The organism is Stappia sp. P2PMeth1 (assembly GCF_900185735.1).
Classification (GTDB): domain Bacteria; phylum Pseudomonadota; class Alphaproteobacteria; order Rhizobiales; family Stappiaceae; genus Stappia.
Genome location: NZ_FYAW01000002.1, coordinates 56,724 through 104,847 on the forward strand (window position 1 = coordinate 56,724; position 48,124 = coordinate 104,847).

Sequence of the window (48,124 nt, forward strand, 5' to 3'; positions counted from 1 at the left end):
TCGATCACCCGCGCCGCCGCCAGCAGTTGCGCCCCGTGGCAGATCGCGGCGACCGGCTTCCCGGCCTCGAAGAAATGTTTCACGGCGGCGATGACATCCGCGTCGAGCCGCAGGTATTCGGGCGCCCGTCCGCCGGGGATCACCAGCGCGTCGTAATCGGCCGGATCGACCTCGGCGAAGGTGGCGTTGAGCGCGAAATTGTGGCCGCGCTTTTCGCTATAGGTCTGGTCGCCCTCGAAATCATGGATGGACGTGGCCACCGTCTGCCCCGCCTTCTTGCCCGGACACACCGCATGCACCTGGTGCCCGACCGCAAGCAGGGTCTGGAACGGAACCATCGTCTCGTAGTCCTCGGTGAAGTCACCGGTGATCATCAGGATCTTCTTCGCGGCCATGCTGCTGTCCTCCCTGGCAGTGTGACGACCGGTCCGCGGCACCCGTGAAGGCACTGCCCGCCGGTCTTTCGACCGCCACAACCCTAGCAAGCCGGCCCGGCGCGCGGGTATTAGCGCGCTACTACAGACCCCCGATCAGCAAGCCCCGACCGGCAAGCCCCCGATCGCCAAGCCCCCGCACGACGAACGGGCCACGCCCCGGCGCGGCCCGTCCCGCCCTCACCGATCACTGGACCGATCGCCAAACCATCGATCACTGTGCCGTGCTCGGAGGACTGGCCGGATCGACCGTCATCGGCCGGTCTGCCCCCATCTCCCGCTGGGCGCGGATGGCTTCCTCTTCCTGCCGCTTCTGCACCAGCGTCTTGAAGTCCGGCGCCGCCTCGATCTCCTCGGCGGTGGTCGCCAGGATCAACTGGTGGTCCCCCGGCTCGCTGGTGATGTGCTCGACCGCCTCGAACGGCACGGCGATCTGCCTTGCGCCAAGGCCGAGGAAGCCGCCCACGGTCATCACCAGCGAGGTCACCTGACCTTCGGGGCCGATTTCCAGAGCTGCGACCTGGCCGATGGAGTCGCCGTCCGGAGTGAGCACGTTCCGGCCGATCAGGTTGCTGGTCAGCCAGTGGCCTTCCTGCTGCTCGGCGAGGAAACTCGCGGCGCCCGCCTGCGGCAGGCCGGCCTGCGGAACAACGGTCTCCGGCACCTGGTCGGCAGGCATGGCCGCGCCCGGCGTCGTTTCCTCGATGAGAGGTTCATCGACCTGCGGCTCCGTCGCCGACTGGGCCCAGGCCGCCCCCATCGAAAGGACTGCGAGCGTTGCGGTCGTGGCAAGTAGCGTCTTCATCGTCGTCTCCCTGGTCGCGTCCTCTGACCGCGCCGCCGGAATGGCGCCGGGCGGGACAGTCAGACATAGACTAAGGAACGATCGTGATCTTTTTCCGGCCCCTCACCGAGGCGGCAAGACCTTTGAAAACAGGCGTTTAATATTTTTGAAAAACGCGCTCATACACCACAATCCTGGCAAGAGGATGGCCCGTATCAGCGCGCGGGAGGACCATAAAGCCATTGCACGCCGGAAATGTCCGCCGCCTGAAGACCTTGGAAAATTTCACTATACTTGAAATGCATGATCGACGGCCCCTGCAAGTGATGGTCGAGGCCGATGGCATGGCCGATCTCATGCGCGAACGTGTAGCGCAGGTCATAGGCCGCAAGGTTGCCGTCGAAGCCGATCTTCCAGTCGTGCCGGGGGTTCAGGCAGATGGCCGAGCGGGTGATCGAAGCCACCCAGGCGGCGACCGGCGCGGTCTTGCCCTCGCCCGTCTCACTCGCGACCGGCAGGCTCAGCCCGCGCCCGTCCGAGCCACCGGCCTCGATCAGGCCGGACCCATCCTGCCGGGCGAAATCGACATTGGTGAAGGCGTATCCCCTCGGCATCGCCTGGGCGCCGAGCAGAATGTTCGCCGCCTCCTCGCTCGCCGCTTCCTCGAAGACGAGGCCGCTCGCCTCGCCCCACATGCGGAAGGCGGCAACGGCTTCGGCGCGCACGGCCGCGGGCGCCTCGCCGGAGGCATCCGCCAGAGTGTCGAAGTCCTGCATCTGCCGGCAGTTGCGCGCCTCCGGCCGGTTCACCGGACCGCTGGCGAAGGCATAGGTCACCCGCGCCGGCGTGCCCACCTGCGGCGCGCCCCATTTGAGGATCGCTCCCTCCAGCCGCAACGGCGTGAACAGCCGCGCCAGCGGCAGGCGGGCCCTGTCCGGCGAGGCCGGCTGCAATGCCCTGGCGCCAACGGCAGGCGCCTGCGGGGCCGCCGCCACGGCAACGCTCCCCGGCAGGGCCAGGGCCGATGCGAGCATCAGGACACGGAGCGAAGAGAAGAAAGCGACGTAGGTCAACGCAGGGCGTATCCGCTAACCGGAGTTTTACCGAAGATCATGCGGGTCCTCGCTCTCGCTGGCCGGCCTCATGCCGGTCGCCATCCAGTGCCGGATGTCGGGACCCCCCATCTGCGGTTGGGGACCCTAGCGCAAAACCGCTGCGCCTCGAAGCCCGCTTTCGCGAGGACTCCCAAAACACCCATGTCAGGACTACCAGCCTGCGCCCGATTCCCCTGCGTCGGCAAGGACAAGTCGCCACCCCTGCGGCAGATCGTCCGGCCCGCGTGTTTTCCGTGCAACGCCGGACGGCAGCCAACCTCGGCGACGGCGCGTCTTGGGCCGCCGCGCCCATCCCCTCCCGCCGCCGCCGACCGCCACCGCGCGACGACAGCCGTTTTCCCCTTGACGCGTCCACGCATCCGCGCGAGTGTGCCCGCCGAACCGTACCGTACGGTACCAAGCTTTTCTCACACCGGATCCGCCAGGCGTCCACCTGAACGGTCCACTCCCGAAGCCTGGTCCCGAAGCCCGGTCACGAAGCCCACTTCCGAACCCCGGTCCCGACGCCTCGCTCTCCGCAACCGACGATCGCACAGCCGCCATGCCCCCCGTCCCCGACAGCGATTTCACGCCGCGCCAGAACGAGGTCCTCGCCTCGGCGCTGCGTCTTGTCGTCGACGGCGGCGAGAAGGCGCTGACCACGGCGGCGGTGGCGCGTGCGGCGAACTGCTCCAAGGAGAGCCTCTATCGCTGGTTCGGCGACCGCGACGGCTTGCTCGCCGCCATCGTCGCGCATCAGGCCGCCAAGGTCCGGGTGCCGAGCGAGAGCGCCGGCGCGCTCGACCTTGCCGAGTTCCGCGGCCGGCTTGCGACCTTCGCCGAGGATCTGCTGACGGTGCTGGCCGGCGACACCTCGCTGGCGCTCAACCGCATCGCCATCGCCCATGCCAGCCGCCACGGGGCGCCGCTCGGCCGCCTGCTGCTGGAGCGCGGCCGCGAGCGCATCGCCACCCGCGCCCGCACCCTGCTGGAGGCCGGCCGCGACCAGCGCCATGTCGATTTCGACGATGCGACGGAGGCCTATCGCACGCTGTACGGCCTCATCGTCCGCGATGCCCATGGCCGCTGGCTGCTCGGCCAGCCGCCGCTCGGCGAGGATGCCGATTTCGCCGGTCAGGCGCGCCGCGCCGTCGACCAGTTCATCACCCTTCATCCGCCCCTGCCGCACAAGAGCGCGGCCGCGGGACGGAGCTGACCCCGGCCGGGAACGGTTCCCGGCCCAATCCAAACGCCAAACGGGAGACACCAGATGCGCGTTTATTATGATCGCGATGCCGACCTCAACCTGATCAAGTCCAAGAAGGTCGCCGTCATCGGCTATGGCAGCCAGGGCCGCGCCCATGCGCTGAACCTCAAGGATTCCGGCGTCAAGGAGATCGTCGTCGCCCTGCGTCCCGGCTCCACCACCGCCAAGAAGGTCGAGGCCGACGGCCTCACGGTCATGAGCGTTGCCGAGGCGGCCGGCTGGGCCGACCTGATGATGATGGCCACCCCGGACGAGCTGCAGGCCGACATCTATCGCGACCACATCGCCGGCAACATCCGCGACGGCGCGGCCATCGCCTTCGCCCACGGCCTCAACGTGCATTTCGGCCTGATCGAGGCCAAGCCCACCGTCGACGTCCTCATGGTCGCGCCGAAGGGCCCGGGCCACACCGTGCGCGGCGAATACGAGAAGGGCGGCGGCGTGCCGTGCCTCGTCGCCGTCCACCAGGACGCCTCGGGCAACGCCCTCGACCTCGGCCTGGCCTATGCCTGCGGCGTCGGCGGCGGCCGTTCGGGCATCATCGAGACCACCTTCAAGGAAGAGTGCGAGACCGACCTGTTCGGCGAGCAGGCGGTGCTCTGCGGCGGCCTGGTCGAGCTGATCCGCGCCGGCTTCGAGACGCTGGTCGAGGCCGGCTACGCTCCGGAAATGGCCTATTTCGAGTGCCTGCACGAGGTGAAGCTGATCGTCGACCTGATCTACGAGGGCGGCATCGCCAACATGAACTACTCGATCTCCAACACCGCCGAGTGGGGCGAGTACATGTCCGGCCCGCGCGTCATCACGCCGGAGACCAAGGCCGAGATGAAGCGCATCCTGACCGACATCCAGACCGGCAAGTTCACCTCGCAGTGGATGCAGGAATGCAAGGCCGGCCAGGCCCGCTTCAAGGCGACCCGCCGCCTCAACGACGCTCACCAGATCGAGGCGGTCGGCGAGAAGCTGCGCGGCATGATGCCGTGGATCAAGAAGGGCGCCCTGGTCGACAAGGAGCGCAACTGATCCGCACGCGCTTTCCCGCGCGTTCCGAGCAAAACGGAGACGGCCCGCACCCGCGGGCCGTTTTCATTTGAGGGCGAGGGCGCTACTACAGGCGCCGACGACCACCCGCCAGGAGCCGGACATGACCGCATCCGCAAGACCCGAGATCGTGCTCGTCGCCGCCGTCGGCGAGAACGACGTGATCGGCGCGGACGGCGACATGCCCTGGAAGCTCTCCACCGACCTGAAGCATTTCAAGCGCCTCACCCTCGGCCATCCCATGGTGATGGGCCGCAAGACTTTCGAGTCCATCGGCCGCCCGCTGCCCGGCCGCCGCACCATCGTCGTCACCCGCGATGCCGGCTGGGCGCATGAGGGCACCACCCGCGCCGGCTCGCTCGACGAGGCCTTCGCGCTTGCCGCAGATGCCGCCGCCGAGGCCGGCATCTCGGCCATCATGGTGGTCGGCGGCGGCACGATCTACGCCGCCGCCCTTCCCCTCGCCGACCGGCTGGAGATCACCCGCGTGCATGCGGCGCCCGACGGCGACACCCTGTTCCCGAAGATCGATCCGCAGGAGTGGCGGGAAGTCGCGCGCGAAACGCCGCCGCGCGGGGAAAAGGATACCGCGGACGTCACCTTCCTGACCTATCGCCGCTGTACACAGGCGCCGTGCTGAAACAACTGTTTGTCGCCTCGGGCCTTTCGTCCGCCGGCCCAATTTCCTAGGATCGCTGTCCAAAGCGGGGCGGAACCGGATTCCCCCTCTCCAATCGTCCCATAGCCGGAGGTTTTCCATGGACGTACGTGCCGCAGTCGCCTTCAAGGCCGGCCAGCCCCTGTCGATCGAAACGGTGCAGATCGAGGGCCCGCGCGCCTTCGAGGTGCTGGTCGAGATCAAGGCGACCGGCGTGTGCCACACCGATGCCTTCACCCTGTCGGGCGACGATCCGGAAGGGCTGTTCCCGGCCATTCTCGGTCATGAGGGCGCCGGCGTCGTCGTCGAGGTCGGCAAGGGCGTCACCTCGCTGAAGCCGGGCGACCATGTCATTCCGCTCTACACGCCCGAGTGTCGCGAGTGCGAATACTGCCTCAATCCGAAGACCAACCTGTGCCAGAAGATCCGCTCGACGCAGGGAGCCGGCGTGATGCCGGACGGGACCTCGCGCTTCTCCATCGGCGGCGAGAAGATCTTCCACTACATGGGCACCTCGACCTTCGCCAACTACACGGTGCTGCCGGAGATCGCGCTGGCCAAGGTCCGCCCCGACGCGCCCTTCGACAAGATCTGCTACATCGGCTGCGGCGTCACCACCGGCATCGGCGCGGTCGTCAACACCGCCAAGGTCGAGCCGGGCTCCAATGTCGTGGTCTTCGGCCTCGGCGGCATCGGCCTCAACGTCATCCAGGGTGCCCGCCTCGTCGGCGCCAACATGATCGTCGGCGTCGACATCAACCCCGACAAGAAGGCCATGGCCGAGCGCTATGGCATGACCCATTTCGTCAATCCGCTGGAGGTCGAGGGCGATCTCGTGCCCTATCTCGTCGACCTCACCAAGGGCGGCGCCGACTATTCCTTCGAATGCATCGGCCGCACCGACACCATGCGCCAGGCGCTGGAATGCGCCCACAAGGGCTGGGGCGAATCCATCATCATCGGCGTTGCCGGCGCCGGGCAGGAGATCTCCACCCGGCCGTTCCAGCTCGTCACCGGCCGCTCCTGGCGCGGCTCGGCCTTCGGCGGCGCGCGCGGGCGCACCGACGTGCCGAAGATCGTCGACTGGTACATGGACGGCAAGATCGAGATCGACAGCATGATCACCCACACCATGCCGCTCGAGGAGATCAACACGGCCTTCGACCTGATGCACGAAGGCAAGTCGATCCGCTCGGTCGTCACGTTCTGAGCAAGGCGGGCCGGGAGCGCACGACGCCTTCCGGCCCGCATCACGCCCCGCAGGCGGGGCCGGCCGCACCTGCGGTCGACACAACACAACCGGGGGAACCGATGAGCGAGACCGGAACCATGTGGGCCGAGCCCCGTGACGGCGACACCATCGGCGGGCGCATCCGCCGTGCACGCGAGGCGGCGAACTTCTCCGTAGCACAGCTCGCCCGGCGCATCGGCGTCAAGACCGCGACCGTCAGCGCCTGGGAAACCGGCCGGTCCGAACCCCGCGCCAACCGGCTGACCATGCTGGCCGGCTTTCTCGGCGTCAGCCCCACCTGGCTGCTCTACGGCCTCGGCGACGCGCCCGCCGAGACGCCGCTCGCCAGCGAAATGGCGCTGATCGCCTCGAGCCTCAAGCTGCTGCGCGAGACGCATGAGCGCACCGGCGAGGCGCTCGCCCGGCTGGAGGCGCAGGTCGAGCAGATCGGCCGGCTGATCGGCAAGGACACGCAAGGTCCCAGCGCGTGAGCGCAGCCATGACCGCCCGCCCCGTCGACGATCCCGCCCTTCCGGCGATTGCCGGCAGGCCGCCCCTTACCGCCTTCTGGGCGGAGATGGACGCGCTCTCGCCGCGCCAGCTCCATGACCTGCTGCGCCTGCGCGTCGATGTCTTCGTGGTCGAGCAGGCCTGCCCCTATCCGGAGATCGACGGCCGCGATCCGCAGGCCCGTCATCTTCTGGTCACCGCTCCCGGCGAGGGCGGCACTGGCGACACGGAGCTTGCCGCCTGCCTGCGCCTGCTGCGACCCGACGCGCCGGGAGCCCCGCTGCGCATCGGCCGCATCGTCGTTGCCCCGGCCTGGCGCGGCACCGGCCTTGGCGACTATCTGATGCGCGCCGCCCTTGCCGAAGCCCGGCGCATTGCACCAGGCCATCCGCAGGCGCTGTCGGCGCAGGCGCATCTGACCACCTTCTATGCCGCGCACGGTTTCGTGCCGGTATCCGAGACCTATCTGGAAGACGGGATCCCGCATGTCGACATGCTGCGCGATCCCGCCCTGCACGCCTCCTGATCCCCTCCCCCTCACGCGAGAGCCGATATCCATGACCCTCGACCTCATCTCCTCCGCCCGCGCCTTCGGCGGCGAGCAGCGCGTCTACCGCCATGCCTCCGCCGCCACCGGCACGGACATGGAATTCGCCGCCTTCCTGCCGGCCGAGGCGCTGCGCGGCGAGGCCTGCCCGACGCTCTTCTATCTCTCCGGCCTCACCTGCACCTGGGAGAACGCCACCACCAAGGCCGGCTACCAGCGCCTTGCCGCCGAATACGGATTGATCCTCGTCGCCCCGGACACCAGCCCGCGCGGCGAGGGCGTCGCCAATGACGCCGCCTACGACCTCGGCCAGGGCGCCGGCTTCTATATCGACGCGACTGAGGCGCCCTGGGCGCCGCATTTCGCGATGGAAAGCTATGTTGCGCGCGAGCTCTTCGACCTCGTCTCGGCCGAGCTGCCGGTGTGGGAGGGCGCCGTCGGCGTCACCGGCCATTCGATGGGCGGCCACGGCGCCTTGACCCTTGCGATGAAGCATCCCGACCGCTTCCGCTCGGTCTCGGCCTTCGCTCCGATCGTCAATCCGCTCGACTGCCCCTGGGGCGAAAAGGCCTTCACCGCCTATCTCGGCGCGGACCGCACGGCCTGGGCCGCGCACGACGCCTGCCACCTCGTCGAGCATACCGGCTGGTCCGGCGACATCCTGATCGACCAGGGCAGCGCCGACGGCTTCCTCGAAGAGCAGCTCAAGCCCTGGGCGTTCGAGCGGGCCTGCCGCAAGGCCGGCGTCGACCTCACCCTGCGCATGCAGGGCGGCTACGACCACTCCTATTATTTCATCTCCACCTTCCTTGCCGATCACGTCGCCTGGCATGCCGCGCGCCTGACCGGCTGAGGCGGGAGGGTTCCTTGTTCCAGGCGGCGGCCTTCGCCGCCCGGAGGCGTCGGACGGCTGCGCCAATTCGTCACCGCCTCGTGCGAACGGCGGTTTCCCGCCGGTCGCACATTGACATCGCGCCCTGCCATCGCCAATTCCACGAGGTGATGTATCCGCCGGCTTTCGTTGAAAGCCGGGGCCAATCTCCCTATAACCCGACTAGGCCCGTGTGGCGTGTCGACGAACAACCGGAAACGGTACGGTGCCGTTTCCCCAGTGTAAGGATGTCTTGATGCCTTGGAGCAACCAGAACGGTGGCGGCGGCTGGAAGGGCGGCGGGGGCGGTGGCCCCTGGGGCGGTTCCGGCGGTGGCGGTCCCTGGGGGGGCGGTCCGCAGCGCGGCGGTGGCGGCGGTGGCAACCCGCCGGATCTGGAAGAGCTGCTCAAACGCAGCCAGAACACCCTGAAGACGGTGCTGCCCGGCGGCGGCAATCTCGGCTTCAAGGGCATCCTTCTCGCGGTGATCATCGCCGCCGGCGTCTGGCTCGCCACCGGCTTCTACCGGGTCGAGCAGGGCCAGGTCGGTGTCGAGCTGGTCTTCGGCGAGGTCACCAACCAGACCGCTCCCGGCCTGAACTACAACTGGCCCTATCCGGTCGGCGCCGTCTACACGCCGGAAGTCCTGCGCATCCGCGAACTGACCGTCGGCATGCGCGAGACCGTCAGCGGCAACCGCGTCACCACGCAGGATGTCGCCGAGGAAAGCCTGATGCTGACCGGCGACGAGAACATCGTCGATGTCGACTTCAAGGTGCAGTGGCGCATCCGGAACACGCCGGAGGGCGTCTCCAACTTCCTGTTCAACATCCAGGACCCGGATGGAACGGTGAAGGCGGTCGCCGAAAGCGCCATGCGCGAAGTGGTCGGCGAGAGCAACATCGACGCCATTCTCGGCGAGAACCGCACGCCCATCCAGGTCGCGGTGCAGAACCTGATGCAGACCGCGCTCGACACTTACGGTGCCGGCGTCGAGATCACCCAGGTGCAGATGCAGAAAGTCGATCCGCCGCAGCAGGTCATCGAGGCCTTCCGCGACGTGCAGGCCGCACGTGCCGATCAGGAGCGCATCCAGAACGAGGCCCAGGCCTATGCCAACCGCATCGTGCCGGAAGCCCGAGGCGAGTCTGCCCGGCTGCTTGAAGCAGCCAACGCCTATCGCGAGCAGACGGTCGCCGAGGCCAACGGTCAGGCGCAGCGCTTCGTCAAGATCCTGGACGAGTACCAGAAGGCTCCGTCCGTGACCCGCGAGCGTCTCTATCTGGAGACGATCGAGCAGGTTCTCGGCCGCAACGCCAAGATCATCATCGACGAGGGCACCAGCGGCTCGGGCGTCGTGCCCTATCTGCCGCTCGACCAGCTCAACCGAAACCAGGGCGCCGCCCGCAGCGGAGGCAACCAGTGATGAAGAACGGTATTTTCGGGATCGGCGGCATTATCGTCGCCGTCGCAGCGCTCGCCTTCTACCTGTCCGTGTTCATCGTCAACCCGGCCCAGCAGGCCCTGGTGCTGCAGTTCGGCGAGATCAAGCGGGCCGAGCAGGAGCCGGGCCTGAAGTTCAAGATCCCCTTCGTCCAGAACGTGGTCTATTTCGACAAGCGCGTGCTCGACCTGAACATGCCGCTGATCGAGCCGATCCTGTTCGACAAGAAGCGGCTGGTGGTGGACGCCTTCGCGCGCTATCGCATCACCGATCCGGTCCTGTTCTTCCAGACGGTGAACAACACCAGCGAGGCCAATCAGCGCCTGTCCACCTTCCTGCAGTCGAGCCTGCGTTCGGTGCTCGCCCGCGCCACCTTCGTGCAGATGGTGCGTGACGACCGCGCCGGGCTGATGGACCAGATCCGTCAGGACGTCGCCGCCCGCGCCGCGCCGATCGGCATCGAGGTGGTCGATGTGAAGATCCGCCGCGCCGACCTGCCGCAGACCAACTCCGATGCGGTGTTCCGCCGCATGCAGACGGAGCGTCAGCGGGAGGCGACGGAGATCCGCGCGCAGGGCGCCGAGCAGGCGCAGCGTATCCGCTCGCGCGCCGACCGCGACTCCACCGTCATCGTCGCCGAAGCCAATCGCGACGCCGAGGTGATCCGCGGTGACGGCGATGCGGAGCGGAACCGCATCTTCGCCGAGGCCTTCAACCGCGATCCGGAGTTCTTCAGCTTCTATCGCTCGATGCAGGCCTATTCGGAAGGCCTCAAGACCGGCGACACCTCGATGGTGCTGTCGCCGACCTCGGAGTTCTTCCGCTACTTCCGCGATCCCAGCGGACGCAACCAGCCGCAGCCGCCCGCCGCCACCGGCGAGGCGCCGGTGGCCCGGGGTCCGCTCGCCCAGTGAGCGACCTGTGGGTTGCGCTTGGCCTCGTCCTGGCTCTCGAGGGGGCGCTTTATGCGCTCGCCCCGGGAGCCATGAAACAGGCGATCCGGCAGATGCTGGAACTGCCGGAGGCGACCTTGCGGACGGGCGGACTGATTGCCGCCATAATCGGCGTCTTCATCGTCTGGCTCGTCCGCGGATAGCCTTGCGCGGAAATCGGACGTAGGTTTGCCGGGGTCGGCCGGGGCGCATCGCGCTCCGTCCGGCCGCAAGACATCGCGGGGCACCGGTCCCCGAACCCAGATGGAGGACAACGGCCTATGGCCCTGTTGAACACCGACCCGCGTCAGGCCGGCCCGTCCGGCAAGGCCGGCACCCGCCGCATCGCGCAGCGCCTTGCCGCGGCCGCCCTTGCCCTTGCCCTTGCCGTTCCCGCCGCCGTGGTCGACCACCGCGCCGCACTCGCCCAGGCGCCCGAATCGATCCCGGACCTCGCCGAGTCCCTGCTTGATGCGGTGGTCAACATCTCGACCGCCCAGAACGTCACCGCGCAGCGCTCCGTGCCGCTGCCGCAGGTGCCGGAAGGCTCGCCCTTCCAGGAGTTCTTCGACGAGTTCTTCAACCGTCAGAACCGCGACAATGCCCGCCCGCGCCGGGTGCAGTCGCTCGGCTCGGGCTTCGTCATCGACGGCGAACAGGGCATCATCGTCACCAACAATCACGTGATCGAGGGGGCCGACGAGATCACCGCCAACTTCAACGACGGCAGCAAGCTTGTCGCCGAGGTGATCGGCCGCGACAGCAAGACCGACATCGCCGTGCTGAAGGTGACCTCGCCGACACCGCTGAAAGCCGTGTCCTTCGGCGATTCGCGCGCCCTGCGCGTCGGCGAATGGGTGATGGCGATCGGCAACCCCTTCGGCCTCGGCGGCACGGTCACCACCGGCATCGTCTCGGCCCGCAACCGCAACATCAATTCCGGCCCTTACGACAACTACATCCAGACCGACGCCTCCATCAACCGGGGCAATTCCGGCGGCCCGCTGTTCAACCGCAACGGCGAGGTGATCGGCATCAACACCGCGATCATCTCGCCCTCCGGCGGCTCCATCGGCATCGGCTTCTCGATTCCCTCCGAGATCGCCACCAGGGTCATCGCCCAGTTGCGCGAGTTCGGCGAGACCCGCCGCGGCTGGCTCGGCGTGCGCATCCAGGAAGTCACCGACGAGATCGCCGAGAGCCTCGGCATGGACAAGGCCGAAGGCGCGCTGATCGCCGGCATCACCGAGGGCGGACCGGCCGAGGAGGCCGGCTTCGAGGCCGGCGACGTGGTGATCGAGTTCAACGGCGCCCGCGTTCCGGCCATGCATGACCTGCCGCGCATGGTCGCCGACACGCCGGTCGGCGAGGAAGTCTCGGTCGTCGTCCTGCGCAAGGGCGAGGAGGTCACGCTCCAGGTCAAGCTCGGCCGCCTCGAGGAGGCCGACGCCTCCGCTGCCGCCGACAGCACGGCTCCCTCCGACCAGGCCCCGGCCACCGACACCCCGACCGTGCTCGGGATGACGCTGTCCACCCTCACCGACGAGTTGCGCAGCCAGTATTCGATCGCCGCCGACGTCAAGGGCGTCGTCGTCACCGCCGTCGAAGATGGCTCGGGCGCTGCCGAAAAGCGCATCGCCGCCGGCGACGTGATCGTCGAGGTGGCGCAGGAGACCGTTACCGACCCGGCCGATATCATCGCCCGCATCGAGGCCCTGAAGGGCGAGAGCCGCCGCCTGGCGCTGTTCCTCATTGCCAATGCGCAAGGCGAGGTCCGCTTCATCCCGCTCTCCATCGAGCAGTAGGACCGCGACCCCGCCCCGAAGACACGAAGGCCGCGGGTTCGCCCGCGGCCTTTTTCCGGTCCCTCGAAAAGCGCGATTCAGCCGGCGGCGAACTCGCCGGCCCGGTAACCCTGGAAGTAGAGCAGCGCGGTCAGGTCGCCATGGTCGACCCTCGCGTCGGCCGCCGCCGCCACTGCCGGCTTGGCCCGATAGGCAACGCCCAGCCCGGCGCGCTCGATCATCGCCAGGTCGTTGGCCCCGTCGCCGACGGCCACCGACGCCTCCGCCTCGATCCCCTTCTCCACGAGCAGTTCCTCCAGCCGCTGCCGCTTGGCCTCGCGCCCGAGGATCGGCTCGCCCACCTTGCCGGTCAGCCGTCCCTCGGCAATGCCCAGCGTGTTGGCCCGGTTCTCGTGGAAGCCGAGCTGCGCCGCGATCTGCGACGTGAAGGCCGTGAAGCCGCCGGAGACCAGCGCGCAATAGGCGCCATGCGCCCGCATCGTCCCGACCAGTTCGCGCGCGCCGGGCGTCAGGGTGATCTGCGACTTCAGCACCTCGCCGATCACCTCTTCCCCGAGGCCGGCCAGCATCGCCGCGCGCTCGCGCAGGGCCGGCTCGAACTCCAGCTCGCCCCGCATCGCCCGTTCGGTGATCGCCGCGATCACGTCCTTCTTGCCGACGGCGGCGGCCAGTTCGTCGATGCATTCCTGGCCGATCATGGTGGAATCCATGTCGGCGATCAGCAGGCGCTTGCGTCGGCCCTCGCGCTTCTGCACAAGGACGTCGACGGGCGCGTCCGCCAGCACCTGGCGCAAGGCCGCGTCGAACTCGCCTGTTCGCGCCGGATCGCCGTCGACGGCAAGGTCGCAGGCGATGCCGGCGGCGAGCCAGTCGGCGGCAGCGGCGCCCACGGGCAGCACATGCAGCGCCCGCGCGACGAGCGTCTCGTCGAGGACCGGGCGCGAGGGATTGGCGACGAGGGTTGCGACGAGCGACATCGTGAGGCGCCTTGAAAGGGAATGAGGAAGACGTGGCGAAACCGGTGACGTTGATAGCCGGACCCACGGCAAGCGGCAAGTCGGCGCTGGCCCTGGACCTGGCGGAGCGCGATGGCGGCTGGATCGTCAACGCCGACAGCATGCAGGTCTATGCCGATCTCGACGTGCTCACCGCCCGCCCCTCGCCGGCGGATCTCGCCCGCGCGCCGCACCGCCTCTACGGCCATGTCGATGCCGCCGAGCCCTGGTCCGTCGCCCGCTGGCTGGAGGACATCGCCAAGGTGCTGGACGAGGCGCGCACCGCCGGGCGGCCGCTGATCATCGTCGGCGGCACCGGCCTCTATTTCCGCGCCCTTGCCGGCGGCCTGTCCGCCGTCCCGCCGATCCCGGAGGAGATCCGCACCCGCCTGCGCACTGAAGCAGCGGATGCACCCGCCGGCGCGCTGCACCAAAGGCTGGCCGAGGTGGATCCGCCGGTGGCCGCGCGGCTCGAGCCCGGCGACACCCAACGCCTCCTGCGCGCCCTGGAAGTGGTGGAGGCGACCGGCCGTTCGCTCGCCCACTGGCAGCGGCAGCAGGGGCCGGTTCTGGTCGGACCGGAGGCTGCCCGTGTCGTTCTCGCCCCGCCGCGTCCCTGGCTGCACGCGCGCATCGCCGACCGCTTCCGCGCCATGGTCGATCAGGGCGCCATGGAGGAAGCCCGCCGCCTGCTGGCCCGCGAGCTCGACCCGGACCTGCCGGCGATGAAGGCCATCGGCCTGCGCGAGCTTGGCCGCCTTGCGCCCGACCTTGCCGGGCTGGACCCGGCCATCGACAAGGCGACCACCGAGACCCGCCGCTATGCCAAGCGACAGGAGACCTTCTTCAGAGGCCAGCTCGGCGACTGGCCCCGCCTCGATCCGGCGGACGCCGCCGCCTGGCACAGCTTTCTGCGTGGAGAATAGCGGGCGCCACAGCCTTTGATTGCAATGTCATCATTTGCCCATAAACTCCATCTATGGAGTTTCCCGCTCGCCACGCCCCGGTGCATTCCGGCCGCGGTCCGGCGGGCTCTGTCCGGCGCATCCCATCATGCGCCACCCCGCCCGACGCGGCGCAGATCGCGCGGGTTGTCTTCCGGAGGAAGGGCCGACAGGTCCCGATCCCGCCAGACCGTCTTTTACGGACACCACGCCCTCCACGGGTGCTGGACCGCAAGGAGAGAGACATGGCGGACACTGCGATACTCGAGACACCACGCCTGCGGCTTGCCGCCTTCACGCCAGCCGACGTGGGCGATCTCCATACCCTGCACAGCGATGAGAACGTCAACCGCTTCCTCGCCTCCCACGAGGCGATCCGCTCGCGCGAGGACGCCGAGCAGCACCTGCGCGACTATATCGAGGGTCAGGACCACCGCGGCTTCAGCCAGTGGAAGGCGACCCTGCGCGATGGCGGCTTTGCCGGCCGGGCGGGCTTCTCCGTCTTCCCCGAAACCTCGGAAGTGGCGCTGAGCATCTGCCTGAAGCCGCAGTTCTGGGGCAAGGGCTATGCCTCGGAACTGGCCGGCGCCCTGGTGACCTGGTTCTTCGAACGCACCTATTTCACCCACCTCATCGCCTTCGTCGCCGCCGGCAACGATCCGGCCCGCCGCATGGTGGAAAGCATCGGCTTTTCGATACGCCAGCGCATGGTGATCGACGGCAACGTCTTCGACTGCCTGCAGGTGCTCTCGCCCGCCCTTGCCCGCTACGCCCGCGCCTGACGGCGCGGGTCGGAGAGGCAATCCGACCACCACCAACGAAATGCAAAAGCCCCCGGCGGATCGCTCCGCCGGGGGCTTTGTCCTGGGGCAAGTCCGGTCAGGCCGGCGGCTCAGACGGCGCGCAGCTCCTGGTGGTCCGGCTTGCTCTGGCGGGCGATCAGCCGGTTGAGCGCCGAGATATAGGCGCGGGCCGAGGCCACCAGCGTGTCGGTGTCCGCGCCCTTGCCGGTCGCCATGCGGCCGTTCGACTCGAGCCGGACGGACACCTCCGCCTGCGCGTCGGTCCCTTCCGTCACCGCATGCACCTGATAGAGCGACAGGCGCGCATCATGCGGCACGATGGCCTTGATCGCGTTGAAGGTGGCGTCGATCGGGCCGTCGCCGGTGCATTCGCGGGTCTCGTGGCGGCCGTTGACGTCGAGCGTCAGGATCGCCTTGCCGGCGGCGCCGGTGCCGGCGATCACGGTCAGCGCGATCACCTTGATCTGCTCGCCCTGGGTCGCGATCTCGTTCTCGACCAGGGCCTCGATGTCCTCGTCATAGACGTGCTTCTTGCGGTCGGCGAGATCCTTGAACCGGCGGAAGGCATCCTCGAACGCGTTGTCGCCGATCTCGTAGCCCAGTTCCTCCAGCTTCTGGCGGAAGGCGTGGCGGCCGGAATGCTTGCCCATCACCAGCGAGGTGGCCTTCACGCCGACATCCTCGGGTCGCATGATCTCGTAGGTCTCGGCATTCTTCAGCATGCCGTCCTGGTGGATGCCGCTTTCATGCGCGAAGGCGTTCTTGCCGACGATCGCCTTGTTGAACTGGACCGGGAAGCCGGAAACGGCCGAGACCAGCTTGGAGGCGCGGGTGAGGTAGCGCGGCTCGACGGCGCAGCCATAGGGCAGCACGTCGGAGCGGGTGCGGATCGCCATGACGATCTCTTCCAGCGCCGCATTGCCGGCACGCTCGCCGAGGCCGTTGATCGTGCATTCGATCTGCCGCGCGCCGCCGGCGACACCGGCCAGCGAGTTGGCGACGGCGAGGCCCAGGTCATTGTGGCAATGCACGGAGAAGATCGCCTTGTCCGCATCCGGCACCCGGGCGCGGATCTGCTCGAACATCGCCTTGTACTCGTCCGGCGTCGCATAGCCGACCGTGTCCGGCAGGTTGATCGTGCTGGCGCCGGCGCGGATCGCCGCCTCGACGCAGCGGCACAGATATTCGATCGGCGTGCGGGTGGCGTCCATCGCCGACCATTCCACGTCGTCGATCAGGTTGCGCGCCCGGCCGACCGTATCGGTGATGATGTCGAGCACCTGCGCCTCGGTCTTCTTCATCTGGTGCTCCAGATGGATCGGCGAGGTGGAGACGAAGGTGTGGATGCGGCCGCGCTCGGCATGGCGTACCGCCTCGCCGGCCCGGTCGATATCGGCATGGATGGCACGGGCGAGGCCCGCAATCACCGAACGCTTGGTGCGCTTGGCGATCTCGGAGACCGCCTCGAAGTCGCCGTTGGAGGCGATCGGAAAGCCCGCCTCGATGATGTCGACGCCCATGTCGTCGAGAATTTCGGCCACCTGCAGCTTCTCCTCCAGCGTCATGGAGGCGCCGGGCGACTGTTCGCCGTCGCGCAAGGTGGTGTCGAAAATGAAGATCTGGTCCTGGGCAGACATTATCCGTTTCCCTTCGGGTCGGGCCCTGCGCCGCTCGCGTGTTTATGGGGCGCGGGCCGAAATGCATTCGGTCGGTGAAGGTTTCGTCCCCTGAGCGCCCGCCTCCGTTCCGCTGGGAGGCAGCCGGTGCTCAGGGGCAGATAAGGAGAAGGAGGCCGCCGCGACGCAGGGCTCCGCCGCGCGCCGTGCGCGCGTCGATCGCAAAAGCGGCAGATGTGCCAGCGGCGATCATGCGGGTCGTCCAGTCCTTGCGTCTCGCCCGTCCGTTGCGGGCCGGTGGCACGGGAGACTGCGCCAAGCTTGCGCAAGATGTCCCGAAAGAAGCGTTAACGCACCAAGGTGGTATCCGATCGTCCGCGCGCTTGCAAGATCCTTGCGCGGACTTTCGTGTGTCCCGTGCGGATGCCCTCCGCACGAAGCGAAACGGGCGGGATCGCTCCCGCCCTCTCCGCACTGTCAGATGCCTTCCGGGCCGCGCTGCAGCGCCGCGACACCGGAGCGCGAGACTTCCACCAGGCCGAGCGGCTTCAGGATGGCGATGAACTGCTCCACCTTGTTGGTCCGTCCGGTGATCTCGAAGACGAAATGCTCCGCCGTCGCGTCGATCACGGTGGCGCGGAACGCATCCGCCAGCCGCAGCGCCTCCAGCCGCTTCTCGCCGATGCCGGCCACCTTGATCAGCGCCAGTTCCCGCTCCAGCGGCTTCTCGAAATTGCGGCGCCGCGCCTCCACCGTCAGATTGGTCACCCGGTGCACCGGCACCAGCCGCTCGAGCTGATGGTGGATCTGCTCGATCACCATCGGCGTGCCGGTGGTGACGATGGTGATCCGCGACAGGTGCTTCTCGTGCTCGGTCTCCGAGACGGTCAGGCTGTCGATGTTGTAGCCCCGGCCCGAGAACAGGCCGATGACGCGGGCAAGCACGCCCGGCTCGTTGTCGACCAGCACCGAAAGCGTGTGGCTCTCGACCGGCTCGACCACCTCGGCCATGAAATAGGCGGAGGGCGCATTGAGGTTCTGTGCGTTCATCTCTCTCGTCTCCGCGATCTCAGACCAGCGCCTTGCCGGCCGCGCCGATGGCTTTCGCCACCGCCTCGTCATTGGCCTCGTCGGGCAGCAGCATCTCGTTATGCGCCTTGCCCGAGGGGATCATCGGGAAGCAGTTGGCAAGGTTGGCCACCCGGCAGTCGAAGATCACCGGCTTCGGCGTCTCGATCATCTCCTGGATGGCGCCGTCGAGATCGCCCGGCTTGTCGACGATGATGCCGTGGCCGCCAAAGGCCTCCGCCAGCTTCACGAAGTCCGGCAGGCTGTCCATGTAGGAATGCGACAGCCGGTTGCCATGCAGCAACTGCTGCCACTGGCGCACCATGCCCATGTACTGGTTGTTGAGGATGAAGACCTTCACCGGCAGGCCGAACTGCACCGCCGTCGACATCTCCTGGATGTTCATCAGGATCGAGGCGTCGCCCGCGATGTCGATGCACAGCGCGTCCGGATGCGCCACCTGCGCGCCGATCGCCGCCGGCAGGCCGTAGCCCATCGTGCCGAGGCCGCCCGAGGTCAGCCAGCGGTTCGGCGCCTCGAAGCCGAAGAACTGGGCCGCCCACATCTGGTGCTGGCCGACCTCCGTGGACACGAAGGTCTTTCGCCCCTTGGTCGCCTCGTAGAGCCGCTGGATGGCGTATTGCGGCATGATGATATCGTCCGACGGCCGGTAGGCGAGCGAGTTGCGCCCGCGCCAGCGGTCGATCTGCTCCCACCACGCCTTCAGGCCGGCGGCGTCGAGCTTGTGCCCGCCGGTCCGCCACAGCCGCACCATGTCCTCCAGCACATGGGCGACGTCGCCGACGATCGGAATGTCGACCTTGACCGTCTTGTTGACCGACGACGGGTCGATGTCGATATGCACCTTCAGCGACTTCGGCGAGAAGGCGTCGAGCCGGCCGGTGATGCGGTCGTCAAAGCGCGCGCCGATGCAGATCATGACGTCGCAGTCGTGCATCGCCATGTTGGCTTCATAGGTGCCGTGCATGCCGAGCATGCCCAGCCACTGCTTGCCGGAGGCCGGATAGGCGCCGAGCCCCATCAGCGTCGAGGTGATCGGCGCGCCGGTCAGTTGCACCAGCTCGCGCAGGAGCTGCGTCGCCGCCGGGCCGGAATTGATGACGCCGCCGCCGGTATAGAGGATCGGCTTCTTCGCCCGAGACAGCAGCTCGACCGCATGGCGGATCGCCTCGATGTCGCCCTTGACCTTCGGCCGGTACGACTTGTGGGCGATGTTGGTCGGCGGCTCGTAGATGCCGGTGGCGAACTGGATGTCCTTCGGCACGTCGATGACGACCGGTCCCGGACGGCCGGTGGTCGCGACATAGAAGGCCTCGTGCAGGATGCGCGGCAGGTCCTCGATCCGCTTCACCAGCCAGTTGTGCTTGGTGCAGGGCCGGGTGATGCCCACTGTGTCGCATTCCTGGAAGGCGTCGCTGCCGATCAGATGCGTCGGCACCTGGCCGGTGATGCAGACGAGCGGGATGGAATCGAGCAGCGCGTCGGTCAGCGCGGTGACCATGTTGGTCGCGCCCGGACCGGAGGTGACCAGCACGACGCCCGGCTTGCCGGTCGAACGGGCATAGCCCTCGGCCGCGTGGCCGGCGCCCTGTTCGTGGCGCACCAAGACGTGCTGGATGTCGTCCTGCTGGATGATCTCGTCATAGATCGGAAGCACGGCACCGCCGGGATACCCGAACACATGCTTGACCCCCTGGTCCTTGAGTGCCTGCAGCACCATTTCGGCGCCGGTCATCTCGCGCTTCATCGTTCCTGTCCTCGATCGTCGCGGCGTCCTCGCCCCGACCGCTTCGTTTCCGTCATCCGCCACGTCGTCCCGCGCAAGTCAGGTCCGGGCGCCCTCCGGCATGCGGCCAATAAAAAAGGCCTCCGGTGGAGGCCTTGCGCGCGCTGAGCTGTCTGGGAACCCGAGTGTTACCTCGTCCCGGCCGCGCGCGCCCCGCATACAAGAATGAGCCCGATGCTCTTCGTCACGTCAAATCCGTCCTGTCCGGCGGTGTTGCCAAAACCCGTCCTGAACCCGGCCCGTGGCCTGTCCGTCTGGGCAATCGGTCGGCGGACGCTGATGACAGGGTCATCTGGCGACTTACCCGATCCGACGCCGCGCAAACTAGACGCAGCGTCTGGCCCGGTCAAGCGCATTATCCGGAAATTTCGCAAAGCATCCTGCGGACTTGCCGAATCTTGCCAGCGCCCCGCGCGCCCGCCGATCGCCCCGCGCGAGGTCGGCGCGCCCTCCCCGTTCCTCCGGCCTGCGCCCAGGTTCGCCCCCCGCCCTCTCTGGGCAAAAGATATCCCCAGGGGCAAAGCCGCGGTTTTGCGCGCCAAAGGCCGCGTCCGCACCCCGTTTCAACGGCCAGTTCCACGACCGCCGAAAAGAAACTTGCATCTCCCGGCAAGCCTCTGTATACACCCGTCTCACAGCGGTCGGCGACACACGCTTTCCGCTGCGGGATGCTGTTGCAGCAAAGCCTGATCATCAGGATCGCATGCAGGGCAGTCCCGAACGGCCGCAAGGCTTGTGGGTGTATAGCTCAGTTGGTAGAGCAGCTGACTCTTAATCAGCCGGTCCTGGGTTCGAATCCCCGTGCACCCACCACTTCCTTCTCTCTGAAATCGCTGGAAAATTCGCCGGAAGGCGCAAGATTTGCGCCGTGAACGGGCGGTGAACATTGCCGTTCGTGCGACCAGCGTGCGACGTCGCACGGTCGCATGGGTTCCCCTCCCGTTCTCACAAGCCGATTTCCGTCTCACCGCCCCTCTGACACAGTCTGCTGGGAAATTGGTCCCGAGCGGGAGAGGCTGACATCGGCCGCTAGGTATGGCATTGCGACGATGGCGCGCTAGCTCAAACATTCATCACTATCGCAGGACACGGCACCCGTCATAGGGGCTGATCGGGGAACGCGCTAACATAGAGATCGGCGACAAAGGTCGAATCGGAAAGACACATTTATTTTGCTTTGTCGTCTACCAGCGACCAAACCCGACTCCACATTGATGCGTAGTTGGCTTAAAAAATAACTCGGTTTGTAATTACCCTCAAGGTCATTGCCATGGTTGAAGTTCTAGCGGCGGTAGGTGTGATTGCCATCATTGTTTTTTTCGTCAGAGTGCTCCGACGCCGCGGAAGCAGAACACTGCCCGGAAGCATCGCCAGAGAGCGGCTTCTAGCCAGATATCTTGGCGAAGACGACTTTCCAAGCATAAAGGCTCTATTTCTCCAATTAAATTATGATGAACTGGAAATGATATCGCAAGCATTTCATAGTTTCGAAGTCGCCATCCATAGAACTGGCGTTGACATGCGGCGGGATTGGTTCAATCAAATGGCATTACAAGGTGTTGAATTCCCATTGCGCCTTCGTGGCGAAGTCTGTGCGTTGGAGCTGCATGAACTGCGCCTCATGCGCGAAGTCCTAAATCACGTGTAGCTCCGCAACGAGGCTCGGTCGTACGTCCCGCAGGTCGTCGAGGAATTTCGGTCTGCTATAGGCTATTCTCGGTTCCATATCCTCGATAGGGCTGGCCTCTCCGATGCAGAAGCCATCTGCAAGACAAGGTGAAGCGTAGCAGTTTACTCCGTCAGCCGATCCGCGCCCGCGCCCTGGCGCATCGGGATGCGCGGCCCCGCGAGCCTCCCCGCCCCAATCTTTTTCCCCGCACGGGTTGGTTGAACCACCCGATCGTTCCTATATGGGTCGCAACCCCGGTTCGAGACGGCCTCCCCAACGCCGGTCGAGCCCGCATTGCCCCGCGCGTTCCCTTTCCCTCTCTCATCCGGCCCTGTTCATGGCACCCATCCTTTCCATTTCCGATCTGTCGAAAACCTATGACACCGGCTTTCAGGCGCTGAAAACCGTGTCGCTCGAGATCGACAAGGGCGAGATCTTTGCCCTTCTCGGCCCCAACGGCGCCGGCAAGACGACGCTCATCAGCATCGTCTGCGGCATCGTCAATGCCTCGTCGGGCACCGTCACGGTGGATGGCAACGACATCGTCCGCGACTACCGCGCCGCCCGCTCCCTGATCGGCCTGGTGCCGCAGGAGCTCACCACCGACGCCTTCGAGTCGGTCTGGGCGACCGTCTCCTTCAGCCGCGGCCTGTTCGGCAAGCCCAAGGCCCCGGAGATCGTGGAAAAGGTGCTGCGCGACCTCTCCTTGTGGGACAAGAAGGACAGCAAGCTCGTCACCCTGTCGGGCGGCATGAAGCGCCGCGTGCTGATCGCCAAGGCGCTCGCCCACGAGCCGCGCGTGCTGTTCCTCGACGAGCCGACCGCCGGCGTCGATGTGGAGCTGCGCCGCGACATGTGGCGGGTGATCCGCGAATTGCGCGACACCGGCGTCACCATCATCCTCACCACCCATTACATCGAGGAGGCGGAGGAGATGGCCGACCGGGTCGGCGTCATCAACAAGGGCGAGATCGTCCTTGTCGAGGAAAAGGCCGAACTGATGCGCAAGCTCGGCCGCAAGCAACTGGCCCTGCACCTCGCCGTCCCTCTCGCCGCCGTGCCGGACGGGCTTTCGGCGCACAATCTCGAACTCTCCGACGATGGAGAGGAGCTGATCTACACCTACGACACGACGGGCGAGCGCACCGGCATCACCACCCTGCTGCAGGACCTCAACGCCGCCGGCATCCGCTTCCGCGACCTGCAGACCCGGCAGAGTTCGCTGGAGGAGATCTTCGTCAACCTGGTGAGGACGCCGTCATGAATATCCATGCCATCAAGGCGATCTACAGGTTCGAGATGGCCCGCACCGGCCGCACCCTGTTCCAGAGCATCGTCTCCCCGGTCATCTCCACCTCGCTCTATTTCGTCGTCTTCGGCGCGGCCATCGGCTCGCGCATCGCCGAGGTCGACGGCGTCAGCTACGGCGCCTTCATCGTGCCCGGCCTGATCATGCTGTCGCTGCTGACCCAGAGCGTGTCGAACGCCTCGTTCGGCATCTATTTCCCGCGCTTCACCGGCACGATCTACGAGGTGCTCTCCGCCCCGGTCTCCTATCTGGAGATCGTCATCGCCTATGTCGGGGCGGCGGCGACGAAGGCGATCATCGTCGGATTGATCATCCTGGCGACGGCCGCGCTCTTCGTGCCGCTGGAGATCCAGCATCCGGGCTGGATGCTGCTGTTCCTGCTGCTGACGGCGGTCACCTTTTCGCTGCTCGGCTTCATCATCGGCATCTGGGCGGACAATTTCGAGAAGCTGCAATTCGTGCCGATGCTGATCATCACGCCGCTCGCCTTTCTCGGCGGCAGCTTCTACTCGATCTCGATGCTGCCGCCCTTCTGGCAGAAGGTGACGCTGTTCAACCCGGTGGTCTATCTGATCAGCGGCTTCCGCTGGAGCTTCTACGGACAGGCCGATGTCGGCGTCGGCGTCAGCCTCGCCATGACGCTACTGTTCCTCGGGCTCTGCCTTGCGGTGATCTGGTGGATCTTCCGCACCGGTTACCGGCTGAAGTCCTGACCTTCGAAAGTGGTGCGGGCCGCAAGGCGGCCCGCCCGTCGGCGCCTTGCGCTCAGACGGCGACCGCCGCCTTGATATGCGGGTGCGGGTCGTAGCCGGTGAGCTCGAAGTCCTCGTAGCGGAAGGCGAAGAGATCGGTCACCGCCTCGTTGATCTTCATCTGCGGCAGCGGCCTTGGCGCGCGCGACAGTTGCTCCTTCGCCTGCTCCAGGTGGTTCAGGTAGAGATGCGCATCGCCGAACGTGTGGATGAACTCGCCCGGCGCGTAGCCCGTCACCTTGGCCACCATCATCGTCAGCAGCGCATAGGAGGCGATGTTGAACGGCACGCCGAGGAAGACATCGGCCGAGCGCTGATAGAGCTGGCAGGACAGCCGCCCCTCGGCGACATAGAACTGGAAGAAGGCGTGGCAGGGCGGCAGCGCCATCTCGTCGACCAGCGCCGGGTTCCAGGCCGAGACGATCAGCCGGCGGCTGTCCGGCGTCTTGCGGATCTGCTCCAGCAGCTTGGCGATCTGGTCGATGGACGAGCCGTCCGGCGCCGGCCAGGAGCGCCACTGATAGCCATAGACCGGGCCGAGATCACCGGTCTCGTCGGCCCATTCGTCCCAGATCCGCACGCCGTGGTCGTTGAGGTAGCGGATATTGGTGTCGCCGGCCAGGAACCACAGCAATTCGTGGATGATCGACTTCAGGTGCAGCTTCTTGGTCGTCACCATCGGGAAGCCGTCGGCAAGGTCGAAGCGCATCTGGTGGCCGAACACGGAGAGGGTTCCCGTGCCGGTCCGGTCGGTCTTCTTCACGCCCTCGTCGAGGATGCGCTGCATCAGCTCGTGATAGTTCCGCACGCTGCCGTCCGCCTGCCGATTCTGTTCCGCGCCATCGTCGCCCGGGCGCAAGCCGAGGGCAAGCGCACCGGCGCCCCCGTCCCTGCAATCCACCGGCCGGCGCGTCGGCAGGGTTCAGTTCCCGGCGGTGAGCCCCGGCCAATGGGTCTCGGCCTTGCCGATGAACCCGGCCGCGTCCTTGCGCCAGCGCGCCTGGATGTTGCCGTTGTAGTTGAGGTAGAGCCGGCCGTCGACGATGTCCCAGTTGTTCGGGTCGCCCTTGGAGAGCTTGCCCTGCGCGATCGCCCAGGCGCAGTAGCCGCCATAGGCGGGAGCATATTTCTCCGGCTCGGCCAGGAACGTCTCGCGGTTTGCCGCGCTGGCAAAGCGCCATGTCGCGCCGCGATACTCAGCCGCGATCTCGGCCCTGCCCTTCACCGGGCGGCCTTGCGTGAAATAGGCGACAGGATCGTAGCCGCCCACGGCCACACCCTCGACCAAGCCGGTATAGACGGGGCCGGTGTCGCTGCTGCCGCCGAGCCCGAACCAGCCGGCACTGGCTGTTCCCGCCGTAAGCAGCACGGCGGCAGCCGCCAGCATCGCACATCGGCGCGAAACGCCGCCCGAACGCTTCCGTGTCATCTGCCTATCCTCCGCGCTGCCCCGCACCTTGACCGGGCAGATGCTTTTTTAGCGCAAGCGCCGGCTCCCCTGCCAATGACGTCGCCTCACAAGCCCGCGATGGCGCGCGCGCCCCAGCGCATACGACAAGTTTTCCAAGGGGACAGACGAGTTGGCGCAGGCCCCTTTTCAGCCGCCCTCCCTGCCCCTATATTCGGAGTGCCGGCGCAAGCCGGCTATGGCGATAAACGGACTTCGGAATAAGCCTATCGGACCCGGGGGCGGTACCCGGCGCCTCCACCCAAGCCCGCCGCACGATCTGTTGGTCGGCGGGTTTCGGCGGGGGCGAAATAGGATCGACGAGGGTGTAAAGGTCGTTCTTTTGCTCGGCATGGTTCCGCCGTTATCGGGCCGTCTCAATAGTTGCAAATGACAACTATGCTATGGACAACGCTGTCGCCGCGTAATGCGGTGCCGGTAGTCCTTTAAGCCCTGGCGGTTAGCCCCGTCAGGCGGGGTCCGGAGGCACCTGGCAACAGAAGCCTCCACTCGATTTCCGCCTGGCCTCGGCCCGCCTGACCCGCGCCCCGCCTGGCTCGCGCATGGGCAAGCGGCGGCGCCTTGAGGCCGGCGATGGCGGCGTCCAGCGGCTCGCCCTCGCGAAAAAAAGCGGGGCAAGGGGCAAAAGGCCGGTGCAAGCACCGATCGGCGCTTTTCATTCTCCCCTGCGCAAGCCATGTTGGGCGCGACCTGATTCACACTTTCAGATTCTCACGCTCAGTTAAGTGCGATGGCCGAAGACCTGATCCGCTACGATATCGTCATTCAGGACGCCCTGCGCGGTGCCGTCCGCAAGATCCTCTCCGAGGTCGGCCGCGTCGGCCTGCCGGGCGAGCATCATTTCTATATCGCCTTCGACACCACCGCTCCGGGCGTGCGCATCTCCTCGCGGCTGCATGAGCGCTATCCGAAGGAGATGACCATCGTCCTGCAGCATCAGTTCTGGGACCTTGCCATCGGCGAGCACGCCTTCGAGGTCGGCCTCTCCTTCGGCGGCATCCCCGAAAAGCTGTTCGTCCCCTTCTCCGCCATCAAGGGCTTCTTCGACCCGTCCGTCCAGTTCGCGCTCGAGTTCGAGCCTGGCAAGACGGCCGAGGAACTGCCCGAGGAACTGGTCGAGGCGGCCCGCGAACAGGAGCGGGCGGAGGCCACGCTCGCCAGCGTCGAGAAAACGACGGTTGACGCGAAATTGGACAAGGTTTCGCAAGTTCACAGCAAAAATTTGCAAAATTCTGATCAACCCGAAAAGCCGGTGTCCAAGGAGGACAAGTCCGGCGAGCCGGGCGGCGCCGATGTGGTCTCGCTCGACGCCTTTCGCAAGAAGACCTGAGGATCGGCCGGACCGCGCAAGCAGCTCCGACCGCGAAGGACGGATGATGAGCGGGGATATCGTCAATCTGAGGCAGGCGCGAAAAGCGCGCGCGCGGCGCGACAAGGACGAGAAGGCAGCGGCCAACCGCAGCCTGTTCGGCCGCACCAAAGCCGAGAAAACCCGCGATCGCACGCTTGCCGAGGCCGCCACGCGCCACGTCGAGGGCCATCGCCGCGAGCTCTCTCCGGCGGACACGTCCGGCGGGGACAATCACGGCAATGGCGAGGGCGGCTAGCCATGCTCGCCAAGCGCTCCCTGACCCTGCACGGCCACCGCACCAGTCTGGCGCTTGAGCCGGAGTTCTGGGAGGTGCTGGAGGAAATGGCCGAGGCCGGGAATATCAGCCTTCCTGCCCTGGTCGCCCGCATCGATGATGCGCGCGAAATTGAGACGGTGGGCGGCGGCGACCTGCCATCGTCCTTGTCCTCGGCCCTGCGGGTTGCCGCCCTTGCCCATTGCCGGGCCAAGGCCTGACTCACTGGTCCGGCGTTCTGCCAATGAAAACAGGGGGTTCGAGCGGCGGCAGCAGCGGCATCGGCTGGCCCCTGCCCGGTTCCGCGCCCGCCGTTCCCGTGCTTCCCGGATCGTCCAATGCCCGCCGGATGCGCTCGCCGAAGCTCGCCGCCGGCGTGGGCTCTGCTGCTGGCTGCCCGCCCTGTTGTCCCCGCCGCCGCTCGGCCGCGGCCCGTTCCGCTGCCTTGCGCGCCTCCTCGGCTTTCCGGGCCGCCTCGGCTTTCCTTGCCTCCTCGGCTTTCCTCGCCTCCTCGGCCTTGCGGGCGTCGTTCGCCCTGCGCGCCTCCTCGGCCTTTCGAGCCTCTTCGGCCTTGCGCGCCTCTTCGGCTTTCCGCGCCTCCTCGGCCCTGCGGGCTTCGTCCGCCTTGCGCGCCTCCTCGTCCAGCAACTGCCGCTCCTGCCGGCGCTTTTCCTCGCGCTGCCGCCGCATTTCCCGCATCAATCGGTCGCGCTCGGTGATCTCGGCCTGCAGCTCCTCCACCCGGCGCACCTCCTGTTCGAAGGCGCGCAGGGTCAGGAAGGCGGTGAAGGGGGCGATGTCGATGGTGCGCTGCGGCTCGGCCAGTGGCCCGGCGAAGACGAGGCCCACCTGCGCCTCCGCTCCGGTCACCGCCTCCTCGCCCGGATCGACCCGCAGCGAGAAATCGCTCTGCAGGCTCAAGGCCTTGAGGTCGATCTGGGCATTGCCGAACACCCGTGCCTCGCGGTTGTCGACCCGCGCATTGCTGATCCGCGCGACTCCGCCGGCGATCGAGGCGCTCGCCTCCAGTTCCGCGAAGGGCAGCACGCCGGCGTCGAGATGGCTGGCGAAGGCGGTGCGGATCGCTGCGTCGTTGAGATCGAGCCCGGCGTCCACCGCGCGGATCACCAGCGCGAAGGCGTCCGGGTTGAGGCCGCGGATTTCCCCGTTCTCGACGCTGAGCGTCCCCCCGCCGGAAAGGCTTGAGACGATGCCGGCGAGCGAGCGGCCGCTGCCCTCGACATCGAGATTGATGTTCGCCGCGCCCGTCGCCACCGGACGCCCGGTGCGCCGCCAGACCAGTTCCTCCAGCCGCGCCCCGTCGAGATGCAGCGAGGCGGTCATCCCCGCCTGCCCGCCCGACCGCTTCAGCGTGTAGGCGCCCGTCAATCCTCCGCCGGCAAAGCCGGCCTTGCTGACATCGAGCGACAGCGCATCGTCCTTCAGCGACAGCCGCGCGGCGACATCGCTGGCCGGCGGCAGCGGCGCCAGACCCATCCGCCGCGCCGTGACGTCGAGCGACAAATCCACGCCCGAGACGACCGGCGGTCCGAAGGCCGCTTCCGACCACGTGCCCCCGGTGGAGGCGGCGAGTTGGTCGGCGCCGAGCAGCAGGTCGCTGAGTTCGGAAATATCGAGTTCCGACAAGGAGATCGTGCCTCTGACCTGCGGGTCGAGGCTGGCCATGGCGCGGCGCAGGTCGACGCGCAGATCCGCATCGAGCCGCAGGCCCGCGACATCGCCGGAAAGGCCCGACAGGGTGAACCTGTCCCCCTCGCCCTCCAGCGTCGCCGCCAGGTCGACGGCCGCGGTCGAGGCATCGAGCGAGGGCAGCCGCCCGGTCAACAGCGCCACGGGCACCAGGTCCGGCGCGCGCACGGCAAGGTCGGCCGTATAGCGGCTATCCCCGCTCGCCGGCAGGGCAAGCGTGCCGACCCCGCTCAGCACCGCTTCGCCAAGATAGAGCCGGGCATGCCCCTCCAGTCCGTCCTCGGCAATCCCCGCCGCGCCGATCTCCACCCGCGCCTCGCCGAGACTGCCGACCGGCAGCAACGTCGCACCGACTTGCTCCAGCAGGTCGCCCGCCTCCGGCGCCGCAAAGCTCGCCTCGAAATCCACCGTCGCGGCGCGCCAGTCGTCGAGCCGGCCATCGAGACCAAGGTTCACATCGATTGCGGTTCCGCCGATCGTGCCGCGCGCCACAAGGCTCGCCAGCGTACCGGCCGCCGCGCCGCCGCGGTTCGCCTCGCCCTCGAAGCTCAGCTTCAGATCCGCCGGCGCAAAGGCTCCCGGCCGGGCGGCGAAGCTCCGCACCGCGCGATTGTCCGGCGCCAGAGCCAGCAGCAGCGCCGCGACGCCGTCGAGCCGCTCGGCGTCGACATCCAGTTCCAGCGCCCCCGACGGCGCCGTCGACAGCCGCTCGATCCGCCCCTTGGCGCCGAGGCGCGCGCCGGACAGGTCGGCGACTTGGGCCTCGTCGATCACCAGCGTGTCGTCGCGATAGGACGCCCGCAGCCGCGTTGCAGCGGCCGACAGCGTGCCGAAATCGACCCGTTCGGCGAACAGGCGCAGCACCAGTTCGGTGCCGGTGCCGGCGATGCCGGCGGCCAGTCCCTGCTCCCGGCCGAGGAACAGACGGGCAAGCTGGGCCACCTGATTGCCGTCGATGCGCTTGGCATCGAGATCCGCCTCGAAGACCGGCGTGCCGCCCTCCGGCGCCGACCAGGACAGCGCGCCCTGGCCGCTGTCCTCGCCGATCTCGAACAGCAGGTCGGTCAGTGCGACATGGCCCGGCGCGGCGTCGAGCCGGCTTTCCAGGGCAAAGGGCATCGCTGCGATCCCGCTTGCCCCGTTCTTGCGCCACCAGTCGGCAAAGGCGACCGGCTGCGCCACCGAGGCCGCGAAGCTGCCCCGGAACGCCGGCTCCGGCTGCAGGCCGAGATCGCCGCGCACGAGGAACTCGGTCCGGCCGGGCATCCGCCCCGAAAGCTCGGCAATCCGCCAGCCGCTGGCCAGGCGATCCGCCTTGAGCAACACGTCCTGGGTCAGCCCGCCGCCGGACAGGAAGCTGGGCACGGACAGTTCGACATGGCCGTCGAGGGGCGGGTGCGGCAGCCCGCGCAGTGCCGCCAGCAGCGTCGCTCCCGTCTCCGCCGCCGCCAGCGGATCCGTCGGCCCGCGGCCGGAAATGCGATCGAGGTCGATCTGCCGGGCCGTCGCCTTGACGTCGAAACGATAGGGCTCGGCGAGCGTGATCTCCGCTCCGCCCTCCAGCGTCACCGGCCGTTCCTCGAGGCCGTAGCGGAAACTGGCCTCGCTCAGCGCCAGCCGGGCGATGTCGAGGGCGAACCGCCCCTCGCTGCGCCAGGCCTGCCGAGCCTCCTCGGCGGGCGTCACGGAGGCGAGCGTGTAGGCGCCCTCATAGCCCGGGCGGCTGTCCGACAGGGTCAGCGTGCCGTCCATCACCAGATCGACAGGCACGGAAACCGGCGTCACTCCGGCGCGCAGGCGCAAGCCGCCGGCCGGATCGCGGCGGCCGGTCGCCAGCACCACGGTTGCCCGCTGGCCGTTCAGGCTCGCCATGCCGTCCAGCTTGAACGGCCCCAGCATCGAGCGGGCGGTGACCAGCAGGTCGATATTCTCGATCTTGTGGTTCTGCCCGTTTCGCGCGTCGATCACCGTCAGTTCGCCGTCACGGATCGAGGCCTGCTCCAGCATCACCAGGTCCGGATCGACCTCGGAAATCAACCCGTTGCGGGAGCGGGCGGTGAACCAGTCGAGCCGCCCCTGCTCGTCGATCGACAGGCGCAGGCTCGGCCGCTCCATCGTCAGGTCGATGATCCGCACCTCGCCCTTCAGCAGCGGCGGCAGTTCGATGCGCATCTCGAAGCGGCGCACCGCCAGCAGCGGGTCTTCCGGCTCGCCGACCCGCACGTCCGAAAAGGTCAGGGTCGGCGTCGGCAGCAGGCGCATCTCCGCCTCGCCCATCACCGCGACGCGGTGACCGAGCAACTGCTCGCCATAGCGCTCGAACGTGGTGCGATAGGCCGTCCAGTCGATGAGGAACGGTCCGACCAGCGCTGCCAGCAGCACCGCGATCACGGCCACGCCGATCGTGATGTAGATCGAATTCAGCGCCCTGGTCTCCCGTTCACGCGATCCGCGGCAAGCCTCAGTCCAGCCTTACGATCTTGCCCGGATTGAGGATGTTGTCGGGATCGAGAGCCTTCTTGATCGCCGCCATCATGTCGAGGCCCGCGCCATGTTCGCGGGCAAGGTACTTCATCTTGCCCTGGCCGACGCCATGCTCGCCGGTGCAGGTGCCGCCCATGTCGATGGCACGCCAGTTGAGCCGTTCGATGAAGGCTTCAGTCTTGGCGATCTCCTGCGGATTGTCGACATCTACCAGCACCAGGACGTGGAAATTGCCGTCGCCGACATGACCGACCAGCGGCGCGAGCAGGCCGTTGGCTTCGACGTCCCTGTACGTCTCGCCGATGCATTCCGCCAGCCGCGAGATCGGCACGCAGACATCGGTGGACACCCCCTTGCAGCCGGGCCGGAGGCCGAGCGCGGCCCAATAGGCATTGTGCCGCGCCGCCCACAGGCGCGTGCGGTCCTCTGCCCTAGTGGCCCAGACGAACTCGCCCCCGCCGCTGTCGCGGGCGATCTCGCCGAAGATCTCGCTTTGCTCGCGCACGCCCGCTTCCGTGCCGTGGAACTCCACGAACAGCGTCGGCGTCTCCTGCAGGTCGAGCTTGGAATAGGCGTTGCAGGCGCGGATCTGGTTGGCGTCGAGCAGTTCGATCCGCGCCACCGGCAGGCCGCACTGGATGGTGGTGATCACCGCGTTGCAGGCGGAGTCAAGATCCGGGAAAGGGCAGACGCCGCCGGACACCGCTTCCGGGATGCCGTAAAGGCGGAGCGTCACCTCGGTGATGATGCCGAGCGTGCCTTCCGAGCCGACCATCAGCCGGGTGAGATCGTAGCCGGCCGCCGTCTTCTTGGCCCGCCCGCCCGTGTGGACGATACGCCCGTCCGCCGTCACCACGGTCAGCGCCAGCACCACGTCCTTCATCGTGCCGTAGCGCACCGCATTGGTGCCGGACGCGCGCGTTGCCGCCATGCCGCCAAGGCTCGCATCCGCGCCCGGATCGATGGGAAAGAACAGGCCCGTGTCGCGCAGATAGTCGTTGAGCTGGGTGCGGGTCACGCCGGCCTCGACCACGCAGTCGAGATCCTCCGCATTGACCTGCAGCACCCGGTTCATCTGCGACACGTCGACGGAAATGCCGCCGGCCGGCGCGTTGACATGCCCCTCCAGCGACGAGCCGGTGCCGAAGGGAATGATCGGCACCTTGTGCTGCGCGCAGACCTGCACCACATCGGCGACCTCTTCGGTCGAGCGGGCAAAGACCACCCCGTCGGGCGCCTGATTCGGCAGCCAGGTGGTGGTGTGGCCGTGCTGCTCGCGCACCGCCGCGGAGGTCGAAAACCGGTCGCCGAACCGTTGCGCCAGGATCTTCAGCGCCAGGTCTATCCCCTCGTCATTGCGCTGAACCGCCGCCTGAAGGCTTGCAAGACTCATTACTCTCTCCCGCTCGAGCGACCACCGGCATCTCCGCCCCGTAGGTGGGCGCCTTACGCGATTTGCGCATCCTGCCGATCGATTTGCGTTTCCTGCCGATCTCAGACTAGGTTTGGCGCACACTAGCAAAAACGGCAATCGCGGCCAAAGACTTCCGCCCGCTTCGCCCGCGACAGGAACGCCGCGGCCGATCGCAAGGAGCCAGAAGCGCCATGTCACAGCCGACCCGCACGCCGGCCCCCTTCACCGGCTCGATCCAGACGGTCCGCAGCGAGTGGCTCGACTATAACGGCCATCTCAACATGGCCTATTACAATGTCCTCTTCGACACCGCCCTGGACGAGGCCTTCATCCATCTCGGCCTTGGGCCGGACTATGCGCGCGAGCGCGGCGCCTCCTTCTTCACCGCCGAGACGCATCTGTGCTACCTGCGCGAACTGAACGGGGGAGATCCGGTCCGCGCCACCGTGCAACTCGTTGATTTCGATGCGAAGCGCGCGCATCTCTACCAGGAGCTCCATCATGCGGACGACGGGTTCCTGTCGGCGACGTCCGAACAGGTATCGCTGCATGTCGATCTTCAGGCGCGCAAGGTGATACCCTGGCCGCAGGATGTGCTGGAGCGGCTTGAGGAGATGAGGGAGAGCCACGCGGTGCTTGGCCGGCCCGAGCGCTGCGGGCGGCGGATCTCCCTCGAGAGGCGCTGACGGGAAACGCCTCGGCCCTTGCGGGCCCGGCGGACGGCTGGACGAGCGATGACCGGTCTGCTGACGCAATTGCAACGCCTTGCCGTGCTGGCGGCCGGTTGGATCAAGCCCAACCTCCGGCTGTTCCGTTCAACGCGCCTGCCGCTGGTCTGGCTGCTGGCCATCGTCATCGGCGTGCTGACGGCGATCGCCGCGATCCTCTTCCGTGTCGCCATCGGCGCCGTCCAGTGGCTGTGGCTCGGCACCGCGGAGGAAACCGTCATCACCGCCGCCGCCGGCATCCCCTGGTGGGTGATCCTGCTGGCGCCGGCCACCGGCGGCCTGTTCGTCGGCCTCTACCTGCAGGCGATCCAGCCCAAGCAGCGCGCCGGCGGCGTGCCGGACGTGATCGAGGCACGGGCCCAGGGCGGACGCGGCCTGCCGTTCTGGCCGGGCATTTCCTCGGCGTTCCTGACCTCCGTCTCTCTCGGCTGCGGCGCCAGCGCCGGCCGCGAAGGGCCTGTGGTGCATCTCGGCGCCACCATCGGCACCGCGCTCTGCCAGACCTTCCGCCTGCCCGACGCGGCCCGCCGCATCCTGCTGGCCTGCGGCGTCGCCAGCGCGGTTTCCGCCTCGTTCAACGCGCCGATCGCCGGCGTGCTCTTCGCCCACGAGGTCATTCTCGGCCATTATGCCATGTCCGCCTTCGTGCCGATCGTCATCGCCTCGGTGCTCGGCACGCTGATGTCGCGCCTGTGGTTCGGCGATGTCGCCGCCTTCTCGATCCCCGAATACCAGATCACCTCGATGCTGGAGATGCCGGCCTTCGCCCTGCTCGGCCTGACCTGCGCCGCCGTGGCGGTGATCTTCCAGTTCTCGCTGATCGGCACCGACTGGGTGGCGCGCAACATCGCCATGCCGCTGTGGCTGCGCCCGGTGATCGGCGGGCTGGCGGTGGGCGCCATCGGCATCGTCTTCCCCGGCGTGCTCGGTGTCGGCTACGAGGCGACAGACCTTGCGCTGCGCCAGGAACTGCCGCTCCTCACCATGCTGGCGCTGCTCGTCACCAAGACGGCGGCGACCTCGATCACCCTCGCCTCGCGGTTCGGCGGCGGCATCTTCTCGCCAGCGCTCTATCTCGGGGTGATGACGGGCGGGGCCTTCGGCCTCATCGCGGCGGCGGCGTTCCCCGAGCTCGCCTCCTCGCATGGGCTCTATGCCATCCTCGGCATGGGCGCCGTTGCCGCCGCCGTTCTCGGCGCGCCGTTTTCAACCACGATGATCGTGTTCGAGCTGACCGGCGGCTATGCGCTGTCCATCGCGCTGCTGATCGCCGTGTCCATCGCCACCGGCCTGACACAGGCGGTACACGGGCGCTCCTTCTTCCACTGGCAGTTGGAAATGCGCGGCGTGATGCTCCACGAGGGCGCGCATCGCTGGGTGGTGCGCATCGTCCAGGTCTCCGACTTCGTCGAGCGGCTGCCGCGGGACGCCGAGCCGCAAACCCACGACCCGCAGACGGACGGCCCCAGCCTGGCGCTCGACGACACGCTGGAAACCGCGCTGCAGCTCTTCGACGACAGCGGCGCAAGCCGGCTGCCGGTGGTCGACCGGGCCGATCCGACGAAAGTCGTCGGCCATGCCAGCCATGTGCGGGCGCTGCGCTTCTTCAATGCCGAACTGATCAGCAACCAGGTCGAGGAGCACCGCTGAGCGGCGCTCCCACACCCGTTTCAGCGGCCCCCTTTATAACGGCGCCGTCGCCCGCTCCAGCCAGGCCCGCGTCGCCGTGTCGACGAGCGGCCCGATCTCGCCCAGGACGCGCGCGTGATAGGCGTCGACCCAGGCCCGCTCCTCGGCGCTCAGCATCTCCACAACCACCGCCCGCCGGTCGATCGGCGCCAGCGTCAGCGTCTCGAAGCCGAGCATCGGCCGCTCGCCGCCTTCGATGGCCGTCGCCGGCGTCACCAGTTCCAGGTTCTCGATGCGGATGCCGTGGCTGCCGTCGCGATAGTAGCCCGGCTCGTTGGAGACGATCATGCCCGGCTCCAGCGGCGCGTGGCCGGTCTTGGCGATGCGCTGCGGCCCCTCATGCACGGAGAGATAGGAGCCGACGCCATGCCCCGTGCCGTGATCGAAGTCGAGCCCGGCCTTCCACAGGGCGATACGGGCGAGCGCGTCGATCTGCGCCCCGCTGGTGCCGATGGGAAAGCGCGCCGTGGCAATGGCGATATGCCCCTTCAGCACCAGCGTGAAGTGGCGCTTGTGCTCCTGCGGCACCTCGCCGACGGCGATGGTGCGGGTGATGTCGGTGGTGCCGTCTTCATATTGGGCACCCGAATCGATCAGGAACAGGCTGTCCGCCGGGATCGGCAGGTTGCTGCTCCGGTCGACATGATAGTGGCAGATCGCAGCGTTTGGGCCGGCTGCGGAAATGCTGTCGAAGGAAATCTCCTTCAGCTTGCCGGTCTCGGCCCGGAAGGCCTCCAGCCGCTCGGCGACCGCGATCTCGTCGAGCCCGCCGGCGGCGGCCGCCCCGTCGAGCCAGCACAGGAACCGGGCGAACGCCGCCCCGTCGCGCAGATGCGCGGCCCGCGCCCCGGCGATCTCCGCCGCATTCTTCACCGCCTTGGCCTTGGTCACCGGGTCGGCGCCGTGCTTCACCTTGCCGCCGGCGGCAAGCACCGCGCTTGCCAGCGCATCGCCCGCCCAGTCGGGATCGACCAGCACCGTCGCGCCCGCAGCTCCCAGGGCGCTCAGCGCACCCGTCAGCCCGTCCGGCCCCGCAATATCGGCCAGCGCCTCCAGATGGTCGCGCGAGGCATTGGTGAGCTTGCGCCCATCGATGAAGATCTGCGGGCGCCCCTCGCGCGGCAGGATGGCGAAGGACAGCGGCAGCGGCGTATGCGACACGTCGCTGCCGCGGATGTTGAAGAGCCAGGCGATGGAATCGGGCTGGGTCAGGACGAAGGCATCGCCGCCGGCGCGGCGCACCTCGGCGGCCATGCGCGCGATCTTCTCCTCAGCCGCCTCGCCGGCAAACTCCTGCCCGTGCACGCGGACCTGGCCGAGCGGCGGCTGCGGCCGGTCCTCCCACACCGCATCGAGCGGATTGCCATCCACCGGCACAAGCTCCGCCCCGGCCCTGGCACAGGCCTCGGCCAGGCGCTTCACGCCGCTCACCGTATGCAGCATCGGATCGTAACCGAGCTTCTGGCCCGGCTGCAGCGTCTCGGCCAGCCACTCGGACGGCGGCGTCTCGATCAGGTGCATCGGCCGGAACACGCTGGTGTCGACCTGCTCGCGCACCTGGATCGTGTAGCGCCCGTCGACGAAGATCGCCGCCGCATCCGCCAGCACCACCGCCATGCCGGCGGACCCGGCAAAGCCGGTCAGCCAGAAAAGCCGCGCGTCGCTGGGCGGCACATATTCGCCCTGATGCGCGTCGGCGCGCGGAATGAGGAAACCGTCGAGGCCCCTGCGGGCCAGCTCGCGCCGCAGCGCCGCGCAACGCGCGGAACCGACGGACGGGTCGATGACATTGTCGAAGGACTGGAACATACGACGACGCTAGCGCCAATGCAGCCGTCGCGAAAGGGCATTGAAGAGGGATCGCGGCGGCTTTTGCACACCCGGCGGGCACCGGAGCGCCACGGAATTCGGCATGTGCTGCACCGCATTGCAAAATCATGCATTCGCACATGCAGCAATCGCAGCGCAGCCATGCACTTATCGACCTTTTCTCATGCGCCGGCGATCCCCATACTCTGTCTTGAGAGTTTGAGGGAGGAAGCTCTAGACAGAGACCTCGAACTGGAGACTTAAGATCATGGCCATTGCCACCACGACCACCACCGCCATCTCGGGCGTATCGCGCAGCTCTTCCAAGAGCGTGTTCCGCAAGGCGCTCGACTCGATGATCGCCGCCCGTGAGCGTCAGGCTCGCCGCTATGTCAACGGCTACCTTCTGTCGCTCGACGACGCCACGCTCGCCGCCTACGGTTACGACCGGGCCGATTTGGAGCGCAACAGCTCGCTGACCTCCGCGTTCTGATACCGGCGGTCGCTGACTGGACAGAAACGGGCCCGGCGGTTCCTCCGCCGGGCCCGTTCCTTTTGGGGATGCCCTTGCGGCTTCAGCCCTCGTGACGGCCGCGCACCAGCGTCAGCGTCAGCCAGCCGTCGCGATTCTGCCGGCGCACCAGGTGGAACCCTTGCGTGCCATAGGCGAAGAGGATGCGCGGTCCGTCCTCCTCGCGCAGGCCCGACAGGACCAGCGTCGCCGAGCGGGTCATCCGCGCCGACAGTCCGGCGGCCATGCGCATCAGGGGCCGGGCGAGGATGTTCGCCACCACCAGATCGAAGGGACCGGCCTCCGCGATGATGCGGCTGTCGACGCCGGCCGCCGTTGCCGTGCGCACCAGCGTGCCGGCAAGATTGTGGACGGCATTGGCGCGCGCGGTAATGGTCGCCACCGGATCGATATCGGTCGCCAGCACCGGACGGCGGGACAGCCGTGCCATGGCGATCGCCAGAACGCCGGTGCCCGTGCCCAGATCCAGCATCCGCGCATAGGACCGGCGGGTCAGCAGCCGGTCGATCTCGATCAGGCAGCCGGCGGTCGTCCCGTGATGGCCGGTGCCGAAGGCGAGCGCGGCCTCGATCTCGATGGCAATGCCGGCGAGCGGGCGCTTCGCCCGGTCATGCGCGCCATGAATGAAGAAACGGCCCGCCTGCACCGGCGACAGGCCTTCAAGGCTCTTCTCCACCCAGTTGATGTCTTCCAGTTCCACCGCCTCGACCGGCGCGGCGAAGGCGTCCGCGCCCAGCCGGTCCTTGACCAGATCGGCGGCCTCGCTCGCGCTCATGTCGAACAGGAGGATCTCGGCCGTCCACTCGCGCCCGTCCGCCGAAGCCTCGAACACCGTCACCGGGTTGCCGTCATCCTCGAAGTCGCGCGACAGCAGCTCGTAGATGCGCTTCGCCTCGATCTCGAGGGCGGTGATGCGGACACGGATGGTGGACATGATCTCTCCGGAGACAGGAAACGGCGCCCGCCCTATAGCGCCCGCAAGCGGGCCGCATCAATCGCATTCGCATCGGATAGCGAAACGAGCGCCGCTCAGTGCCGCTCGACGAAACTGTCGAGCACCTTCTTGCGGCCCGCCTTGTCGAACTGCACGGTCAGCTTGTTGCCCTCGATGCCGACGATCTCGCCATAGCCGAACTTGAGGTGGAACACCCGCTCGCCCATCGCGAAGGCCGACGGCGTGTCGGACACCGACTTGGCGACCAGCTCGCCCTCGATCATCCGCGGCCCGCCCGACTGCCTGCCCGACTGCCGGCCACTGGTCGACCCCATCCGCCCGGCGAACCCGCCACCACCAGCGCCGCCCTGCGCTTGCGAACGCTGCGCCCGCTGCCAGCCCGGCGTCGAATAGCTCGACTTGAAGGGATCGCGCGTGTCGAAGCGGCTGGCGCCGTATCCCCCGCCGCCATAGCCGCCGTAATTGCTGGACTGCTCCACCACCTCGACATGATCGGCCGGCAATTCGTCGAGGAAGCGCGAGGGGATCGAGCTCTGCCACATGCCGTGGATGCGCCGGTTGGAGGCGAACCAGATCTTCGCCCGCCGCCGCGCCCGCGTGATGCCGACATAGGCGAGCCGGCGCTCTTCCTCCAGCCCGGCGCGGCCGCTCTCGTCGAGCGCGCGCTGATGCGGGAAGAGCCCTTCCTCCCAGCCGGGCAGGAACACCGTGTCGAATTCCAGCCCCTTGGCCGAATGCAGCGTCATGATCGACACCGCCTCGTTGCTGCCGCCCGCGTCCCGGTCCATCACCAGCGCCACATGCTCCAGGAAGCCGGCGAGCGATTCGAACTCGTCCATCGAGCGGACGAGCTCCTTCAGGTTGTCGAGCCGGCCCGGCGCCTCCGCCGAGCGGTCGTTGCGCCACATCTCGGTATAGCCGCTCTCGTCCAGCACGATCTCGGCCAGCTCCGTATGCGACATGGCCGGCACCAGGTCGCGCCAGCGGTCGAAATCGGCGAGCAGCATGCGCAGCGTCGTGCGCGCCTTCGGCTTCAGTTCCTCGGTCTGGCACAGGTCCGAGGCCGCCTGCATGAGCGGGATGCGGTTCGCCCGCGCATAGGCATGGACCAGCTTCAAACTGGCCTCGCCGAGACCGCGCTTCGGCGTGTTGACGATGCGCTCGAAGGCGAGATCGTCGGCCGGCTGCACCACGCAGCGGAAATAGGCCATCGCGTCGCGGATCTCCATGCGCTCGTAGAAGCGGGGGCCGCCGACCACCCGGTAGTTGACGCCGAGCGTGACGAAGCGGTCCTCGAACTCGCGCATCTGGAACGACGCGCGCACCAGGATCGCCATGCTCTCGAGGCTGTGCCCCTTGGATTGCAGCGCCTCGATCTCGTCGCCGATGGCGCGGGCCTCTTCCTCGGAGTCCCAGGCGGCGGCGACGCTGACGCGCAGTTCCTCGCCGTCCGGGTCGACGACATCGGTGAACAGCGTCTTGCCCAAGCGCCCCTCGTTATGGGCGATCAGATGCGAGGCGGCGGCCAGGATATGGCTGGTCGAGCGGTAATTGCGCTCCAGCCGGATCACCTTGGCACCGGGAAAGTCGTGCTCGAACCGCAGGATGTTGTCGACCTCGGCCCCGCGCCAGCCATAGATCGACTGGTCGTCGTCGCCGACGCAGCAGATGTTGCGGTTGCCCTGCGCCAGCAGCCGCAGGAACAGGTACTGCGCGATGTTGGTGTCCTGATACTCGTCCACCAGCATGAAGCGGAAGCGGGCCTGATACTCGGCCAGCACGTCCGGATTGTTGCGGAACAGCGTGATGACATGCAGCAGCAGGTCGCCGAAATCGGCGGCATTGAGGATCGACAGCCGCTCCTGATACTGCTCGTAAAGCGCCCGGCCCTTGCCGTTGCCGAAGGAGCGCGCCTCGCCCTCCGGCACCTGGTCCGGCGTCAGGCCGCGGTTCTTCCAGCCATCGAGCTGGCTGGCGAAGGCCCGCGCCGTCCAGCGCTTGTCGTCCAGCCCCTCGGCCTGGATGATCTGCTTGATCAGGCGGATCTGGTCGTCGGTATCGAGGATCGAGAACCCGGATTTCAGGCCGATCAGCTCGGCGTGCCGGCGCAGGATCTTGACGCAGATGGAGTGGAACGTGCCGAGCCACGGCATCCCTTCCGCGCTCTCGCCGATCAGCCGCTCGATCCGCTCCTTCATCTCGCGGGCGGCCTTGTTGGTGAAGGTCACCGCCAGGATCTGGCTTGGGAAGGCGCGCCGCGTCGCCAGGATATGGCCGATGCGCGTGGTCAGGACGCGGGTCTTGCCGGTTCCCGCCCCCGCCAGCACCAGCACCGGGCCGTCCAGCGCCTCCACCGCCTCGCGCTGCTCCGGGTTGAGCCCGTCGAGATAGGAGCCGGGTTCGGGCGGTCGCGGCCCGAGCGCTGCCCGCGCGCGCGCGGCAATGCCGCTGCCGGAGGGAGTGGCGCTCCGCTGCAGGGCGGAAAGGCGGTCGCCTTGGGAATCGGGCATCGACTGTCGGATCTCGGGCTCGATGGGTTCGCTCGCGGATCGTACCCGCGAATCTGTTCGCTATTTGGACCAATATAGCAAGTTTGCCGCCACTTGGCAGGGCCGCGCCTGCACACGGCGTCCGTCCGCCGGCGCAACCGCCCGTCAGCCCCCCGCCATCTCGATCCAGGCGTCCTCATCGATCACCTTGATGCCCAGCTCCTCCGCCGTCTTCAGCTTGGAGCCGGCGCCGGGACCGGCGATGACGAGGTCCGTCTTCTTCGACACCGAACCGGAGACTTTCGCCCCCATCGCCTCGGCCCGCGCCTTGGCCTCGGCGCGACTCATCTTCTCCAGCGTGCCGGTGAAGACCAGCGTCTTGCCGGCGACAGGAGAACCTGATGGAGTTTCAAAAAGGTACGGCTGAACATTTAAAAGCGGGGCGCGCCCCTCTGTTGGGAAAACCAATTCCTCAATGTAATCCACATTCTTCTTCTCCGAGAAAAAACTCAGAAACGAATAGCAAACTGCGTCCCCAATCCCATCAATTTGGTTTAAGTCCGAAATCAATTTAAATTCTCTATCCAACATATCCATATGATATTGAGCAAATTCAATCCAGCTTCTATTACCTATTAAACCATCCACACCATCATCCAATTTAAAAACTCCCTTCAAATCAGAAGATAGATCAATCCAACTATTTTTTGCAATAGAAACAGAATTCTTAACTCTCCCAAAGAAGTCAATTCCCCCCATTCTTGATTCATTTAATATTTTATCGACAGATTTTTTTGTTAAAACACCTCTAGAAATTGCGAAAACAATCTCATCCTCAGAGATTTCCTCAACAGATACAGATTTATTATCGCAATATATCGCCACACACAGCATGATACGACGAGATCTAATGCCTCCAACTCCGGGTATAAGCATTAGTTTCGCCGCACCAGATCTCTCCCGCCAATATGCGGAGCGAGCAAGGTCTGCATACTCCATCCAGATATCCGAAACATCCTCAGCATCAATTCCCATATAGTCAGAATATTTATTCACAGCACTGACCCAAATAGACTGCCTTTCACTCAATACCCTCTCAATGAAATTGGAAAAATTCTCAACAAAACCGAAATGTCGCGCTATTATATTGGAGTTACCCTCTCCAATATGTCGAATTCCAAGGGAAAATATAAACTTATTAAGAAAAGTATTTTTACTTTCCCTAATTGAAGAAAATAACTTCCTAGCACTCACCTCACCCCAACCGTCTCTATTGCTCAACTTCTTGAGAGAAGACTCAGAGTCTCTCTGTTCAATTGTGAATATGTCAGACGGGCTCCGCACTCCACCCTCTGAGAGAGGCAAGGAATAGAAGAATTCAACCTGCTTCTCTCCAAGACCGTCAATATCTAAGGCTTGCTTGGAAACAAAATGTTTCAAACTTTCTACGGCCTGAGCTCTACACACCAAGCCTCCTGTACAGCGCCTTACAGCATCAAGCTTTCCAGTCTTCGCGTTTACTTCTCTAACTGCATGGCTTCCGCAAACGGGACAAACAGTTGGGAAACTGTACGGTCTTGAATCGGGTGAGCGTTTTGGAAGCAGAACTTCTATCACCTGCGGAATGACGTCGCCGGCGCGCTGGATCTGCACCGTGTCGCCGACCCTGATGTCCTTGCCGCCGCGGATCGGCTCGCCGGTCTGACCGATGCCCTTGATATAGTCCTCATTGTGCAGCGTCGCATTGGACACGACGACGCCGCCCACCGTCACCGGCTCCAGCTTGGCGACCGGGGTCAGCGCGCCGGTGCGCCCGACCTGGATCTCGATGCCGCGCAGCACGGTGAAGGCCTTCTCGGCCGGGAACTTGTGTGCGATGGCCCAGCGGGGGGCGCGCGAGACGAAGCCGAGGCGGGCCTGCAGGTCGAGCCGGTCGACCTTGTAGACCATGCCGTCGATGTCGTAGCCGAGCAGCGCCCGCTCCTCCTCGATGCCGTGATAGGCCGCAAGGATCTCCTCGACGCTCTCGCAGCGGACCATGCGGTCGTTGATCGAAAAGCCCCACTCGCCGAGCAGTTGCACCATCTCGAACTGGGTGGCGCGCGGCACCTCGCTCATCTCGCCCCAGGCATAGGCGAAAAAGCGCAGCGGCCGCGCCTTCGTCACCTCCGGATTGAGCTGGCGCAGGGAGCCGGCCGCCGCATTGCGCGGATTGGCGAAGACCTTGCCGCCCTGCGTCTCCATCCGCGCGTTCAGCGAACGGAAGTCCTCGTGCCGCATATAGACCTCGCCGCGCACCTCGACGATGTCGGGCGCAGTATCCGGCAGGCGCTGGGGGATGTCCTCGATGGTCAGCGCGTTCTGCGTCACATTCTCGCCGACCGTGCCGTCGCCGCGCGTTGCCGCGCTGACCAGCCGCCGCTTCTCGTAGCGCAGCGACAGCGACAGCCCGTCGATCTTCGGCTCGGCCGTCACCGCAATCGCCCCCATCAGCGGATCGAGCTTCAGGAAGCGGCGGATGCGGCCGAAGAAGTCGCGCACGTCCTCGTCGGCAAAGGCATTGTCCAGCGACAGCATCGGGATCGCATGGGTGACCTTGCCGAAGCCTTCGGCCGGCGCAGATCCGACGCGCAGCGACGGGCTGTCGGAGCGCACAAGGTCCGGGAACCGCTTTTCGATTTCGTCGTTGCGCCGCTTCAGCGCGTCATAGTCGGCATCGGAAATGACCGGCGCGTCCTCGCCGTGATAGCGCCGGTCGTGAGCCGCGATCTCCTTCGCCAGCCGTTCCAGCTCCAGCGCGGCCTCTTCCAGGGTCAGGTCTTCGACGGCGCGGGACGAGAGATCGTTGTCGGACATGGGGGATCGCATCTTCTGGCATCGGATCGTGCGGCACGGGACCGGGCGTTCGCCGCCCGGCTCGCGACAGGGAGTATGGCGCCGGGATCGGGCAAGGCAAAGGGCGGCGGCGCGCTTTTCCAGCCTTGGTTCAGCCGCTTAAGCGCGCGGCGCGTCGGCCAGCAGCCGGTCGGCGGCCGCCCGGGCCTCGTCGGTGATGGTGGCGCCGGCCAGCATCCGCGCGATCTCCTCGCGCCGGTGATCGACATCGATCCGCCGCACCCTGGTCGCCACCCGGTCCTCGCCGGCGTCTTCCTTGAGAATCAGGAAGTGTCCGCCCGCCTTCGCCGCCACCTGCGGCGCATGGGTGACGGTCAGCACCTGCACCTTGCCGGCAAGCCGCGCCAGCCGGCTGCCGATGGCCTCCGCCACCGCGCCGCCGACACCCGTGTCGATCTCGTCGAAGACCAGCGTCGGCGCCGAGCCCTTGTCGGCCAGCGACACTTTCAGCGCCAGCAGGAAGCGCGACAGCTCGCCGCCGGAAGCGACTTTCATCATCGGCCCCGGCCGGGTGCCCGGATTGGTCTGCACCCAGAATTCGGCCGTGTCGATGCCCTCGCGGGATCGGGCGTCCGGGTCGCTCTCCAGGTTGGCGAGGAAGCGCGCCCGCTCCAGCTTCAGGTCCGGCAACTCGCGGGAAACGGCCTCTTCCAGCGACTTGGCCGCCGCCCGCCGCCGCTCGCTCAGGGCCGCCGCCTTCGCGTCATAGTCGGCCCGCGCCGCCTCGGCCGCGGCGGCGAGGCCGGCCAGCGCCTCCTCGCCGGCATCGAGCGCGGCAAGATCGGCCTCGAACCGCTCGCGCAGGGCCGGAAGGTCGTCGACCTGCACCTGGAACTTGCGCGCCGCCCCGCGTAAGGCGAACAGCCGCTCCTCGGTCGCCTCCAGCGCGCGCGGATCGAACTCCGTCTCGCGCACCGCGGCTTCGAGGCCCGCACGCGCATCCTCCAGCCGGTCCAGCGCCTCGGCGAGGAAACCGACCGGCCCGGACAAGAGGCCGGGCGCCTGCTCGGCCTTGCGCTCCAGCCGCCGCCACAGCGCGGCGATCTCGGTAATGGGCGAGGCCGTGCCGTTCAGCAGGTCGAAGGAGTCGCCGAGGTCGCCTGCGATCTTCTCCACCTGCATCATCGACTGGCGGCGATCGGCAAGCTCGGTTTCCTCGCCGGCAACCGGTGCAAGCTTCGACAGCTCCTCGGCGGAGGCGCGCAGGTAATCGGCCTCGCGCCGCGCCGCCGCGATCCGCTCCTCCTGCTCGGCCAGCGCGCGCGCCGCCTTGCGCATCGCCGCATGGGCGCTGGCGACCGCCGCGCACTCCGCCTCGCAGCCGCCGAAGGAATCGAGCAGCCGGCGATGCTCCGCCGGATCGGTATAGGCCCGCGCCTCGTTCTGTCCGTGGATCTCGACCAGCAGCCCGCCCGCCTGCCGCAGCAGGGCAACGCTCACCGGCGCGTCGTTGATGAAGGCGCGGCTGCGGCCGTCTTCCGCCTGCACCCGGCGCAGGATGACGTCGCCATCGGCCTCAAGATCGTTCTCGCGCAGCATCGCGCGCACCGGATGCGCCATCGGCACGTCGAAGGCGGCCGTCACCTGGCCCTGCCCCTGGCCGTGGCGCACCAGGCCGGCATCGCCGCGCCCGCCAAGGGCAAGGCTCAGGGCATCGAGCAGGATGGATTTGCCCGCGCCCGTCTCGCCGGTCAGCACCGACATGCCGGTACCGAAAGCGAGATCGAGCCGGTCGATCAGGACGATATCTCGAATGGCAAGCGCAGCGAGCATGCGAGCGGGTGACCGGGCCGGACTGGACATGTGCGGCGACGCGCACGGGAAACCGCATCAGGTGTAGCTGGTGGTGCCCCGCCCCCGCAATGCCAAACTGGCCACGCAGCGGCAAGCCATTACCGACGTGGATGCTAGTGTGGCGAATTTGAAATACGCCTCATTTTTGCAGCGTGCCGGTGAGCGTATTTCAAATTCGAAAACCACACTGGAAACATAGATTTGCTAGAGCGATTTCCGATCAGGTGGACTCACCTGATCGATAAGAAATCGCTCCAGATTCAATACCTGGAGCATATTCTCGTCGTTCAGATCGGTTCGATCTGAACGGAATATGCTCTGGTCACCCTTTTGAATCTGAAGTTCGTTCAGAGCATGCCGAGACATGTGACGAACTTCAGAGTCGGGTGACTAGAGCGAGATGCCCTTGAACGCGCGGCTGATCCAGCTTCCCGAATCCTCGCTCGGGGAATAGCCGCCGGTCTTCAGCAGGCTGAAGGCGTCCTTGTACCACTGGCTGTCGGGATAGTTGTGGCCGAGCACGGCGGCCGCGGTCTGCGCCTCGTTGACGACGCCGAGCGCATAATAGCTCTCGGTGAGGCGGAACAGCGCCTCCTCGATATGGCGGGTCGTCTGGTAGTTGGTGACCACCACCTTGAAGCGGTTGATCGCGGCGATCTGGTGCTTGCGCTTCAGATAGTAGCGGCCGACTTCCATTTCCTTGCCGGCGAGCTGATCCTGGGCCGCCCGCACCTTGGCGGCGGCGTCGCTGGCATATTCGGAGTTCGGGAAACGCTGGATGAGCTCGCCATAGGCGGCAAGCGCCCGCTGCGTCATCTCCTGGTCGCGCGTCACGTCCGGGATCTGCTTGTGGTAGGACTGGCCGATGATGTAGAGCGCGTAGGCGCTGTCCTCGCTGCCCGGATAGAGCGTCGTGAAGCGCTTGGCGGCGGTGATCGCCTCCGGATACTTGCCGGACGAGTAGTTCAGGAAGGCAAGGTTGATCAGCGCCTTGCGGGAATACTCGGAATAGGGATGGAGCTTGTCGACTTCCTGGAACTTCAGCCGGGCATCCGACAGGCGCCCCTCGTTGCGCAGCGACAGGCCCTCGTTGAACAGCACTTCCGGCGGCGTGTCGTTGGTGGAGAAGTCGTCGTCGTCCTTGGTCGAGGAACAGGCGGCAAGGGTGATCGCAAGCAGGGCGACAGAGGCGATCCGGGCCTTGCGCAGACCGCTGGACACGGTTTCCCTCGCCTTGGAACTCGACACTGCCACCATCACGTCAACTCACTCCTCGAACTCGGACCTGTTCGGCCCGCCCGGACAATCCGGAGTGACCGGCGGGGGCGCCGTGATGGCGCGCCCTCGGGTCCGATCTGCGCGTGTTCTAACGGAAAACACCCGACCACGTCACGCCATGTGAGGGACATTTGTCGCTTTTTTGTGGCCTGTCGTTTTCGGCGATGTCGTTTTCGCCATACCGACGCGGCCCGCTCGCCCAGGATCGCTCAGGAGGCGCCCTGCGCCATCGCCAGCATCGGCATCTCCAGGACCGGCGCCATCACCGGCCGCTCGAACGTGCCCTCGACAATCTCGAAGGCGTCCTTGCCGGCATTCTCGAACAGCTCGACCAGGATGGCATGGTTCATCCGGTGGCCGCCCTTGTAGGAGCGATAGAGCCCCAGGAACGGCAGGCCGGCCAGGGCCAGGTCGCCGACCGCGTCCAGCATCTTGTGGCGCACGAACTCGTCGCGCCAGCGGGTGCCTTCCGGGTTCATCACCTTGCCGTCGGAGATCGCCACGGAATTGTCCAGCGACGAACCGAGGGCAAAGCCCATCGACCACAGCTTCTTCACGTCCTGCACCGATCCGAAGGTGCGGGCGCGCGACAGCTCGGTGCGGAAGTTGTCCGGCGTCAGGTCCAGCACCATCGACTGGCGGCCGATCACCTCGGCATCGAAATCGATGGTCACGTCGAAGCGGCAGCCCTCATGCGGGCGCAGCTCGCACCAGGCGCTGCCCTGGTCGACGCGAACGGCCTTCTTGACGCGGATATAGCGGCGCACGGCCGCCAGCCGGCGAAGCCCGACCGAGTCGATCGCCTCGACGAACGCATCGGAGCTGCCGTCCATGATCGGCATCTCGGGTCCGTCCATCTCGACGATGGCATTGTCGACGCCAAGACCGCGCAGCGCCGCCATCAGATGCTCGACCGTCGAGACGCCGCCGGCCTTCGGATCGCCGAGGACGGTGCAAAGGGCGGTGGCGGAGACGGCGCGCCAATGCGCCGGAAACTCGATCTCGGCGCCGGTCTGCGGATTGCGGTTGGTGAAGACGATGCCGGTGCCGGGATCCGCCGGATGCAGCGTCACCTCCGCCCGGTTGCCGGAGTGAACGCCGATTCCCTGCAGAGAGACGGAACCGGCCAGTGTCGTCTGCCGGTCGGAAGATACCTTCATCACCAGATCGCCCTGTCTGCGAGATCCTGAAACTGCGGGACCCTGAAACGCGTCCGCGATGGCGAGGCCGATTGGCCCCGAAACCGCCGAAGGACCGGCTGCCGGAAGGCCACGCGCGATTCGCGAACCCCGTCAATCGCAGGGTGACCATACGGGTTGTGGTGAGGGATCAGAAATAAAGCTTTGTTACGATATGTAACGTTTTACGGAAAAAGAGAGCATTGAAATATCTAAGAAAATTCTGATGCGCGCACGAGGGCGGGCGATCCGGTGAGGAGCCGGATCGCCCGTTGAGGGAGTGTCGCGAACCTCGCCGTCAGGTGGCCTGACGGCGCAGGAAAGCCGGGATCTCCAACTGGTCCTCTTCCGACAGGTTGCGCGGCTGCGGCGCCGGGCGACCGGTCAGATCAAGCTGGCCGGCGGCACCCTGGGCGGCCGGGCGCGCCGGGGCCGGACGCATCACCGGCTGGGCCTGCGGCTGGGCCGGGCGCTGCGGCATGGCGGCGCGCGGGC

The 48,124-nt window shown here is 66.9% G+C and carries 40 protein-coding genes, 1 tRNA gene, 1 other RNA gene and 1 pseudogene (1 of these 43 running past the window's edge); 24 read left to right on the forward strand and 19 right to left on the reverse strand.

What is annotated here, in order from left to right:
• The 3 genes from P2PM1_RS00245 to P2PM1_RS00255 all read right to left on the reverse strand — a co-directional run.
• On the reverse strand, positions 1 to 395 hold the 5' portion of the coding sequence (locus P2PM1_RS00245) for a DJ-1/PfpI family protein (RefSeq protein WP_186386203.1). Its footprint begins 175 nt before the window's first position; only the first 395 of its 570 coding nucleotides appear in the window; the start codon lies at positions 393 to 395; its stop codon lies off the left edge, out of view.
• A gap of 253 nt (positions 396 to 648) precedes the next feature.
• A complete protein-coding gene (locus tag P2PM1_RS00250; protein WP_186397775.1) occupies positions 649 to 1,239 on the reverse strand; it encodes a PRC-barrel domain-containing protein in 591 nt (196 codons plus the stop codon).
• A gap of 194 nt (positions 1,240 to 1,433) precedes the next feature.
• Positions 1,434 to 2,291, reverse strand: a complete 858-nt coding sequence (locus P2PM1_RS00255) for a matrixin family metalloprotease (RefSeq protein WP_186397776.1) — start codon at positions 2,289 to 2,291, stop codon at positions 1,434 to 1,436.
• A 583-nt stretch (positions 2,292 to 2,874) separates the two neighbouring features.
• Here P2PM1_RS00255 and P2PM1_RS00260 point away from each other — a divergent pair.
• From P2PM1_RS00260 to P2PM1_RS00310, 11 genes are all read left to right on the forward strand, one after another.
• Positions 2,875 to 3,528, forward strand: coding sequence for a TetR/AcrR family transcriptional regulator (locus P2PM1_RS00260; RefSeq protein ID WP_186397777.1), 654 nt, complete (start codon positions 2,875 to 2,877; stop codon positions 3,526 to 3,528).
• A gap of 54 nt (positions 3,529 to 3,582) precedes the next feature.
• Positions 3,583 to 4,602: a ketol-acid reductoisomerase gene (gene ilvC, locus P2PM1_RS00265; protein WP_186386207.1), complete on the forward strand. Its 1,020-nt coding sequence runs from the start codon at positions 3,583 to 3,585 to the stop codon at positions 4,600 to 4,602.
• Positions 4,603 to 4,723: 121 nt separating this feature from the next.
• Positions 4,724 to 5,260 carry a dihydrofolate reductase gene (locus tag P2PM1_RS00270; RefSeq protein WP_186397778.1) on the forward strand — a complete coding sequence of 179 codons (537 nt, stop codon included), beginning with the start codon at positions 4,724 to 4,726 and terminating at the stop codon, positions 5,258 to 5,260.
• A 118-nt stretch (positions 5,261 to 5,378) separates the two neighbouring features.
• Positions 5,379 to 6,488 (forward strand): S-(hydroxymethyl)glutathione dehydrogenase/class III alcohol dehydrogenase, encoded by a 1,110-nt coding sequence (locus tag P2PM1_RS00275; RefSeq protein ID WP_186396914.1) that lies wholly within the window; start codon positions 5,379 to 5,381, stop codon positions 6,486 to 6,488.
• A gap of 101 nt (positions 6,489 to 6,589) precedes the next feature.
• Positions 6,590 to 7,000, forward strand: coding sequence for a helix-turn-helix domain-containing protein (locus tag P2PM1_RS00280; RefSeq protein ID WP_186397779.1), 411 nt, complete (start codon positions 6,590 to 6,592; stop codon positions 6,998 to 7,000).
• Between the two features lie 8 nt (positions 7,001 to 7,008).
• Positions 7,009 to 7,545, forward strand: a complete 537-nt coding sequence (locus P2PM1_RS00285; RefSeq protein ID WP_186397780.1) for a GNAT family N-acetyltransferase — start codon at positions 7,009 to 7,011, stop codon at positions 7,543 to 7,545.
• 31 nt (positions 7,546 to 7,576) lie between these two features.
• On the forward strand, positions 7,577 to 8,419 hold the full coding sequence (gene fghA, locus P2PM1_RS00290) for an S-formylglutathione hydrolase (RefSeq protein WP_186397781.1): 843 nt from the start codon (positions 7,577 to 7,579) through the stop codon (positions 8,417 to 8,419).
• 274 nt (positions 8,420 to 8,693) lie between these two features.
• Entirely contained in the window at positions 8,694 to 9,863 is a 1,170-nt protein-coding gene (hflK, locus tag P2PM1_RS00295) for an FtsH protease activity modulator HflK (protein ID WP_186397782.1), read from the forward strand.
• Entirely contained in the window at positions 9,863 to 10,795 is a 933-nt protein-coding gene (gene hflC / locus P2PM1_RS00300) for a protease modulator HflC (protein WP_186386214.1), read from the forward strand. Before hflK ends, hflC begins: the two co-directional genes overlap by 1 nt.
• Positions 10,792 to 10,977: a DUF2065 domain-containing protein gene (locus P2PM1_RS00305; RefSeq protein WP_186397783.1), complete on the forward strand. Its 186-nt coding sequence runs from the start codon at positions 10,792 to 10,794 to the stop codon at positions 10,975 to 10,977. Before hflC ends, P2PM1_RS00305 begins: the two co-directional genes overlap by 4 nt.
• Before the next feature lie 117 nt (positions 10,978 to 11,094).
• Positions 11,095 to 12,618: a DegQ family serine endoprotease gene (locus tag P2PM1_RS00310; protein ID WP_186397784.1), complete on the forward strand. Its 1,524-nt coding sequence runs from the start codon at positions 11,095 to 11,097 to the stop codon at positions 12,616 to 12,618.
• 77 nt (positions 12,619 to 12,695) lie between these two features.
• Here the strand turns inward: P2PM1_RS00310 and serB are convergent, their stop codons facing one another.
• Positions 12,696 to 13,595 (reverse strand): phosphoserine phosphatase SerB, encoded by a 900-nt coding sequence (gene serB / locus P2PM1_RS00315; RefSeq protein WP_186397785.1) that lies wholly within the window; start codon positions 13,593 to 13,595, stop codon positions 12,696 to 12,698.
• Positions 13,596 to 13,627: 32 nt separating this feature from the next.
• Between serB and miaA the strand changes: the two genes are divergently transcribed.
• Positions 13,628 to 14,539 (forward strand): tRNA (adenosine(37)-N6)-dimethylallyltransferase MiaA, encoded by a 912-nt coding sequence (gene miaA, locus P2PM1_RS00320; RefSeq protein WP_186397786.1) that lies wholly within the window; start codon positions 13,628 to 13,630, stop codon positions 14,537 to 14,539.
• 263 nt (positions 14,540 to 14,802) lie between these two features.
• A complete protein-coding gene (locus P2PM1_RS00325; RefSeq protein ID WP_186397787.1) occupies positions 14,803 to 15,339 on the forward strand; it encodes a GNAT family N-acetyltransferase in 537 nt (178 codons plus the stop codon).
• A 110-nt stretch (positions 15,340 to 15,449) separates the two neighbouring features.
• Here P2PM1_RS00325 and P2PM1_RS00330 read toward each other — a convergent pair whose 3' ends face one another.
• The 3 genes from P2PM1_RS00330 to P2PM1_RS00340 form a co-directional block, all read right to left on the reverse strand.
• Positions 15,450 to 16,997, reverse strand: coding sequence for a 2-isopropylmalate synthase (locus P2PM1_RS00330; protein WP_186397788.1), 1,548 nt, complete (start codon positions 16,995 to 16,997; stop codon positions 15,450 to 15,452).
• 456 nt (positions 16,998 to 17,453) lie between these two features.
• Positions 17,454 to 18,026: an acetolactate synthase small subunit gene (ilvN, locus tag P2PM1_RS00335; protein WP_186386223.1), complete on the reverse strand. Its 573-nt coding sequence runs from the start codon at positions 18,024 to 18,026 to the stop codon at positions 17,454 to 17,456.
• A 19-nt stretch (positions 18,027 to 18,045) separates the two neighbouring features.
• On the reverse strand, positions 18,046 to 19,812 hold the full coding sequence (locus tag P2PM1_RS00340) for an acetolactate synthase 3 large subunit (protein ID WP_186397789.1): 1,767 nt from the start codon (positions 19,810 to 19,812) through the stop codon (positions 18,046 to 18,048).
• 776 nt (positions 19,813 to 20,588) lie between these two features.
• On the opposite strand from P2PM1_RS00340, the gene P2PM1_RS00345 reads away from it, so the two are divergent.
• The 4 genes from P2PM1_RS00345 (at position 20,589) to P2PM1_RS00360 (ending at position 23,542) form a co-directional block, all read left to right on the forward strand.
• Positions 20,589 to 20,664 (forward strand) — tRNA-Lys (locus tag P2PM1_RS00345).
• Between the two features lie 457 nt (positions 20,665 to 21,121).
• The gene (locus P2PM1_RS00350) at positions 21,122 to 21,499 is read left to right on the forward strand and encodes a hypothetical protein (RefSeq protein ID WP_186397790.1); all 378 of its coding nucleotides are present in this window, start codon (positions 21,122 to 21,124) and stop codon (positions 21,497 to 21,499) included.
• A 358-nt stretch (positions 21,500 to 21,857) separates the two neighbouring features.
• Positions 21,858 to 22,784: an ABC transporter ATP-binding protein gene (locus tag P2PM1_RS00355; protein WP_186397791.1), complete on the forward strand. Its 927-nt coding sequence runs from the start codon at positions 21,858 to 21,860 to the stop codon at positions 22,782 to 22,784.
• The gene (locus P2PM1_RS00360; RefSeq protein WP_186386226.1) at positions 22,781 to 23,542 is read left to right on the forward strand and encodes an ABC transporter permease; all 762 of its coding nucleotides are present in this window, start codon (positions 22,781 to 22,783) and stop codon (positions 23,540 to 23,542) included. Before P2PM1_RS00355 ends, P2PM1_RS00360 begins: the two co-directional genes overlap by 4 nt.
• A 52-nt stretch (positions 23,543 to 23,594) precedes the next feature.
• Here the strand turns inward: P2PM1_RS00360 and P2PM1_RS00365 are convergent, their stop codons facing one another.
• Entirely contained in the window at positions 23,595 to 24,389 is a 795-nt protein-coding gene (locus P2PM1_RS00365) for a thymidylate synthase (RefSeq protein ID WP_186397792.1), read from the reverse strand.
• A 114-nt stretch (positions 24,390 to 24,503) separates the two neighbouring features.
• A complete protein-coding gene (locus tag P2PM1_RS00370; protein ID WP_244301358.1) occupies positions 24,504 to 25,010 on the reverse strand; it encodes a YHS domain-containing (seleno)protein in 507 nt (168 codons plus the stop codon).
• A gap of 161 nt (positions 25,011 to 25,171) precedes the next feature.
• Between P2PM1_RS00370 and ssrA the strand changes: the two genes are divergently transcribed.
• From ssrA to P2PM1_RS00390, 4 genes are all read left to right on the forward strand, one after another.
• Positions 25,172 to 25,539, forward strand: a transfer-messenger RNA (tmRNA) gene (gene ssrA / locus P2PM1_RS00375).
• A gap of 240 nt (positions 25,540 to 25,779) precedes the next feature.
• Complete coding sequence (locus P2PM1_RS00380) at positions 25,780 to 26,379, forward strand: SspB family protein (protein ID WP_186386227.1); 600 nt, start codon at positions 25,780 to 25,782, stop codon at positions 26,377 to 26,379.
• Positions 26,380 to 26,425: 46 nt separating this feature from the next.
• Positions 26,426 to 26,656, forward strand: a complete 231-nt coding sequence (locus P2PM1_RS00385; protein WP_371515065.1) for a DUF4169 family protein — start codon at positions 26,426 to 26,428, stop codon at positions 26,654 to 26,656.
• A gap of 2 nt (positions 26,657 to 26,658) precedes the next feature.
• The gene (locus tag P2PM1_RS00390) at positions 26,659 to 26,895 is read left to right on the forward strand and encodes a ribbon-helix-helix domain-containing protein (RefSeq protein ID WP_186386229.1); all 237 of its coding nucleotides are present in this window, start codon (positions 26,659 to 26,661) and stop codon (positions 26,893 to 26,895) included.
• Between the two features lies 1 nt (position 26,896).
• On the opposite strand, the gene P2PM1_RS00395 is transcribed toward P2PM1_RS00390, so the two are convergent.
• Positions 26,897 to 30,781, reverse strand: coding sequence for an AsmA family protein (locus P2PM1_RS00395; RefSeq protein WP_186397793.1), 3,885 nt, complete (start codon positions 30,779 to 30,781; stop codon positions 26,897 to 26,899).
• 64 nt (positions 30,782 to 30,845) lie between these two features.
• Entirely contained in the window at positions 30,846 to 32,261 is a 1,416-nt protein-coding gene (locus P2PM1_RS00400; protein ID WP_186397794.1) for an FAD-binding oxidoreductase, read from the reverse strand.
• Positions 32,262 to 32,473: 212 nt separating this feature from the next.
• On the opposite strand from P2PM1_RS00400, the gene P2PM1_RS00405 reads away from it, so the two are divergent.
• Positions 32,474 to 32,968, forward strand: coding sequence for a thioesterase family protein (locus tag P2PM1_RS00405; RefSeq protein ID WP_186397795.1), 495 nt, complete (start codon positions 32,474 to 32,476; stop codon positions 32,966 to 32,968).
• Positions 32,969 to 33,016: 48 nt separating this feature from the next.
• Positions 33,017 to 34,660, forward strand: a complete 1,644-nt coding sequence (locus P2PM1_RS00410) for a chloride channel protein (protein ID WP_186397796.1) — start codon at positions 33,017 to 33,019, stop codon at positions 34,658 to 34,660.
• A 33-nt stretch (positions 34,661 to 34,693) separates the two neighbouring features.
• Here the strand turns inward: P2PM1_RS00410 and P2PM1_RS00415 are convergent, their stop codons facing one another.
• Entirely contained in the window at positions 34,694 to 36,508 is a 1,815-nt protein-coding gene (locus P2PM1_RS00415; protein ID WP_186397797.1) for an aminopeptidase P family protein, read from the reverse strand.
• A 268-nt stretch (positions 36,509 to 36,776) separates the two neighbouring features.
• Here P2PM1_RS00415 and P2PM1_RS00420 point away from each other — a divergent pair, with 268 nt between their 5' ends.
• Positions 36,777 to 37,001, forward strand: a complete 225-nt coding sequence (locus tag P2PM1_RS00420; protein WP_186386235.1) for a hypothetical protein — start codon at positions 36,777 to 36,779, stop codon at positions 36,999 to 37,001.
• An 82-nt stretch (positions 37,002 to 37,083) separates the two neighbouring features.
• Here the strand turns inward: P2PM1_RS00420 and P2PM1_RS00425 are convergent, their stop codons facing one another.
• The 7 genes and pseudogenes from P2PM1_RS00425 to P2PM1_RS00455 all read right to left on the reverse strand — a co-directional run.
• The gene (locus P2PM1_RS00425) at positions 37,084 to 37,974 is read right to left on the reverse strand and encodes a 50S ribosomal protein L11 methyltransferase (RefSeq protein ID WP_186397798.1); all 891 of its coding nucleotides are present in this window, start codon (positions 37,972 to 37,974) and stop codon (positions 37,084 to 37,086) included.
• 95 nt (positions 37,975 to 38,069) lie between these two features.
• Entirely contained in the window at positions 38,070 to 40,505 is a 2,436-nt protein-coding gene (locus P2PM1_RS00430; protein WP_186397799.1) for an ATP-dependent helicase, read from the reverse strand.
• Between the two features lie 144 nt (positions 40,506 to 40,649).
• Complete coding sequence (gene ligA, locus P2PM1_RS00435; RefSeq protein WP_186397800.1) at positions 40,650 to 43,340, reverse strand: NAD-dependent DNA ligase LigA; 2,691 nt, start codon at positions 43,338 to 43,340, stop codon at positions 40,650 to 40,652.
• Between the two features lie 138 nt (positions 43,341 to 43,478).
• Positions 43,479 to 45,152: a DNA repair protein RecN gene (gene recN / locus P2PM1_RS00440; RefSeq protein ID WP_186397801.1), complete on the reverse strand. Its 1,674-nt coding sequence runs from the start codon at positions 45,150 to 45,152 to the stop codon at positions 43,479 to 43,481.
• Between the two features lie 411 nt (positions 45,153 to 45,563).
• A complete protein-coding gene (locus tag P2PM1_RS00445) occupies positions 45,564 to 46,430 on the reverse strand; it encodes an outer membrane protein assembly factor BamD (RefSeq protein WP_186386240.1) in 867 nt (288 codons plus the stop codon).
• Between the two features lie 230 nt (positions 46,431 to 46,660).
• Complete coding sequence (lpxC, locus tag P2PM1_RS00450; protein WP_186386241.1) at positions 46,661 to 47,611, reverse strand: UDP-3-O-acyl-N-acetylglucosamine deacetylase; 951 nt, start codon at positions 47,609 to 47,611, stop codon at positions 46,661 to 46,663.
• 316 nt (positions 47,612 to 47,927) lie between these two features.
• Positions 47,928 to 48,124: pseudogene (locus tag P2PM1_RS00455) on the reverse strand (cell division protein FtsZ); the annotation flags it as partial.

Bases quoted from the DNA above. Each gene is read 5' to 3' on its own strand.
- P2PM1_RS00355 (WP_186397791.1), top strand. From the start codon at position 21,858: ATGGCACCCATCCTTTCCATTTCCGATCTGTCGAAAACCTATGACACC.
- P2PM1_RS00350 (WP_186397790.1), top strand. From the start codon at position 21,122: ATGGTTGAAGTTCTAGCGGCGGTAGGTGTGATTGCCATCATTGTTTTT.
- P2PM1_RS00340 (WP_186397789.1), bottom strand. From the start codon at position 19,812: ATGAAGCGCGAGATGACCGGCGCCGAAATGGTGCTGCAGGCACTCAAG.
- P2PM1_RS00330 (WP_186397788.1), bottom strand. From the start codon at position 16,997: ATGTCTGCCCAGGACCAGATCTTCATTTTCGACACCACCTTGCGCGAC.
- P2PM1_RS00285 (WP_186397780.1), top strand. From the start codon at position 7,009: ATGACCGCCCGCCCCGTCGACGATCCCGCCCTTCCGGCGATTGCCGGC.
- P2PM1_RS00445 (WP_186386240.1), bottom strand. From the start codon at position 46,430: ATGGTGGCAGTGTCGAGTTCCAAGGCGAGGGAAACCGTGTCCAGCGGT.
- P2PM1_RS00430 (WP_186397799.1), bottom strand. From the start codon at position 40,505: ATGCCCGATTCCCAAGGCGACCGCCTTTCCGCCCTGCAGCGGAGCGCC.
- P2PM1_RS00360 (WP_186386226.1), top strand. From the start codon at position 22,781: ATGAATATCCATGCCATCAAGGCGATCTACAGGTTCGAGATGGCCCGC.
- P2PM1_RS00385 (WP_371515065.1), top strand. From the start codon at position 26,426: ATGAGCGGGGATATCGTCAATCTGAGGCAGGCGCGAAAAGCGCGCGCG.
- fghA (WP_186397781.1), top strand. From the start codon at position 7,577: ATGACCCTCGACCTCATCTCCTCCGCCCGCGCCTTCGGCGGCGAGCAG.
- P2PM1_RS00390 (WP_186386229.1), top strand. From the start codon at position 26,659: ATGCTCGCCAAGCGCTCCCTGACCCTGCACGGCCACCGCACCAGTCTG.
- P2PM1_RS00400 (WP_186397794.1), bottom strand. From the start codon at position 32,261: ATGAGTCTTGCAAGCCTTCAGGCGGCGGTTCAGCGCAATGACGAGGGG.
- P2PM1_RS00325 (WP_186397787.1), top strand. From the start codon at position 14,803: ATGGCGGACACTGCGATACTCGAGACACCACGCCTGCGGCTTGCCGCC.
- P2PM1_RS00420 (WP_186386235.1), top strand. From the start codon at position 36,777: ATGGCCATTGCCACCACGACCACCACCGCCATCTCGGGCGTATCGCGC.
- P2PM1_RS00425 (WP_186397798.1), bottom strand. From the start codon at position 37,974: ATGTCCACCATCCGTGTCCGCATCACCGCCCTCGAGATCGAGGCGAAG.
- ilvN (WP_186386223.1), bottom strand. From the start codon at position 18,026: ATGAACGCACAGAACCTCAATGCGCCCTCCGCCTATTTCATGGCCGAG.
- P2PM1_RS00260 (WP_186397777.1), top strand. From the start codon at position 2,875: ATGCCCCCCGTCCCCGACAGCGATTTCACGCCGCGCCAGAACGAGGTC.
- hflC (WP_186386214.1), top strand. From the start codon at position 9,863: ATGAAGAACGGTATTTTCGGGATCGGCGGCATTATCGTCGCCGTCGCA.
- P2PM1_RS00415 (WP_186397797.1), bottom strand. From the start codon at position 36,508: ATGTTCCAGTCCTTCGACAATGTCATCGACCCGTCCGTCGGTTCCGCG.
- hflK (WP_186397782.1), top strand. From the start codon at position 8,694: ATGCCTTGGAGCAACCAGAACGGTGGCGGCGGCTGGAAGGGCGGCGGG.
- recN (WP_186397801.1), bottom strand. From the start codon at position 45,152: ATGCTCGCTGCGCTTGCCATTCGAGATATCGTCCTGATCGACCGGCTC.
- lpxC (WP_186386241.1), bottom strand. From the start codon at position 47,611: ATGAAGGTATCTTCCGACCGGCAGACGACACTGGCCGGTTCCGTCTCT.
- P2PM1_RS00250 (WP_186397775.1), bottom strand. From the start codon at position 1,239: ATGAAGACGCTACTTGCCACGACCGCAACGCTCGCAGTCCTTTCGATG.
- P2PM1_RS00410 (WP_186397796.1), top strand. From the start codon at position 33,017: ATGACCGGTCTGCTGACGCAATTGCAACGCCTTGCCGTGCTGGCGGCC.
- P2PM1_RS00310 (WP_186397784.1), top strand. From the start codon at position 11,095: ATGGCCCTGTTGAACACCGACCCGCGTCAGGCCGGCCCGTCCGGCAAG.
- ligA (WP_186397800.1), bottom strand. From the start codon at position 43,340: ATGTCCGACAACGATCTCTCGTCCCGCGCCGTCGAAGACCTGACCCTG.
- serB (WP_186397785.1), bottom strand. From the start codon at position 13,595: ATGTCGCTCGTCGCAACCCTCGTCGCCAATCCCTCGCGCCCGGTCCTC.
- P2PM1_RS00370 (WP_244301358.1), bottom strand. From the start codon at position 25,010: ATGACACGGAAGCGTTCGGGCGGCGTTTCGCGCCGATGTGCGATGCTG.
- P2PM1_RS00280 (WP_186397779.1), top strand. From the start codon at position 6,590: ATGAGCGAGACCGGAACCATGTGGGCCGAGCCCCGTGACGGCGACACC.
- P2PM1_RS00380 (WP_186386227.1), top strand. From the start codon at position 25,780: ATGGCCGAAGACCTGATCCGCTACGATATCGTCATTCAGGACGCCCTG.
- P2PM1_RS00270 (WP_186397778.1), top strand. From the start codon at position 4,724: ATGACCGCATCCGCAAGACCCGAGATCGTGCTCGTCGCCGCCGTCGGC.
- P2PM1_RS00275 (WP_186396914.1), top strand. From the start codon at position 5,379: ATGGACGTACGTGCCGCAGTCGCCTTCAAGGCCGGCCAGCCCCTGTCG.
- ilvC (WP_186386207.1), top strand. From the start codon at position 3,583: ATGCGCGTTTATTATGATCGCGATGCCGACCTCAACCTGATCAAGTCC.
- P2PM1_RS00405 (WP_186397795.1), top strand. From the start codon at position 32,474: ATGTCACAGCCGACCCGCACGCCGGCCCCCTTCACCGGCTCGATCCAG.